The 56,279-nt window shown below is 64.7% G+C and carries 55 protein-coding genes (2 of these 55 running past the window's edge); 34 read left to right on the top strand and 21 right to left on the bottom strand.

The annotated features are described in order from the left end of the window. The 8 genes from AC0L2F_RS18225 to AC0L2F_RS18260 all read left to right on the top strand — a co-directional run. On the top strand, positions 1-1,752 hold the 3' portion of the coding sequence (locus tag AC0L2F_RS18225) for an efflux RND transporter permease subunit (protein WP_473249318.1). The gene continues 1,386 nt to the left of window position 1, outside the view; 1,752 of the gene's 3,138 nt are visible here — the last part of the coding sequence; its start codon lies off the left edge, out of view; the stop codon is at positions 1,750-1,752. Positions 1,753-1,787: 35 nt separating this feature from the next. Continuing rightward, positions 1,788-2,387: a TetR/AcrR family transcriptional regulator gene (locus tag AC0L2F_RS18230; protein ID WP_007606969.1), complete on the top strand. Its 600-nt coding sequence runs from the start codon at positions 1,788-1,790 to the stop codon at positions 2,385-2,387. Positions 2,388-2,527: 140 nt separating this feature from the next. Next, positions 2,528-3,151: a flavin reductase family protein gene (locus AC0L2F_RS18235; RefSeq protein WP_027516354.1), complete on the top strand. Its 624-nt coding sequence runs from the start codon at positions 2,528-2,530 to the stop codon at positions 3,149-3,151. Between the two features lie 299 nt (positions 3,152-3,450). Next, complete coding sequence (locus AC0L2F_RS18240) at positions 3,451-5,718, top strand: acyl-CoA dehydrogenase (protein WP_473249319.1); 2,268 nt, start codon at positions 3,451-3,453, stop codon at positions 5,716-5,718. Further along, positions 5,718-7,001, top strand: a complete 1,284-nt coding sequence (locus tag AC0L2F_RS18245) for an acetyl-CoA C-acetyltransferase (protein WP_473249320.1) — start codon at positions 5,718-5,720, stop codon at positions 6,999-7,001. The genes AC0L2F_RS18240 and AC0L2F_RS18245 overlap by 1 nt, the downstream gene beginning before the upstream one ends. A 2-nt stretch (positions 7,002-7,003) precedes the next feature. Next, entirely contained in the window at positions 7,004-9,100 is a 2,097-nt protein-coding gene (locus AC0L2F_RS18250; protein ID WP_473249321.1) for a 3-hydroxyacyl-CoA dehydrogenase NAD-binding domain-containing protein, read from the top strand. 22 nt (positions 9,101-9,122) lie between these two features. Beyond that, the gene (locus AC0L2F_RS18255) at positions 9,123-9,533 is read left to right on the top strand and encodes an acyl-CoA thioesterase (RefSeq protein ID WP_007606978.1); all 411 of its coding nucleotides are present in this window, start codon (positions 9,123-9,125) and stop codon (positions 9,531-9,533) included. A gap of 216 nt (positions 9,534-9,749) precedes the next feature. Next, positions 9,750-9,941 carry a hypothetical protein gene (locus AC0L2F_RS18260; RefSeq protein ID WP_473249322.1) on the top strand — a complete coding sequence of 64 codons (192 nt, stop codon included), beginning with the start codon at positions 9,750-9,752 and terminating at the stop codon, positions 9,939-9,941. Between the two features lie 182 nt (positions 9,942-10,123). On the opposite strand, the gene AC0L2F_RS18265 is transcribed toward AC0L2F_RS18260, so the two are convergent. Continuing rightward, positions 10,124-10,600: a nuclear transport factor 2 family protein gene (locus tag AC0L2F_RS18265; RefSeq protein WP_007606980.1), complete on the bottom strand. Its 477-nt coding sequence runs from the start codon at positions 10,598-10,600 to the stop codon at positions 10,124-10,126. Between the two features lie 154 nt (positions 10,601-10,754). Here AC0L2F_RS18265 and AC0L2F_RS18270 point away from each other — a divergent pair, with 154 nt between their 5' ends. Together AC0L2F_RS18270 and AC0L2F_RS18275 are read left to right on the top strand one after the other, a co-directional pair. Then, a complete protein-coding gene (locus AC0L2F_RS18270; RefSeq protein ID WP_007606981.1) occupies positions 10,755-11,429 on the top strand; it encodes an HAD family hydrolase in 675 nt (224 codons plus the stop codon). A 91-nt stretch (positions 11,430-11,520) separates the two neighbouring features. Beyond that, on the top strand, positions 11,521-12,363 hold the full coding sequence (locus AC0L2F_RS18275) for a DeoR/GlpR family DNA-binding transcription regulator (RefSeq protein WP_473249323.1): 843 nt from the start codon (positions 11,521-11,523) through the stop codon (positions 12,361-12,363). Between the two features lie 3 nt (positions 12,364-12,366). Here the strand turns inward: AC0L2F_RS18275 and AC0L2F_RS18280 are convergent, their stop codons facing one another. Then, on the bottom strand, positions 12,367-12,783 hold the full coding sequence (locus AC0L2F_RS18280) for a type II toxin-antitoxin system VapC family toxin (RefSeq protein ID WP_007606984.1): 417 nt from the start codon (positions 12,781-12,783) through the stop codon (positions 12,367-12,369). Continuing rightward, on the bottom strand, positions 12,783-13,031 hold the full coding sequence (locus AC0L2F_RS18285) for a type II toxin-antitoxin system Phd/YefM family antitoxin (protein WP_007606985.1): 249 nt from the start codon (positions 13,029-13,031) through the stop codon (positions 12,783-12,785). Before AC0L2F_RS18285 ends, AC0L2F_RS18280 begins: the two co-directional genes overlap by 1 nt. Positions 13,032-13,323: 292 nt before the next feature. On the opposite strand from AC0L2F_RS18285, the gene glpD reads away from it, so the two are divergent. From glpD to AC0L2F_RS18320, 7 genes are all read left to right on the top strand, one after another. After that, complete coding sequence (gene glpD, locus AC0L2F_RS18290) at positions 13,324-14,874, top strand: glycerol-3-phosphate dehydrogenase (protein WP_063993518.1); 1,551 nt, start codon at positions 13,324-13,326, stop codon at positions 14,872-14,874. After that, on the top strand, positions 14,871-16,010 hold the full coding sequence (locus AC0L2F_RS18295; RefSeq protein WP_007606989.1) for an ABC transporter ATP-binding protein: 1,140 nt from the start codon (positions 14,871-14,873) through the stop codon (positions 16,008-16,010). Before glpD ends, AC0L2F_RS18295 begins: the two co-directional genes overlap by 4 nt. A gap of 12 nt (positions 16,011-16,022) precedes the next feature. Continuing rightward, positions 16,023-17,108: an ABC transporter ATP-binding protein gene (locus AC0L2F_RS18300; protein ID WP_473249324.1), complete on the top strand. Its 1,086-nt coding sequence runs from the start codon at positions 16,023-16,025 to the stop codon at positions 17,106-17,108. Beyond that, on the top strand, positions 17,108-18,010 hold the full coding sequence (locus AC0L2F_RS18305) for a carbohydrate ABC transporter permease (protein ID WP_007606992.1): 903 nt from the start codon (positions 17,108-17,110) through the stop codon (positions 18,008-18,010). Before AC0L2F_RS18300 ends, AC0L2F_RS18305 begins: the two co-directional genes overlap by 1 nt. Next, positions 18,010-18,816: a carbohydrate ABC transporter permease gene (locus AC0L2F_RS18310; protein ID WP_007606994.1), complete on the top strand. Its 807-nt coding sequence runs from the start codon at positions 18,010-18,012 to the stop codon at positions 18,814-18,816. Before AC0L2F_RS18305 ends, AC0L2F_RS18310 begins: the two co-directional genes overlap by 1 nt. A gap of 9 nt (positions 18,817-18,825) precedes the next feature. Beyond that, positions 18,826-19,155 (top strand): DUF2160 domain-containing protein, encoded by a 330-nt coding sequence (locus AC0L2F_RS18315; RefSeq protein ID WP_007606998.1) that lies wholly within the window; start codon positions 18,826-18,828, stop codon positions 19,153-19,155. Between the two features lie 127 nt (positions 19,156-19,282). Continuing rightward, positions 19,283-21,025 carry an ABC transporter substrate-binding protein gene (locus AC0L2F_RS18320; RefSeq protein ID WP_035974864.1) on the top strand — a complete coding sequence of 581 codons (1,743 nt, stop codon included), beginning with the start codon at positions 19,283-19,285 and terminating at the stop codon, positions 21,023-21,025. Positions 21,026-21,243: 218 nt separating this feature from the next. On the opposite strand, the gene AC0L2F_RS18325 is transcribed toward AC0L2F_RS18320, so the two are convergent. The 5 genes from AC0L2F_RS18325 to AC0L2F_RS18345 all read right to left on the bottom strand — a co-directional run bounded on the left by AC0L2F_RS18325 (position 21,244) and on the right by AC0L2F_RS18345 (position 24,952). Then, entirely contained in the window at positions 21,244-22,344 is a 1,101-nt protein-coding gene (locus AC0L2F_RS18325) for an alkene reductase (RefSeq protein WP_473249325.1), read from the bottom strand. Positions 22,345-22,527: 183 nt separating this feature from the next. Then, complete coding sequence (locus AC0L2F_RS18330; protein ID WP_247475146.1) at positions 22,528-23,031, bottom strand: DUF1993 domain-containing protein; 504 nt, start codon at positions 23,029-23,031, stop codon at positions 22,528-22,530. Between the two features lie 107 nt (positions 23,032-23,138). Further along, complete coding sequence (locus AC0L2F_RS18335; RefSeq protein ID WP_473249326.1) at positions 23,139-24,461, bottom strand: lytic murein transglycosylase; 1,323 nt, start codon at positions 24,459-24,461, stop codon at positions 23,139-23,141. Positions 24,462-24,490: 29 nt separating this feature from the next. Then, the gene (locus AC0L2F_RS18340) at positions 24,491-24,718 is read right to left on the bottom strand and encodes a hypothetical protein (RefSeq protein WP_007607009.1); all 228 of its coding nucleotides are present in this window, start codon (positions 24,716-24,718) and stop codon (positions 24,491-24,493) included. Between the two features lie 3 nt (positions 24,719-24,721). Continuing rightward, entirely contained in the window at positions 24,722-24,952 is a 231-nt protein-coding gene (locus AC0L2F_RS18345) for a hypothetical protein (protein WP_473249327.1), read from the bottom strand. Between the two features lie 152 nt (positions 24,953-25,104). On the opposite strand from AC0L2F_RS18345, the gene htpX reads away from it, so the two are divergent. Both htpX and AC0L2F_RS18355 read left to right on the top strand, forming a co-directional pair. After that, positions 25,105-26,043, top strand: coding sequence for a zinc metalloprotease HtpX (htpX, locus tag AC0L2F_RS18350; protein ID WP_007607011.1), 939 nt, complete (start codon positions 25,105-25,107; stop codon positions 26,041-26,043). A 128-nt stretch (positions 26,044-26,171) separates the two neighbouring features. Further along, positions 26,172-26,813, top strand: a complete 642-nt coding sequence (locus AC0L2F_RS18355) for a tetratricopeptide repeat protein (RefSeq protein WP_473249328.1) — start codon at positions 26,172-26,174, stop codon at positions 26,811-26,813. Between the two features lie 194 nt (positions 26,814-27,007). Here the strand turns inward: AC0L2F_RS18355 and AC0L2F_RS18360 are convergent, their stop codons facing one another. The 3 genes from AC0L2F_RS18360 to AC0L2F_RS18370 all read right to left on the bottom strand — a co-directional run bounded on the left by AC0L2F_RS18360 (position 27,008) and on the right by AC0L2F_RS18370 (position 28,748). After that, complete coding sequence (locus tag AC0L2F_RS18360; protein WP_473249329.1) at positions 27,008-27,346, bottom strand: hypothetical protein; 339 nt, start codon at positions 27,344-27,346, stop codon at positions 27,008-27,010. A gap of 159 nt (positions 27,347-27,505) precedes the next feature. Continuing rightward, complete coding sequence (locus tag AC0L2F_RS18365; RefSeq protein WP_063993509.1) at positions 27,506-27,742, bottom strand: hypothetical protein; 237 nt, start codon at positions 27,740-27,742, stop codon at positions 27,506-27,508. 199 nt (positions 27,743-27,941) lie between these two features. Continuing rightward, positions 27,942-28,748 carry a hypothetical protein gene (locus AC0L2F_RS18370; RefSeq protein ID WP_063993508.1) on the bottom strand — a complete coding sequence of 269 codons (807 nt, stop codon included), beginning with the start codon at positions 28,746-28,748 and terminating at the stop codon, positions 27,942-27,944. 228 nt (positions 28,749-28,976) lie between these two features. Here AC0L2F_RS18370 and AC0L2F_RS18375 point away from each other — a divergent pair, with 228 nt between their 5' ends. Further along, positions 28,977-29,270 carry an antibiotic biosynthesis monooxygenase gene (locus tag AC0L2F_RS18375; RefSeq protein ID WP_007607017.1) on the top strand — a complete coding sequence of 98 codons (294 nt, stop codon included), beginning with the start codon at positions 28,977-28,979 and terminating at the stop codon, positions 29,268-29,270. Between the two features lie 207 nt (positions 29,271-29,477). Here the strand turns inward: AC0L2F_RS18375 and AC0L2F_RS18380 are convergent, their stop codons facing one another. After that, entirely contained in the window at positions 29,478-30,923 is a 1,446-nt protein-coding gene (locus AC0L2F_RS18380) for a helix-turn-helix domain-containing protein (RefSeq protein ID WP_007595129.1), read from the bottom strand. A gap of 231 nt (positions 30,924-31,154) precedes the next feature. On the opposite strand from AC0L2F_RS18380, the gene AC0L2F_RS18385 reads away from it, so the two are divergent. The 3 genes from AC0L2F_RS18385 to AC0L2F_RS18395 all read left to right on the top strand — a co-directional run bounded on the left by AC0L2F_RS18385 (position 31,155) and on the right by AC0L2F_RS18395 (position 33,775). Then, positions 31,155-32,786, top strand: coding sequence for an isocitrate lyase (locus tag AC0L2F_RS18385; RefSeq protein ID WP_473249330.1), 1,632 nt, complete (start codon positions 31,155-31,157; stop codon positions 32,784-32,786). Between the two features lie 30 nt (positions 32,787-32,816). Beyond that, positions 32,817-33,023 carry a DUF4170 domain-containing protein gene (locus AC0L2F_RS18390; RefSeq protein ID WP_007595122.1) on the top strand — a complete coding sequence of 69 codons (207 nt, stop codon included), beginning with the start codon at positions 32,817-32,819 and terminating at the stop codon, positions 33,021-33,023. Between the two features lie 197 nt (positions 33,024-33,220). Further along, positions 33,221-33,775, top strand: a complete 555-nt coding sequence (locus AC0L2F_RS18395; RefSeq protein ID WP_473249332.1) for a hypothetical protein — start codon at positions 33,221-33,223, stop codon at positions 33,773-33,775. Positions 33,776-33,899: 124 nt separating this feature from the next. Here the strand turns inward: AC0L2F_RS18395 and AC0L2F_RS18400 are convergent, their stop codons facing one another. Next, complete coding sequence (locus AC0L2F_RS18400; protein WP_473249333.1) at positions 33,900-34,781, bottom strand: metallophosphoesterase family protein; 882 nt, start codon at positions 34,779-34,781, stop codon at positions 33,900-33,902. An 80-nt stretch (positions 34,782-34,861) separates the two neighbouring features. On the opposite strand from AC0L2F_RS18400, the gene AC0L2F_RS18405 reads away from it, so the two are divergent. The 5 genes from AC0L2F_RS18405 to AC0L2F_RS18425 all read left to right on the top strand — a co-directional run bounded on the left by AC0L2F_RS18405 (position 34,862) and on the right by AC0L2F_RS18425 (position 38,850). Then, on the top strand, positions 34,862-35,353 hold the full coding sequence (locus AC0L2F_RS18405; protein WP_007607028.1) for an NUDIX domain-containing protein: 492 nt from the start codon (positions 34,862-34,864) through the stop codon (positions 35,351-35,353). A 62-nt stretch (positions 35,354-35,415) separates the two neighbouring features. Then, complete coding sequence (locus AC0L2F_RS18410; protein ID WP_473249334.1) at positions 35,416-36,363, top strand: glycosyltransferase family 2 protein; 948 nt, start codon at positions 35,416-35,418, stop codon at positions 36,361-36,363. Positions 36,364-36,430: 67 nt separating this feature from the next. After that, the gene (locus tag AC0L2F_RS18415) at positions 36,431-36,946 is read left to right on the top strand and encodes a GNAT family N-acetyltransferase (protein ID WP_473249335.1); all 516 of its coding nucleotides are present in this window, start codon (positions 36,431-36,433) and stop codon (positions 36,944-36,946) included. A gap of 37 nt (positions 36,947-36,983) precedes the next feature. Further along, complete coding sequence (locus AC0L2F_RS18420; RefSeq protein ID WP_473249336.1) at positions 36,984-37,661, top strand: class I SAM-dependent methyltransferase; 678 nt, start codon at positions 36,984-36,986, stop codon at positions 37,659-37,661. Positions 37,662-37,692: 31 nt separating this feature from the next. Further along, positions 37,693-38,850: a hypothetical protein gene (locus tag AC0L2F_RS18425; protein WP_473249337.1), complete on the top strand. Its 1,158-nt coding sequence runs from the start codon at positions 37,693-37,695 to the stop codon at positions 38,848-38,850. 22 nt (positions 38,851-38,872) lie between these two features. Here AC0L2F_RS18425 and AC0L2F_RS18430 read toward each other — a convergent pair whose 3' ends face one another. From AC0L2F_RS18430 to AC0L2F_RS18460, 7 genes are all read right to left on the bottom strand, one after another. Beyond that, positions 38,873-41,260: a TonB-dependent receptor gene (locus tag AC0L2F_RS18430; RefSeq protein ID WP_473249338.1), complete on the bottom strand. Its 2,388-nt coding sequence runs from the start codon at positions 41,258-41,260 to the stop codon at positions 38,873-38,875. A gap of 148 nt (positions 41,261-41,408) precedes the next feature. Further along, entirely contained in the window at positions 41,409-41,813 is a 405-nt protein-coding gene (locus tag AC0L2F_RS18435) for a DUF2946 domain-containing protein (protein ID WP_063993501.1), read from the bottom strand. 157 nt (positions 41,814-41,970) lie between these two features. Continuing rightward, positions 41,971-43,017: an alpha/beta fold hydrolase gene (locus tag AC0L2F_RS18440; protein WP_473249339.1), complete on the bottom strand. Its 1,047-nt coding sequence runs from the start codon at positions 43,015-43,017 to the stop codon at positions 41,971-41,973. Between the two features lie 44 nt (positions 43,018-43,061). Further along, a complete protein-coding gene (locus AC0L2F_RS18445; protein ID WP_473249340.1) occupies positions 43,062-45,125 on the bottom strand; it encodes a hypothetical protein in 2,064 nt (687 codons plus the stop codon). Positions 45,126-45,132: 7 nt separating this feature from the next. Continuing rightward, on the bottom strand, positions 45,133-47,946 hold the full coding sequence (locus AC0L2F_RS18450; protein WP_473249341.1) for a DUF4159 domain-containing protein: 2,814 nt from the start codon (positions 47,944-47,946) through the stop codon (positions 45,133-45,135). Next, entirely contained in the window at positions 47,943-48,887 is a 945-nt protein-coding gene (locus AC0L2F_RS18455) for a DUF58 domain-containing protein (protein WP_473249342.1), read from the bottom strand. Before AC0L2F_RS18455 ends, AC0L2F_RS18450 begins: the two co-directional genes overlap by 4 nt. Continuing rightward, a complete protein-coding gene (locus AC0L2F_RS18460; RefSeq protein WP_007607042.1) occupies positions 48,887-49,885 on the bottom strand; it encodes an AAA family ATPase in 999 nt (332 codons plus the stop codon). Before AC0L2F_RS18460 ends, AC0L2F_RS18455 begins: the two co-directional genes overlap by 1 nt. Positions 49,886-50,165: 280 nt before the next feature. Here AC0L2F_RS18460 and AC0L2F_RS18465 point away from each other — a divergent pair, with 280 nt between their 5' ends. The 5 genes from AC0L2F_RS18465 to AC0L2F_RS18485 are packed head-to-tail and all read left to right on the top strand — an operon-like array spanning position 50,166 to position 53,735. Further along, positions 50,166-50,777 (top strand): DUF1285 domain-containing protein, encoded by a 612-nt coding sequence (locus AC0L2F_RS18465; RefSeq protein ID WP_063993497.1) that lies wholly within the window; start codon positions 50,166-50,168, stop codon positions 50,775-50,777. Further along, positions 50,774-51,445, top strand: coding sequence for a CoA pyrophosphatase (locus AC0L2F_RS18470; protein WP_007607044.1), 672 nt, complete (start codon positions 50,774-50,776; stop codon positions 51,443-51,445). Before AC0L2F_RS18465 ends, AC0L2F_RS18470 begins: the two co-directional genes overlap by 4 nt. Beyond that, the gene (locus AC0L2F_RS18475; RefSeq protein WP_473249343.1) at positions 51,442-51,705 is read left to right on the top strand and encodes a DUF6111 family protein; all 264 of its coding nucleotides are present in this window, start codon (positions 51,442-51,444) and stop codon (positions 51,703-51,705) included. The genes AC0L2F_RS18470 and AC0L2F_RS18475 overlap by 4 nt, the downstream gene beginning before the upstream one ends. 9 nt (positions 51,706-51,714) lie before the next feature. Then, positions 51,715-52,971 carry a CCA tRNA nucleotidyltransferase gene (locus AC0L2F_RS18480; protein WP_473249344.1) on the top strand — a complete coding sequence of 419 codons (1,257 nt, stop codon included), beginning with the start codon at positions 51,715-51,717 and terminating at the stop codon, positions 52,969-52,971. After that, entirely contained in the window at positions 52,968-53,735 is a 768-nt protein-coding gene (locus AC0L2F_RS18485; RefSeq protein WP_473249345.1) for a sulfite exporter TauE/SafE family protein, read from the top strand. Before AC0L2F_RS18480 ends, AC0L2F_RS18485 begins: the two co-directional genes overlap by 4 nt. A 35-nt stretch (positions 53,736-53,770) precedes the next feature. Here the strand turns inward: AC0L2F_RS18485 and AC0L2F_RS18490 are convergent, their stop codons facing one another. Then, entirely contained in the window at positions 53,771-54,106 is a 336-nt protein-coding gene (locus tag AC0L2F_RS18490; RefSeq protein WP_063993495.1) for a nuclear transport factor 2 family protein, read from the bottom strand. A 128-nt stretch (positions 54,107-54,234) separates the two neighbouring features. On the opposite strand from AC0L2F_RS18490, the gene AC0L2F_RS18495 reads away from it, so the two are divergent. Further along, a protein-coding gene (locus AC0L2F_RS18495) for a response regulator transcription factor (protein ID WP_473249346.1) crosses the window boundary here: on the top strand, positions 54,235-56,279 show its 5' portion. It continues 1,519 nt past the right edge of the window; 2,045 of the gene's 3,564 nt are visible here — the first part of the coding sequence; its start codon is at positions 54,235-54,237; its stop codon lies off the right edge, out of view.

Raw genomic sequence — 56,279 nt, forward strand, 5'->3', positions numbered from 1 at the left:
GGCAGCATCTTCTGGATCGTGGCGATCGCGCTGGTCGCGTCCTGGTTCGTGGCGGTGATCTTCACGCCCTATATCGGCGTCATGCTGCTGCCCAACATCAAGGTGCACCACAATCACGATCCGCACGCGGTCTACGAGACCCGCATGTATCGGGGCCTGCGCGCCATCGTGCAGTGGTGCGTCAACCACCGCATCACCGTGGTGGCTGCGACCGTCGGCGTCTTCATCGCCTCGATCGTCGGCTTCGGCCATGTCCAGCAGCAGTTCTTCCCGCTGTCCGAGCGCCCCGAGTTGTTCCTCCAGCTTCGCCTGCCCGAAGGCACCGCCTTCAACGTCACGGAAAAGGCGGTGAAGAAGGCCGAGACCATGCTCAAGGACGACAAGGACATCGAGACCTATACGGCCTATGTCGGGCAGGGCTCGCCGCGCTTCTGGCTCGGCCTCAATCCGCAGCTTCCGAACGAGGCGTTTGCCGAAATCGTCATCGTCGCAAAGGGCGTCGAGGCGCGCGAGCGCATCAAGGCCAAGCTTGAAAGCGCCGTTGCCGACGGCGCGCTCAACGAGGCCCGCGTGCGGGTCGACCGCTTCAATTTCGGTCCTCCCGTTGGTTTTCCCGTGCAGTTTCGCGTCATCGGCCCCGACGCCAACAAGGTGCGCGAGATCGCCTACCAGGTCCGCGACGTCATGCGGCAGAACAAGAGCGTCAAGGACGTCCAGCTCGACTGGAACGAGCAGTCGCCTTACCTCAAGCTCGTCGTCGACCAGGACCGCGCCCGCGCCATGGGCCTGACCCCGCAGGACGTGTCGCAGGCGCTGTCGATGCTGATCTCGGGTTCACAGGTGACGACCGTGCGCGACGGCATCGAAAAGGTCGGCGTGGTTGCGCGCGCCGTCTCGTCCGAACGGCTCGACCTCGGCGCTGTCGGCGATCTCACCATCACCTCGCGTAACGGCGTGGCCGTGCCGCTGCAGCAGATCGCCAAGATCGAGTATGCCCACGAGGAGCCGATCATGTGGCGGCGTAACCGCGACATGGCGATCACCGTGCGCTCCGACGTCGTCGACGGCGTGCAGGCGCCCGACGTCACCGGCCAGATCGCGCCGAAGCTGAAGGCTATCAAGGACAACCTCGAGCCGGCCTACCGCATCGAGGCGGGCGGCGCGTTCGAGGAATCCGCCAAGGGCAACGCCTCGATCTTCATTCTCTTCCCGCTGATGGTCATGGTGATGCTGACGCTGCTGATGTTCCAGCTGCAGAGCTTCTCGCGTCTGATCCTGGTGTTCCTGACCGCGCCGCTCGGCATCGTCGGCGCCTCCTTCGGGCTCAACATCGCCAACGCGCCGTTCGGCTTCGTGGCGCTGCTCGGGCTGATCGCGCTCGCCGGCATGATCATGCGCAACGCGGTCATCCTGGTGGACCAGATCGAGACCGACGTCTCGCACGGCCTGACCCGCCGCGAGGCGATCGTCGAGGCCACCGTCCGCCGCGCCCGTCCGGTGGTGCTGACGGCGCTTGCCGCCATCCTCGCCATGATCCCGCTGTCGCGCTCGGCGTTCTGGGGCCCGATGGCCATCACCATCATGGGCGGATTGTTCGTTGCGACCTTCCTGACGCTGCTGTACCTGCCGGGTCTCTACGCCCTCTGGTTCCGCAAGAGCCTGGATGAGGCGGGCACGCCCGAGCAGCCTGCCGCGCCGCAGCATGGGAGCGATGACCAGCACGCAATTCCGCTTGCTGAGGCGGCTGAATAAGTGAAGATAAACTGCTGATTGACGAGTCCTGACAGATGACATTGGTTTCGGAACATATCGAAGGCGACACCCGGGATCGTATTCTCGAGGTGGCCGAGCGGCTGTTCCGCCAGATCGGTTATCTCAAGACCACGGTCGGCGACATCGCCAAGGAGCTCAAGATGAGCCCCGCCAACGTCTATCGCTTCTTCGAATCGAAGAAGGCGATTCATCAGGCGGTGGCCCGTTCGCTGATGGGCGAGGTCGAGCTGGAAGCACAGCGGATCGTGGCCAGGCCCGGTCCGGTACTGCCGCGCTTCCGCGAACTGCTCACCACCATCCATCGCATGAACACCGAGCGCTATGTCGGCGATTCCAAATTGCACGAGATGGTCGAGATCGCGATGCAGGAGGACTGGGACGTCTGCGTCAACCACATGGAGTGCATTGGCGGGGTCGTCGGCCAGATGATCGCGCAAGGTGTGGCCTCCGGCGAGTTCGAGGCGCCGGACCTGCAACTGGCCGCGCTCTGCGCCTGCACCGCGATGATGCGGTTTTTCCACCCCCAGATGATCGCCCAGTGCGCTACCAAGCCGGGCCCGACCATCGACCAGATGATCGATTTCGTCATCGCGGGATTGTCCCCGCGGCACTGACGCGGCGACGGGTTTCCTCCTATAAGCAGGCCGACGTAGCCCGGATGGAGCAAAGCGCAATCCGGGATGGTTGAGCGTTGTGCTGCGGCCCCGGATTACGCTTCGCTCCATCCGGGCTACAAGGACCAGGAAAAGCGCCCGTGACCGACAAAGACCTGCACTTCTACGAGCCCGCCAAGGGCCACGGCCTCAAGCACGATCCCTTCAACGCCATCGTCGCGCCGCGGCCGATCGGCTGGATTTCCTCGCGCGACACCAAGGGCCACGTCAACCTCGCACCCTACAGCTTCTTCAACGCGTTCTGCTATGTCCCGCCGATCATCGGCTTCTCCTCCACCAACTGGAAGGACACGGTCGAGAACATCCAGCAGACCGGCGAGTTCGTCTGGAATCTGGCCACCATGGACCTGGCCAGGCACATGAACGCGACTGCGGCGCACGTCGGGCCTGAGGTCGACGAGTTCGAGGTTGCCGGCCTCACCGCCGTGCCCGGCAGGCTCGTCAACGTGCCGCGCGTCGGCGAGAGTCCCGTCGCCTTCGAATGCAAGGTGTCCGATATCGTCCGGCTCAAGGGCGCCGACGGCAAGGAAGCCAATGCCTGGCTGACGCTCGGCGAGGTCGTCGCCGTCCACATCGACAAGGCCATGATCAAGGACGGCGTCTACCAGACCGCCGCCGCCCGCCCGATTGTCCGCGCCGGCCGCAGCGGTGATTATTTCGAGATCAAGCCGGAAAACATGTTCGAGATGGTGCGGCCGGATTAGGCGCCTCTCTCTCCATCCCGTCATTCCGGGGCGCGCCGCTAAGCGCGAACCCGGAATCCATTCATCGACCGACGCTGCCGCACCATGGATTCCAGGCTCGCGCTTCGCGCGCCCCGGAATGACGTGAGGACTGGCGCGGCCAGGCCCTCTCCCGGAACTGCCACCACGCCTCGGCCGTTATGGCCCTGGGCGGCCGCCCAGCCGCGTCAATTCGCGTCTTTTCGCAGGTGAAGTGTTCACCTCCGCCGGCCACTTTCCGCTAAAATGCCCCATCACCGCGCCGATGCATGAGGTCCGCCATGAGCTTCCGCCGCGACACCCTGACAAAGCCGATTTTCTCCTGGGCGCGCGGCGTGCTGCCGGCGATGTCGGACACCGAGCGCGAGGCGCTGGAGGCCGGCGACGTCTGGTGGGACGCCGATCTCTTCACCGGCAACCCTGATTGGTCGAAGCTGCTGAAGGTCCCGCAGGCAACGCTGACCGAAGAGGAGCGGGCCTTCCTCAACGGCCCCGTCGACGAGCTCTGCGCCATGCTCGACGAGTGGAAGATCTTTTGGGAATGGCGCGACCTGCCACCCGATGTCTGGCACTTCATCAAGCGCGAAAAATTCTTCGGCATGATCATTCCGAAAGAGTTCGGCGGCCTCGGCTTCTCGCCCTATGCGCATTCGGAAGTGGTACGCAAGATCTCGACCCGCTCGATCGCCGCCGCGGTGACGGTGATGGTGCCGAACTCGTTGGGCCCGGGTGAGCTCCTGATGCACTTCGGCACGAAGGAGCAGCAGCAGCGCTGGCTGCCGCGACTTGCCGATGGCCGCGACATTCCCTGCTTCGGCCTTACCAGCCCCGAGGCCGGCTCTGATGCCGCCTCGATGGTCGACACCGGCATCATCTGCAAGGGCACCTTCGAGGGCCAGGAGGTGCTGGGCCTGAAGCTCAATTGGCACAAGCGCTACATCACGCTCGGTCCCGTCGCGACGCTGCTTGGCCTCGCCTTCAAGGCCTATGACCCCGATCATCTCGTCGGGAGCCAGGAAGAGCTCGGCATCAGCGTGGCGCTGATCCCGACCAACCTGCCCGGCGTCGAAATCGGCAAACGCCATCTGCCCTCGATGCAGGTGTTCCAGAACGGCCCGAATTGGGGCCGCGACGTCTTCATTCCGCTCGACTACGTCATCGGCGGCCAGGCGCGGCTGGGGCAGGGCTGGAAGATGCTGATGACGGCGCTCGCCGCCGGCCGCGGCATCTCGTTGCCGTCGCTCTCGGCCGCCGGCGCCGCCTATGCCGCCCGCACCACCGGCGCCTATGCCCGCATCCGCGAGCAGTTCGGCATCTCCATCTCCAAATTCGAGGGCGTCGAGGAGCCGCTCGCCCGCATCGTCGCGACCGCCTATCAGCTCGACGCGGCGCGACGGCTCACTTGCGCCGCGCTGAATGCCGGCATCCATCCCGCCGTCATCTCCGGTATCATGAAGCTGCACGCGACCGAGCGGATGCGCACCGCGGTCGACGATGCCATGGACATTCATGGCGGCAAGGCCGTGATCGACGGTCCGAAAAACTATCTCGGCAATCTCCACCGCGCCGTCCCCGTCGGCATCACCGTCGAGGGCGCCAATATCCTCACCCGCAATCTCATCGTGTTCGGACAGGGCGCCATCCGCGCCCATCCCTATCTGCTCGACGAGATGAATGCGCTCGCGGATGCCGATCGCGAGCGCGGGCTCACCGCCTTCGACAAGGCGTTCTGGAAGCATGTCGGCCACAGCTTCGAGACACTCTTGCGCGCGTTCGGCCGGAGCTGGAGCTTTGGTGTCTTCGCGCTCGCACCCGACGCCGGCGACGCCAGGCCATTCTATCGTCAACTCTCGCGCTACTCCGCGGCGTTTGCCCTCTGCGCCGATATGGCGCTGCTGACGCTCGGCGGCGCGCTCAAGCGCAAGGAGATGCTGTCGGCGCGCTTCGGCGACATCCTGTCCGAGCTGTATCTGCTCTCGGCCGCGCTGAAACGCTGGCAGGACGAGGGCCGGCAGAAGGAGGACTTTGCCGCGCTCGAATGGTGCATGGCGACGGGCTTCCGGACCATCGAGAACCGGCTTGCGGAGATTCTCGCCAATCTGCCGAACCGCTTCGTCGCAGGCATTCTCAAGTTCGTGGTCCAGCCCTTCGGCGCCCGCGTGCTGGGTCCCTCCGACCGGGTCGTGCATCAATGCGCGAGCCTCGTGCTGGAGCCGTCGGCCGCGCGCGATCGCCTCACGCCCGACCTCGCTTATGTCGACGACGATGGCGGCTTCGCCCGGCTGGAACGCGCGTTCAACCTGGTCGCAGGCACGGACGCCATCGCCAGGCGCATGCGCGCGGCTCATATGAGCGAATGGAAGGATGCGGTGGCCAAGGGCGTGATCACGCAGGCGGAGGGCGAGCAGCTGGCCGCGGCCCGCGAAGCCGTCACTGAAGTGATCGAGGTCGACGATTTTGCGCCGGAGGCGCTGTCGCCGATTTACAAGAAATCCGGCGACGTGCATCAGTTCTTCCAGGAACTCGGTGAACAGAGGGCGGCGAGCTGATGGCACGACCGGTTTTCATCGTCGACGGCAGCCGGACGCCGTTTTTGAAGGCGCGTTCGGGGCCGGGGCCGTTCACGCCGGTCGACCTCGCCGTGCAATGCGGCCGGCCGCTGCTGGCGCGCCAGCCGTTTTCGCCTGATACCTTCGACCAGGTCATCCTCGGCTGCGTCAACGTGATCGCGGACGAGATGAACCCTGCTCGCGTGGCCGCGCTCCGGCTCGGCATGGGCGAGGACATGGTCGCCTTCACCGTGCAGATCAATTGCGGCTCGGGCATGCAGTCGATCGACACCGCCTACCGCTACATCCGCGAGGGCCATGCCGACATGATCCTCGCCGGCGGCACCGAGGCCTTGAGCCACGCGCCGCTGGTCTGGCCCAATTCCGGCGTGCGCTGGTTCGCCGGCCTTGCCACCGCCAGGGGCGTCGCCGCGAAGCTTGCCGCAGCCTTCAAGCTGCGGCCGCGCTATCTCAAACCGATCATCGGGTTGGAGCGCGGGCTGACCGATCCTATCACCGACCTGAACATGGGCCAGACGGCCGAAGTCGTCGGCCATTTTTTCGGCATCACCCGCGCGCAGTCCGATGCCTATGCCGCCGAGAGCCATCGCCGGCTCGCGCATGCGCAGGCAGAAGGTTTTCTCAAGGGCGAAGTCGAAACCGCGTTCTCCCGTGACGGAAAGTTCTTCGACCATGATGATGGCGTGCGTCCGGACTCGACGGCCGAGACGCTCGCCAAGCTGAGGCCGGTGTTCGAGCGTCCCTGGGGCCAGGTCACTGCCGGCAATTCCTCGCAGATCACCGACGGCGCGTCCTGGGTGATCCTGGCGTCCGACGAAGCGGTCGCCAGGCACAAGCTGACGCCGAAGGCCGTCATCATCGACAGCAACTGGGCCGCACTTGATCCAAGCATCATGGGTCTCGGTCCCGTGATGTCGGCGACGCCGCTGCTGAAGCGCAACGATCTCACCATCCAGGACGTCGAGACCTGGGAGCTCAACGAAGCGTTCGCCACCCAGGTGCTCGGCTGCCTCGCCGCCTGGAATGACGACAAGTTCTGCCGCGAGATCTTGGGGCTGGACGGCGCGGCCGGTGAGATCGACCGCGCAAAACTCAATGTCGATGGCGGCGCTATCTCGCTCGGGCATCCCGTCGGCACCTCCGGAAACCGCATCGTGCTGCATCTCGTCAACACGATGAAGCGGCTCGGCACGCGGCGCGGGGTTGCCACCGAATGCATTGGCGGCGGGCTCGGCGGCGCCATGCTGATCGAGGCGGTGTGATCATGGATTCCAGGATCATGACCGCGCTCGGCGACCGCGTGCTGGAGCTCGGGCCCAAGCCCGCTGCCGATAGTCCCTACAAGCACTTCAAGCTGACGCGCGACGCCGACGGCGTCGCCTGGCTGCTGTTCGATCGCGCTGACGCCAGCGCCAATACGCTGTCCTCGGACGTGATGGAGGAGTTCGACGCCGTGCTTGCGGCGATCGAGACCGAGCGTCCTGCCGGGCTCGTGATCCGCTCCGCAAAGCCGTCCGGCTTCATCGCGGGCGCCGACGTCAACGAATTTCGCGGCGCCGATGATGCCGGGATGGTGGAGACGCGGATCCGCGCCGCCCATGCCGTGGTCGACCATCTGGAAGCGCTGAAGCTGCCGACGGTCGCGGTGATCCACGGCTTCTGCCTCGGCGGCGGGCTCGAAGTCGCGCTCGCCTGCCAATCGCGCATCGCGATCGACGGCGCGCGCTTCGGCTTCCCCGAGGTGATGCTGGGCCTGCATCCCGGGCTCGGCGGCACCGCGCGTTTCACCGCGCTGGTCAATCCGACCCAATCCATGGCCTTGATGTTGACCGGCCGCACCATCGATGCCCGCCGTGCCAAATCGCTCGGCCTCCTCGACACCGTGACGCAGGAACGCCACGTTCGCAATGCCGTCAAGGATGCGCTGTTCGGCCGCCTCAAGCGGGCGCGGCCGGGCTTTCTGACGCGTGCGGCTAATTTCGGCCCGGTGCGCGGGCTGCTGGCCAGGCGGATGCGCTCGGAGGCGGCGAAGGCCGCGTCGCGCGAGCATTATCCGGCGCCCTATGCCTTGATCGATCTCTGGGAGACCCATGGCGGCAGCAAGGCCGCGATGCTCAGGGCAGAGCAGGCCTCGTTCGCCAAGCTGATGGTGACGCCGACCGCGCAGAATTTGATCCGCGTGTTCTTCCTGCGGGAGCAGATGAAGAAGGCGGCAGGCTCCGGCAACACGATCAAGCATGTCCACGTCATCGGCGCCGGCGCCATGGGCGGCGATATCGCGGCCTGGTGCGCGGGGCAGGGGCTGCGCGTCTCGCTCGCCGACATGAAGGCGGAGCCGATCGCGGGCGCGGTCAAGCGCGCCGCCGAGCTCTACGGCAAGATCATCCGCAAGCCGACCGAGGTGCGCGACGCGCTCGATCGCCTGATCCCCGACATGGACGGGGACGGCGTCCGCAACGCCGATCTCATCATCGAGGCGGTTCCGGAGAAGCTCGAACTGAAGCAGAAGGTCTATGCCGGGCTCGAGCCGCGGATGAAGCCGGGCGCGATTCTCGCGACCAACACCTCGAGCATTCCACTCCAGGATTTGCGCACCACGCTGGCGCGGCCGGAGCGGCTGGTCGGCCTCCACTTCTTCAACCCGGTGTCGCGGTTGCAGCTGGTCGAAGTCGTCAGCCATGACGGCAACGATGCGCAGGTGCTAAAGGAGGCACTCGCCTTCGTCGGCGCGATCGATCGGCTGCCGTTGTCGGTGAAGAGCTCGCCGGGCTTCCTCGTCAACCGCGCACTGACGCCTTACATGCTGGAAGCGATGGTGATGCTGGACGAGAAGATCGACCAGCGCCTGATCGACGCCGCCGCGGAGCAGTTCGGCATGCCGATGGGGCCGATCGAACTGGCCGACCAGGTCGGGCTCGACATTTGTCTCGATGTCGGCGACATGCTGCGCACCAAGTTCGGCGATCTGCTGCCGCCGACGCCGGCCTGGCTGCGCGAGAAGGTCGCCAAGGGCGAACTCGGCCGCAAGACCGGCAAGGGCTTTTACGTCTGGCGCGACGGCAAGGCCGAGAAGGCGCCGTTGCCCGAGACGGGTCCACGCGTCACCGACCAGATGATCGACCGCCTGGTGCTGCCGATGTCCAACGTCTGCGTCGCGGCGCTTCGCGCGGGCATCGTCGATGATGCCGACATGGTCGACGGCGCCATGATCTTCGGCACCGGTTATGCACCATTCCGTGGCGGACCGTTGAACTATGCGCGCACGCGTGGCGTGGATCATGTCGTATCCACCTTGCGCGCGCTGGCCGGGAGATTCGGCGAGCGCTTTGCACCGGATCCGGGCTGGGACAACTTCAAGTGAGCAATCTTCAAGCGAGAGCGGCATGAACGAGCAAGCCAATGCCGGGCCGAGCGGCGATCTCTGCATCCGCACGCTGGCGATGCCTGCCGACACCAACGCAAACGGCGACATCTTCGGCGGCTGGCTGCTCAGCCAGATGGACGTCGGCGGCGGCGTGTTTGCGTCAAAGGTCGCAAAGTCGCGCACGGTGACCGTCGCCATCGAGGCGATGAATTTCCGCAAGGCCGTCTATGTCGGCGATCTCGTTTCGGTTCACGCCAACCTCGTTCGCGTCGGGCGCACCTCCATCACCGTGCATCTGGAAGCGTGGGCGCTGCGCCGCGGCGAGCAGCAACCGTTCCTCGTCACCGACGGCAACTTCACCTACGTGTCGATCGACGAGCACGGTCGTCCGCAACCGGTTCGCCCGACCGACACTGCGATCGCGACGTAATCGCGCGCGGCGTTGCGTCTCAGCTCGCGTGCGGCGCGGCCAAACGCGGCGCGACTGAGTCACGGCGCCGCGGCTTTGCCAAGAACCAGTCATAAAACGGATGAGGTCCCAGCGTACTACATCGCGTGTCGATTCGGGGTGGAAACCGGCTGATTTGCCCGAGGAACTTTCGGGCGGCGATCCGGTTATTTGCCCGCACTGAGGAATCTACGGGCCATGCCGGACAGCTACATCATCGAAGTTGATTCAGAGACCGCGGGAATCGTTGTTCGTGGCCAGGGCGGTTATTGCTTCTTCGCATCGTCCCACCAATTCAACCGTCTCGAAGGCCAGCTCTTCCGCAACGCCCGCGAAGCCGAGCGCGCCGCGCGCAAGCTGCTTAACGGTGATGTGAAGGAAGCGGCGTAGTAGCCGCGAACACCGTTATCCCTTCTCCCCTTGTGGGAGAAGGTGGCGCGCAGCGCCGGATGAGGGGTTGTTTCAGAAAATTCAACTGTGAGAGGTTCACTCGCTGAGAGAGACCCCTCACCCGTCTCGCCGCTATTCGGCGAGCCACCCTCTCCCGCAAGGGGAGAGGGTAAGAACTCGAATCACAACTTCGTCGCAGACCGCGAGAGCAGCTTCCAGTCGTCGCCCTGCTTCTGCCAGTTCATCAGGATGTGAAGGTTGGTCGGCACTTTTTTCCCATCGGCCGCCATCTCCTGTTCCGCCACCCAGTGGAAACGCACGATCGCGGCGGGGCCGACGACCTTGATGGTCGGGTCCTTGTACTCGATCGACAGGAATTTGGATTTGCCGTCGGTGGCGTTGGCGACGAAGGTCGCCTTGTCCTCGACCTTGCCGCTGGAATGGCTGTAGCTCACCTCGTCGGCGCAGAGGGCGCCGAGCGCCTTGGGATCGGCCGCGATCTGCGCGAGACGGAACGCCTCGACCTTCTTCGCCACGGCTTCCTCGTCCGCCGAGGCCGCCAGCACCGGTGTCGTGAGCGCTGAAACTGCAAGAGTGGAGACGGCAAGAGCTGGGACTGCAAGAGTCGAAAGAGCCAGATCGCGTCGGTTGATCGTCATCGTTTCCTCCTTTTTGATCTTGCACGGAGTGTTGCAGCCACGTGCGACTTTGTCGAGTGTCGCGTATTGGTCATGCACGTGCGTCATTGCGCGATTGGCGCTGTATTGATACGGCTTTCGTATTGATGCGTCATATATTCGGGAAAGTACGGACATGATTGAGGCTATCGGCAGGGCGTTGCTGTTCGACATCGACGGTACGCTCGCCAACACCGATCCGCTGCACCTGAAGGCCTTCAATCAGGTGCTCGGCCCTCGCGGCCACGTCTTCGATCACGCGCGCTTCTCCCGAGAGCTGCAAGGCTTCGCGAATGTATCGATCGGCGAGCGCTTTCTGCCCGACGAGGCGCCCGAACGGCGTGCCATGATCCTCGATGAGAAGGAGGAAGTCTTCCGCACACTTGTCGCCGGGCAGATCGAGCCGCTGCCGGGCCTGATGGCGCTGCTCGACAGGGCGGATGCGGCCGGTATTCCCATGGTGGCCGTGACCAACGCCCCGCGACTCAATGCGGAGCTGCTGCTGTCCGGCCTCGGCATCACGCACCGCTTCAAGGCGCTCGTGATCGGCGCCGAGCTGTCGCACGGCAAGCCGCATCCGCTGCCTTATCAGGAAGGGTTGCGCTTTGCCGGCGCCAGCGCGATGGCCTCGATCGCGTTCGAGGACTCCCGCACCGGTGTGCAATCGGCCGCAGCGGCCGGTATTCCGACAATTGGCATCCGGACCAGCCTCAGCCATGCTGATCTCGTCGCCGCCGGGGCTATCGCTTCCGCCAGCGCCTTCGACGATCCGGACCTGCTCGCGCGCCTCGCTGCCGCAATGGCGTGGTGAGAACCTTCGTCCGTTAACCGTGATCGGCGCGCGCATTGACCGAGCGCGCGAACCGCCGCACCATGCAGCTTCCTGACTTGAGGCCATCGCCGTGACCGGACTGACCCATCGCCAAGCCGAAATCCTCAACATCGCGCGAGCCTCGGGCCGCGTCATGGTCGAGGAGTTGGCGCGCCGGTTCGAGGTCTCGGCGCAGACCATCCGCAAGGATCTCAACGACCTCTGCGAGCGCCGCTCGCTGACCCGCATCCATGGCGGCGCCATCATCGCCTCCGGCGTCGAAAACCTCGCCTATGAGGCACGGCGTTTCGTCGCCGCCGACGAGAAGAAGGCGATTGGAGCCGCGGCCGCATCGCTGATCCCGAACGGCTGCTCGCTCTTCATCAATATCGGCACCACGACCGAGGAGGTCGCGAGCGCGCTGACCTCGCACGAGGACCTCCTCGTCATCACCAACAATCTGAACGTTGCCATGCTGCTCTACCGCCATCCCCGCATCGAGGTGGTGGTCGCCGGCGGCACGGTGCGGCGCGCCGACGGTGCGGTGGTCGGCTCGACCGCGACGCAGCTGATCGGCCAGTTCAAGGTCGACTACGCCATCATCGGAGCGTCCGCGATCGACGAGGAGGGCGCGCTGCTCGATTTCGACTATCGCGAGGTGCAGGTGGCGCAGGCCATCATCGCCAACGCCCGCAGCGTCATGCTGGTCGCCGATTCCACAAAACTCCGCCGCAGCGCGCCGGTCCGCATCGCGCATATCAGCCAGATCCAGACCTTCGTCACCGACCAGGAATTGCCCGAGCGCCTCGCCACCATCTGCCACGGCAAGGGCATCGAGGTGATGGCGGCGATGCCGAAGGGGGCCGACGTCGATGATGCTCAAGGCGAGGCACAAGAAGCGCCCGAGGGCGCGCCGGTGGTGCGGCTGAGGTAGAATTCATGCGGCGTCCCATGGATTGAGTAGCGGGACGCCCGTTGGTTCGAAATCCCCCACATTGCGCGTGACAACCGTTAAGCCGTGAACAAGCGCGGTCGCTGCGATGAGAGCATCGCGTTCCGCCCGAGGATTGGGAACGTGGAGTTGCGCACAGCGCTGCGCCACGGCCGTATCGATGGCCAGGATCCGCCCCTCAAAGCGAACCAGAATTTGGCCATCGATCCAGGTGCGCAGGACGGCACCTTGCGCCGCGTCTTTGCGCTCGATCAAGCGCGCGCCCAGTTCAACTTCAAGGATAGAGATGGCGGACATGAAAAAATTCGCCGCGGGAATTGCATTGGCCCATGCGACGACGTTGCGATCAGCTTTATCTGGCCGCCTCAGTTCGGAAATGACATTGGTGTCCAGCAGAAACATCAGTCGAGATCGGCAGCCCTAATCTCACCTGCCATGCGAGGCGGATCGAAATCGAAGTCCGCGCTCGCTTGCGCAAGAGCTTCGGCAAGGCTCATGTGCCCGCCGCTCAGACGCAAATAATCCTCGATTGACAGCAGGACGTGGGCCGGACGGCCGCGGTCCGTAATAAAGACGGGGCCCTGCGATGCGGCCTTTTTCGCGCCGCTGGTGTCCTGATTGAATTCTCGACTGGTTAGCGTTGTCACCATCGTCAGCGCCTCCTCGCCGTAGCAGTGCCATACGTCCGCCAAGTATATGTAGGCATGTTGCTACATTCAAGGGATCGAGCGCTCTGGTTGATGCGAGTCATGCCCCATGCCATTCGATCGAGCCTTTGCCCTTAATCGCGGCGCTCGGCCTGCCGATTTCTCCACCTCATTTGCCCACTTAAAAGTTCCGCTTTCACTTCCTTTCGCCTCTCTTTCATCTTGCTTTCGTTTTCCGGTGTGATCTAATCAAAAACGAAAGTAACCGCTCGATTGAACGGGCGGTCGCCGGGGGATGCGTCTGTTGGAGCGTATTTTTGACCTCGCCATTATTGGAGGCGGTGTTAACGGCTGTGGCATCGCGCGCGACGCGGTGGGCCGCGGCAACACGGTTTTCCTGTGCGAAATGAACGATCTGGCGAGCGGGACCTCGTCCTGGTCGACCAAGCTGGTGCATGGCGGCCTGCGCTATCTCGAATATTACGAGTTTCGGCTGGTCCGCGAGGCGCTGATCGAGCGCGAGATTCTCTGGGGCATCGCGCCCCACATCATCCGCCCCCTGCGTTTCGTCTTGCCGCACCATGCGGGCTTAAGGCCAGCTTGGCTGCTGCGCCTCGGCCTCTTCCTCTATGACCACATCGGCGGCCGTCATCTGTTGCCGGCGACGCGCTCGGTCGACCTTGGGCGTGACGAGGTCGGCCGCCCGCTGATCCCCAACCGCTACGGCCGCGCATTCGAATATTCCGACTGCTTCGTCGACGACGCCCGTCTCGTCGTGCTCAACGCGCGCGATGCCGCCGACAAGGGCGCCGAGATCCGCACCCGCACGCGCGCAACGGATATCAAACAATCAGACGGCATCTGGACCGTCGGCATGATCGACACGCTGACAGGCGCGCGCTCGTCGATCCAGGCCCGTGCGCTGGTCAATGCCGGCGGGCCCTGGGTCGAGGATGTGCTCGGCCGCGGCGCCGGCGTCAACGCGAAAGCCAAGGTACGCCTGGTGCAGGGCTCGCACATCGTCGTGAAAAAACTCTATGACCACGACCGCGCCTACATGTTCCAGAATGCCGATGGCCGCATCATCTTCGTCATTCCCTATCAGGACGATTTTACGCTGATCGGCACCACCGACCGCGACTATGACGGCGATCCCGCCAAGGTGAAGGCGACGGCCGAGGAGATCCAGTATCTCTGCACGGCAGCAAGCGAATATCTGGCCAAGCCTGTCACGCCCGACGACGTGGTCTGGACCTATTCCGGTGTGCGTCCGCTCTACGACGACGGCGCCAGCGAAGCCAAGGCCGCGACGCGCGATTATGTGTTCGAGCTCGACACGCCCGGCGGCGTGCCGCTGCTGTCGATCTATGGCGGCAAGATCACGACCTACCGCCGTCTCGCCGAGGAGGCGCTGGAGCGGCTCGCGCCCTATCTTCGCAGTGCGAAAGCGCGCGAAGGCTGGACCGGCAAATGGCCGCTGCCCGGCGGCGACATGGGCGTGTCCGACGTCGACGGCCTGATCGCCGAGCTTCAGCGCGGCTATCCTTTCCTCAGCCACGAGCATGCGCGGCGCCTCGCACGCGCCTATGGCACGAGGGCGATCAAGCTGCTTGGGGATGCGAAATCGGCGGCCGATCTCGGCCAGGCCTTCGGTGCGACGCTGACCGAGCGCGAAGTCCGCTATCTCATGGCCAACGAATGGGCCGTCACCGCCGACGACGTCGTCTGGCGCCGTTCCAAGCTCGGCCTGCGACTAAGTGCCGACGAGATCGCGGCGCTTGACGACTGGATCAGGACCCACGCCGTGCAGCAAAGTCCCCTGCTGGAAGCAGGAGGACGCTCATGACCGTGACACTCGATCACGTGACCCGGACTGTCGACGGTATCCCACATATCCGCGACGTCTCGCTGACGCTCGAGAGCGGCACGCTCAACGTGCTGCTCGGGCCGACGCTGTCGGGCAAGACCTCGATCATGCGGCTGCTCGCTGGCCTCGACAAGCCGACATCGGGCAAGCTGCTGGTCAATGGCAAGGACGTCACCGGTGTCGACGTGCGCCAGCGCTCGGTCGCCATGGTCTATCAGCAGTTCATCAACTACCCCTCGCTGTCTGTCTACGAGAACATCGCTTCGCCCTTGCGCGTGCAGGGCAAGCCGCGCGCCGAGATCGAGGCGCGGGTCGCGGAAGCCGCCCGGCTGCTACGGCTCGAGCCGTTCCTGAAGCGCACGCCGCTCCAGCTTTCCGGCGGCCAGCAGCAGCGAACCGCGATGGCGCGCGCGCTGGTGAAGGGCGCCGACCTCGTGCTGCTCGACGAGCCGCTCGCCAATCTCGACTACAAGCTGCGCGAGGAGCTGCGCACCGAATTGCCGCGCATCTTCGAGGCGTCCGGCGCGATCTTCGTTTATGCCACCACCGAGCCGACCGAGGCGCTGCTGCTCGGCGGCAACACGGTGTGCATGTGGGAGGGGAAGGCGCTCCAGATCGGCGAGACGCCGAGCGTTTACCGGCGGCCGCAGACCTTGCGGGTCGCGCAGGTGTTCTCTGATCCGCCGCTCAATCTCGTCGGCATCGAGAAGAAGAACGGCTCCGTGCAATATGCGGGTGGCATTGCCGCGCCGGCGTCTGGTCTCTATTCCTCGCTCGCGGACGGCGCTTATCGCGTCGGATTTCGCGCCCATCAGCTCGCGCTTGCCAATGGCGAGACTGACCGCCACGCCTTCCATGCCACGGTAACGGTGACTGAGATCACCGGTTCGGAGAGTTTCGTGCATCTGACCCGCGACGGATCGAACTGGGTGGCCGTGCTGCACGGCGTGCACGAGTTCGAGCCCGGCCAGACGCTCGATGCCGTGCTCGATCCCAATGACGTCTTCGTTTTCGATGCGGCAGACCGTTTGGTCGCCGCTCCCGGTCCCATAGCGTTTTCAAGCGAAGTGCCGAGCGGTTCGCGTGAAGAAAACGCGTCAAAGAAAAAAGCCTGAGGGAGATGCGACATGGCCCGCATTGACCTCGTCGATCTCGCGCACTCCTACGGCGGCAATGACGCGCCGCAGGACAGCTTTGCTCTCAAGCCTGTCACCATGACCTGGCGGCAGGGTGGCGCCTACGCGCTGCTCGGGCCGTCCGGCTGCGGCAAGACCACGCTGCTCAACGTCATCTCCGGCATCATCACGCCGTCGCGGGGAAAAATCCTGTTCGACGGCGAGGACATCACACCGCTGTCAACCCAGAAGCGCAACATCGCCCAGGTGTTCCAGTTTCCGGTGATCTACGACACCATGACGGTGGGGCAAAATCTGGCGTTCCCTTTGAAGAACCGCGGCGTGCCGAAGGCCGAGATCGACAAGCGCGTCGCCGAGATCGGCCGCCTGCTCGACCTCGAGCCCTATCTGAACCGCAAGGCGACGCGGCTCACCGCCGATGCAAAGCAGAAGATCTCGCTCGGCCGCGGCCTCGTCCGCTCCGACGTCGCCGCCGTGCTGTTCGACGAGCCGCTCACCGTGATCGACCCCGAGCTGAAATGGCAGCTCCGCTCCAAGCTCAAGGCGCTGCATCGCGAGCTCGACCTGACGATGATCTACGTCACCCACGACCAGACCGAAGCGCTGACCTTTGCCGACACCGTGGTGGTCATGCATGACGGCCGCGTGGTGCAGAGCGGCACGCCGGCCGAGCTGTTCGACAAGCCCGCGCACACCTTCGTCGGCTATTTCATCGGCTCGCCCGGCATGAACGTCCTGCCGGCCGAGGTGAGGGGCCGCGAGGCCAAGATCGGCGATCACGTGATCACGCTCAACCGCAGCTACGACAAGCTGCCTGATGGCGCGAAGATCGAGATCGGCGTCCGTCCGGAATTCGTTGAGGCCGTCGCGCCTGCGCCCGGCCTGCTCAGTGCGAAGATTGAACGCGTCGACGACCTCGGCCGTATCCGCTTCGCGCGCGCGCGCCTCGGTGACGCAAAACTCGCAGCGCGCGCGCCGGCCGGCTTCACCAGTCCGGACGGCACGGCCGGCCTGAAATTCGACCCGTCGCACGTCCACGTCTATGCCGACAGCCTTCTGGTGGAGGGAGCCGCCTGATGGACAAGACCGTCAACCAAAAAGCGTGGTTCCTGGTGCTGCCGGTGTTCCTGGTCGTCGCCTTCTCGGCGGTGCTGCCGTTGATGACGGTGGTGAACTATTCAATGCAAGACACCTTCGGCAACAACCAGTTCTTCTGGAATGGTGTCGGCTGGTTCAAGGAATTGCTCGATCCCTCGAGCGATCTCGGCGGCCGCTTCCTGGCCTCGCTCGGCCGCAATCTGTTCTTCTCGCTGGTGATCCTCGCAATCGAGGTGCCGCTCGGCATCGTCGTCGCGCTGTCGATGCCGCGCCAGGGTTGGACGGTCGCGGCTTGCCTCGTCATCCTCGCGTTGCCGCTGCTGATCCCGTGGAACGTGGTCGGCACGATCTGGCAGATCTTTGGCCGCCCCGACATCGGCCTGCTCGGCTATGTCCTCAATGCCATCGGCATCGACTACAATTACGTCTCCAACGACATCGACGCCTGGGTCACTGTCATCGTGATGGACGTCTGGCACTGGACCAGCCTGGTCGCGCTGCTCTGCTACGCCGGCCTGAAGTCGATTCCCGAAGCCTATTATCAGGCGGCGCAGATCGATGGCGCCTCGCGCTGGGCGGTGTTCAAGGCGATCCAGCTGCCGAAGATGAACCGCGTGCTACTGATCGCCGTGCTGCTGCGTTTCATGGACAGTTTCATGATCTACACCGAGCCGTTCGTGGTGACGGGTGGCGGGCCCGGCAATTCGACGACCTTCGTGTCGATCGAACTGGTCAAGATCGCGCTGGGCCAGTTCGACCTCGGCAAGGCTGCCGCACTGTCGCTGGTCTACAACCTCATCATCCTGATCGTCTGCTGGATCTTCTACACCGTCATGACCAATGCCGGCGCCGAGCGGAAGCCGCAGGAAGGAGCCGCGTGATGCACTCGATCCCCGGCCGTCGCCTCATCATGGCGCTGTTCTTGATCTTCCTGCTGTTGCCGATCTACTGGCTCGTCAACATGAGCTTCAAGACCAATGCCGAGATCGTCTCGACGATGACGCTGTGGCCGCACGCCCCGACGCTCCAGCACTACAAGCGCATCTTCACCGACGAGAGCTGGTATTCCGGCTATATCAACTCGCTGGAATATGTCGTCCTCAACACCATCATCTCGATCTCGGTGGCGCTGCCGGCGGCCTACGCGTTCTCGCGCTACCGTTTCCTCGGCGACAAGCATCTGTTCTTCTGGCTGCTGTCGAACCGCATGGCGCCGGCCGCGGTCTATGCACTGCCGTTCTTCAACCTCTATTCGGCGATCGGGCTGTTCGATACGCCCTGGGCGGTCGCGCTGGCGCACTGCATCTTCAACGTCCCGCTGGCGGTGTGGATCCTGGAAGGCTTCGTCTCCGGCGTGCCGCGCGAGATCGACGAGACCGCCTTCCTCGACGGCTATTCCTTCCCGCGCTTCTTCATCAAGATCCTGGTGCCGCTGATTGCGAGCGGCATCGGCGTCGCCGCCTTCTTCTGTTTCATGTTCTCCTGGGTCGAGCTGCTGCTCGCGCGCACGCTGACCTCGGTGCAGGCCAAGCCGATCGCGGCGATCATGACGCGCACGGTGTCGGCTGCGGGCATGGACTGGGGCCTGCTGGCTGCGGCCGGCGTGCTGACCATCATCCCGGGCGCGCTCGTGATCTGGTTCGTCCGCAATTATATCGCGAGCGGTTTCGCGCTCGGTCGGGTGTAGGGGGCATCAATGGAATGGATTGCATGGATGGCCTGGACGCCGCCGACCGCGATCTTCTTTGTCGCGCTCGCCTGCACGCTTGCCGTGATGACCTGGCTCGGGATGGCTTATCCCGAAGCCGAACGCGTCGGCGTGCTGCGCATCCCGACCACGCGCGGCGACCGCCTGTTCATCTCCCTGATCACGGCAGCGGTCATCCATCTGCTCTGGATCGCTTTCGCCGGCACTGACGCCCTCGCCACGCTGCCGATCGGCGAGGACGGAGTTGAAATTTCGCGGCTTTGGATCGCATCAGGAATTTCGTTGGCTACGGCCGTGCTCATTTTTCGCACGGTCTAGCCCGCGAAGGAACGGCCAGATCCGGGACCAACCCGGGTCTGTAAAAAGTTTGTCGCTGCAATGGAGGAATAACATGCGGCAGTTTAGGAGAAGGGAACGTTCATTGACCAAGAATAGCTTTCTGACGATGTCCAGCGTCGCCGCCATCGTCGCGGTGTCGCTGGCCGTCTCGGCGCCGGTGCGCGCCGCCGACGACGCCGCGATCCAGAAGTGGATCGCGGAATTCCAGCCCTCGACGCTGTCGAAGGAAGACCAGAAGAAGGAGCTGGAGTGGTTCGCCAAGGCCGCCGAGCCCTTCAAGGGCATGGAGATCAACGTGGTCTCCGAAACCATCACGACCCACGAATACGAGTCGCAGACGCTGGCCAAGGCGTTCTCCGAACTCACCGGCATCAAGCTCAAGCACGACCTCATCCAGGAAGGTGACGTCGTCGAGAAGCTGCAGACCCAGATGCAGTCCGGCAAGAACGTGTACGACGGCTGGATCAACGATTCCGACCTGATCGGCACTCACTTCCGCTACGGCCAGACCATCGCGCTGTCGGACTACATGACCGGCGAGGGCAAGGACGTCACCGATCCCATGCTCGACGTCAACGACTTCATCGGCAAGTCGTTCGGCACCGCGCCGGACGGCAAGCTCTACCAGCTGCCCGACCAGCAGTTCGCCAACCTGTACTGGTTCCGCTACGACTGGTTCACCAACGCCGACTACAAGGCGAAGTTCAAGGCCAAGTATGGTTACGAACTCGGCGTGCCCGTGAACTGGTCGGCCTATGAAGACATCGCCGAGTTCTTCACCAACGACATCAAGGAGATCAACGGCGTCAAGGTCTACGGCCATATGGACTATGGCAAGAAGGACCCCTCGCTCGGCTGGCGTTTCACCGATGCCTGGCTCTCGATGGCCGGTAACGGCGACAAGGGCATCCCGAACGGTCTGCCGGTCGACGAATGGGGCATCCGCATGGAAGGCTGCCGTCCGGTCGGCTCCTCGGTCGAGCGTGGTGGCGACACCAACGGTCCGGCCGCGGTCTATTCGATCACCAAGTACCTCGAGTGGATGAAGAAGTATGCTCCGCCGCAGGCCCAGGGCATGACCTTCTCCGAGTCGGGTCCGGTGCCGGCGCAGGGCAACATCGCCCAGCAGATGTTCTGGTACACCGCCTTCACCGCCGACATGGTGAAGCCGGGCATCGCCGTGATGAACGCGGACGGTACGCCGAAATGGCGCATGGCTCCGTCCCCGCACGGTTCGTACTGGAAGGAAGGCATGAAGCTCGGCTACCAGGACGCGGGTTCGGCGACGCTGCTGAAGTCGACTCCGGCGGATCGCCGCAAGGCGGCCTGGCTCTATCTCCAGTTCATCGTCTCCAAGACGGTGTCGCTGAAGAAGAGCCATGTCGGTCTCACCTTCATCCGTGAATCCGACATCTGGGACAAGTCGTTCACGGAGCGTGCGCCGAAGCTCGGCGGCCTGATCGAGTTCTACCGTTCGCCCGCACGCGTGCAGTGGACCCCGACCGGCAACAACGTGCCCGACTATCCGAAGCTGGCGCAGCTGTGGTGGCAGAACATCGGCGATGCGTCGTCCGGTGCCAAGACGCCGCAAGCCGCGATGGACTCGCTCGCCGCGGCCCAGGACTCCGTGATGGAGCGTCTGGAGAAGTCGGGCGTGCAGGGTGCCTGCGGTCCGAAGCTGCACAAGAAGGAAACGGCCGAGTTCTGGTTCGCCAAGGCCCAGAAGGACGGCACGATTGCTCCGCAGCGCAAGCTCGCCAACGAGAAGCCGAAGGGCGAAACGGTCGACTACGACACCCTGATCAAGTCGTGGCCGGCCCAGCCCCCGAAGCGCGCCTCGCTGCAGTAAGGCACGTCTCATAGCGACGAAAGGCCGGGAGCAATCCCGGCCTTTTTCTTGTTTTGGGTGACGTAGTACTCTCTCGATTTCCTCCGCTGTCATCGTCCGCCTTGTGCGCGATTGCGCACTGAGGCGGACGATCCAGTATTCCAGAGGCGGTCGTGATCGAATCGAGAAGCCGCGGCGTACTGGATGTCCGCCTTCGCGGGTATGACAGCTGTGCCCGCTTACTCCGCCGGCTCAGCCGCCAGCGTCGGATAGTCCGTGTATCCCTTCGCGCCGCCGCCGTAGAACGTGTTCTTGTCCCAATCGTTCAGCGCCGCGCCCGTCTTCAGCCGCTCGACCAGATCGGGGTTGGAAATGAAAGGCTTGCCGAAGGCGATGAGATCGGCCGCGTTCGCGTCCAGCACCTTGGTGGCAAGATCGAAATCATAGCCGTTGTTGGCGATGTAGGCGCCAGCGAAGCGCTTGCGCAGGCCCGCATAGTCGAACGGCGCGATGTCGCGCGGACCGCCGGTGGCACCTTCGACGACGTGGAGATAGACGAGCTTCAGCGCGGCGAGACCGTCGACGATATGGTCGTAGAGGGCTTGCGGGTTCGAATCCGTGATATCGTTGGCCGGCGTCACCGGCGAGATGCGGATGCCGGTGCGATCGGCGCCGGCCTCCGCCGCGACGGCCCTGGAGACTTCCAGCATCAGCCGCGCGCGGTTCTCGATGGAGCCGCCATAGGCATCGGTCCGCTTGTTGGTGCCGTCCTTGGCGAACTGCTCGAGCAGATAGCCGTTGGCGCCGTGGATCTCGACGCCGTCGAAGCCGGCCTCAAGTGCGTTCTTCGTGGCGCGCTTGAAATCGTCGATGATGCCCGGAATTTCGGAAAGCTCGAGCGCACGGGGCTCGGAGACGTCGGCGAAGCCGCCGTTGACGAAGGTCTTGCCCTTGGCGCGGACCGCGCTCGGCGCCACCGGGGCTGCGCCATTGGCCTGAAGGTCGACGTGCGAGATGCGGCCGACATGCCAGAGCTGGATGAAGATCTTGCCGCCGCGCTGGTGCACCTGATCGGTGGCCTTGCGCCAGCCGGCGACCTGCTCCTTGGAATAGATGCCGGGGGTGTCCTGGTAGCCCTGGCCCTGCTGCGAGACCTGGCTTGCTTCGGTGATCAGGAGGCCTGCGGACGCGCGCTGGGCGTAATAGTCGGCGGCGAGCGCGCCGGGTACGAAAGTGCCGGGAACGGCGCGGTTGCGCGTCAGGGGCGCCATCACGAAACGGTTCGCAAGCGTGATCGGGCCGAGCTTGTAGGTCTCAAACAATTTGGTCGAACGGCTCATGAGAATGCTTCCAGGAGGTGAGAGGTCCGGAACACTTGTGCATCGCGGCAATCAACGCAAGGGAGGAGCCATACGGAAACTGCAGGCGAGATGCGCAGTGGAGCCGCGCAGCATAAATCATGTGCAATTTCAGCCGCGGCAGCAGATTTGATCTCCCGCCGCGGCTGCTTGAATCATCGCTTATCAGTTTGCCCCGAGGAAATCGCGCTTGCCGATCTCGACGCCGGCGTGGCGCAGAAGGCCGTGGGCGGTCGCGGCGTGGAAATAGAAGTTCGGCAGCGAGAACGCGCTCAGGAATTGCTGACCCTTCATGGTGATGGACTTGTCGGGGCCGGCCGGGAAGGTGACGTCTTTGGTATCAGCGCCTTCGAACTGCTCCGGCTTGAACGATTTTACGTAGTCGATGGTCTTCGCCAGGCGCTGCTTCAACTCGGCAAAGCTGGTCTCGGTGTCCGGTGTGGAGGGCACGTCGCTATGGGTCAGCCGGGCGCAACCTTTGGCTGCGAAATCGCTGACCAGCTGGATCTGCTTCGAGAGCGGCAGCATGTCGGGGAACAGGCGGGAGCCCAGCAGGACGCTCGGGTCGACCTTCTTGGCCGCACAATGCGCCTCGGCTTTCGTGAGCAGGCCGGTCAGGCTGTTCAGCATTTGCAAATAGGCGGGAACGACGGCGTCGTGGAAGGACATGTGATGCTCGCTCTGTGGTGGGAAATCTCAGGAGAAACCTGAGCCACTCACATGGGAACCTCATGGAAAAATACAATCGCGGGAGGGGCTTGTGCAGTGCGAAAATTCTACCGCACCATCCCCGCCGGCTGTGCCTGCGCCGTGCCACCGCGCATGCGGGCCAAAAGCTCGGCCGTCGGCCAGGAATCCGCCGGCAGACCGTATTTGATCTGCATCGCCTTCACCGCGGCGCGGCTCTGCTGGCCCAGCACGCCGTCGACCTTGCCGACGTTGAAACCGGCCTGGACCAGAAGCTGCTGCAATTGCTTGAGCTCGTTGAACGGCAGCTGCGCGACCGGTGTGGACGGCTTTCGCATCGGAGCCGCGCCCGCGATGCGAGTGGCGAGATAACCCGCGGTGGTCGAATAGATCAGCGAGTTATTCCACTCCGTGTAGGCCGCGAAATTCGGGTACGCCATGAAGGCCGGACCGAAGCGTCCCATCGGCAGCAGCACGGAGGCCGCGAGATTGTCGTTCGGCAGCGGCTTGCCGTCGGGATAGGTGACCCCCAGCTGCGCCCATTTCGAGCGCGGCAGTTGCACCGTGAGGTCGGTCTGATCCCATGGCAGGTTTTGCGGCACCTTGATCTCCTCCAGCCACGGCTCACCGCGCCGCCACTTCAATCCGTTGGCGATGTAGTTCGCGGTCGAGCCGATCACGTCGTCCTCGCTGCGCAGCAGATCGCGTCGTCCGTCGCCGTCATAGTCGACGGCATAGTTGACGTAATGCACGGGCAGGAACTGGGTCTGTCCGAGCTCGCCGGCCCAGGAGCCGACCATCTCGTCGGGATGCAAATCGCCGCGGTCGATGATCTTCAGCGCCGCGATGGTCTCGTTCACGAACATCTCCGAGCGGCGGCAATCATAGGCCAGCGACACCAGGGATTTCAGTGTCGGCAGATTGCCCATGTTGACGCCGAAATCGCTCTCCAGTCCCCAGAACGCGGCGATCACCGCCGGCGGCACGCCGTATTCCTTTTCGGCGCGCGCGAACGCCGCCGCATGTTGCTTGATGTGCTGCTGGCCGTTCTGCATGCGATAGGGCGCGGCCATGCGGCCGGCAAATTCGGTGAAGAGCTGGCCGAACACGCGCTGGCCGCGGTCGCGATTGACGATGCCCTGGTCGTAGACGAGGTAAGGCGAGGTCGCCGCGAGCGTCCGCTGCGACACGCCGGCGGCAACGGCCTGTTGTTTCACGTCGGCCAGAAACCGATCGAAATTCGCCCCGTTATGGCACGACGCCGCGCGCGGCGAGGGCGCAGTGGCCCTGGGGGCTGCAGGTTTTGCGGACGGCGGTGCAAGCTGGGCAGAGGCGGGAAGGGCGAGCGTGAGCAGGGCGGCGGCCGCGATCGTTGCGACCGCAAGGCGAGAACCAAGGCAGTTCGTCGGCATCGATATCTCTGATACTGGGTGGATGAGCGCTAGGCCGCTAATACGGCGCGCTTGACGGCGAGTGGCAACGCGATGGAGCGGAACAACGTCTTCGGATACAAATAATCTTCGCCTGACTCATCGATGATGCGCAGCATGCCATGCTTGTCGGCCGCGGGGTCGCGCAACGCCTCATAGATCTTGCGCTTCTCGAGAGAGGCCGCATACCCCTCATTGTCCACACAGATCACCAGTTGCTTGCTTCGCGACTTCGTCATGATTCAGAGCAGGCCCTTGAGCTTGAATTCCTTGCGGCCGATGCCGGCAGCCTCATACCAATGTATCTCAGCGATGTGGGTAGAGCCATCGGATAATCGCACCCGGGCAATGCCCTTGCGCTTTCGCCAACGTCCTCGCCCATAGATTCGACGCAGCCGGGCGACCTCGCGGATGCCGGAGCCGCTGGCGAAGGTTTCGATCTCGGTAATCTCGCCGAGAATCTCGAAGTGCATGGCTTCGATCGTGCCCTTGGGTCCCTGCCTGGGTCAATAGCCGCGGCTCCGCGACGCACCCGGAAACCTTGCGGGCGGGCCGGGGTCATCCCTACCTCATGCTTGCCGGCCCGCAGCGCCTCCAGCGGCCACGGCCGGCCCGGGAGACGGCCATGAACTATCTTCGTACCGCAATGCTGCTCGCAGGCCTCACCGCCCTGTTCATGGGTGTCGGCTATCTGATCGGTGGTGCCGGCGGCGCCATGATTGCGCTCGTCATTGCCGCGGCGACCAATCTCTTCACCTACTGGAACTCCGACCGCATGGTGCTGTCGATGTATGGCGCCCATGAGGTCGACCGCAGCAGCGCGCCGGAGCTGGTCGGGCTCGTTGCCGAGCTTGCGGGCCGCGCCGGCTTGCCGATGCCGCGCGTGTTCCTGATGGACGAGCCGCAGCCCAACGCGTTTGCCACCGGGCGCAATCCCGAGAATGCCGCGGTTGCGGTCACCACCGGGCTGATGCGCCAACTCAGCCGCGAGGAGCTCGCCGGCGTGATCGCGCACGAGCTCGCGCATATCAAGCACCACGACACGCTGCTGATGACTGTGACCGCGACCATTGCGGGTGCAATCTCGATGCTGGCGCAGTTCGGCATGTTCTTCGGAGGCAACCGCGACAACAATGGTCCGGGCATCGTCGGTTCGATCCTGATGATGATCCTCGCCCCGATCGGCGCCATGCTGGTGCAGATGGCGATCAGCCGCACCCGCGAATACGCCGCGGACAATCTCGGCGCTCGCATCGCCGGTCAGCCGATGTGGCTGGCATCGGCGCTGGTGAAGATCGAAGGCGCGGCGCATCAGGTCCCGAATTTGGAGGCGGAGCGAAATCCCGCCACCGCGCACATGTTCATCATCAATCCGCTGTCGGGCCACGGCGTGGACAATCTGTTCGCCACCCATCCCTCGACGCAGAATCGCATCGCGGCGCTTCAGCAGCTCGCAGCCGAGCTCGGCGCGCAGGCGTCGCCGTCGGTCGGCGCCAATGAGAACTACCCGCCGCGAAGCCCGTGGGGCCGCTCGTCTTCACGCGGCCCTTGGGGCCGACGCTGAAGCCGCCCGAATTTGCGCGCTTTGTGACCTGCCGCACACAGGACGGTCTCGGCCGGTGTTAACACCCTGCCGTGACAGTTCCTGCGAAAGGGGATGCGTGGCCGGCCCTTTGCCTGCCGCCGTCGAAGATGACCAAAGCTGCGGTACCATTGTTGATTGTCCTGGGCGTGCTGATTGGCCTGTCCACGCACACTGTCGTCAATTGCGGGGACGAGGACGAGCCCGACATCTGTTCGGCGGTGATCGGCTTCTCGCCGCTGCGCGGCTCGCTGATCGCTTTCGCCTATGAGGGGCGCGGACGGATCGCGCTGCGCCATGGCGACTGGCGGCGGGCGATCGCGGATTTCGACGAGGCCATCCATCTCAATCCCAACCGCGCCTCGCTCTATCGCGATCGGGCGTTGGCGCGCCGGCAGAACGGCGACCTTGAACTTGCGATCGAGGATTACGACGAGGCGATCGCGCATGATCCCAGGCACGCCGCGCCCTATCACCAGCGCGGTCTCGCGCTCGCCGCCACCGGCGATCTCGATCGCGCGATTCTGAGCTACAACACCGCGGTCCGCGTTGACCCGTCGGATGCGCAGGCTCGGCTCGACCGCGGCCTCGCCTTCCTCGCCCGCGGCCAGGCGAATGAGGCGCGCGCCGATTTCGAGGCCGCGCTGGCGCTGCCTGCCGGCAAGGATGCCCACACCCGCGATGCGGCGCGCGCAAAACTCGCCGAACTGGCGCGCGCCGAGCCGACCCGGCTCGCCGCGCCAGGGCGGTAGAGATATCTAGAGCTGCGTGCGCCGCTGCAACCCTCTCCCCTTGTGGGAGAGGGTGGCTCGCCGCGAAGCGGCGAGACGGGTGAGGGGTATCTCTCCGCGCGTGAGTCTGCTGCAGTTGGATTCGCGGAAACAACCCCTCATCCGGTGCTTCGCGCCACCTTCTCCCACAAGGGGAGAAGGAAGAAAGTGCGCGCCTACTTCGCCTTCTTGGCTTTGGCCTTCTTCACCGGCTTCTCCTTGGCAGCCTTCTTCTCCACCTTGACTGCGACCGGCGTGCTGGCGGCGATCCGCATCGAGCGCGCGTAACTGTCGGCGACGTTGTCGGCGGACATCTGCAGGCGCTTGGCGGCGGCAATGGCCTGCTCCATGGTGGCCTTGGCCATCATCTTGAAGCGGTCGCCGGTCTCCTTGCCCTTGGCCTTGGCCGCAAGGCCGTTGAATCGATCCCGCCGCTCCTTGGCGCGGGACATCAGGCCCGTATGCAGCTGTCTGGCCAGTTGCCGGATCACGACATCCAGGTCGGCGTCCGCCATGTTGTTCTATCCTCTTCGAAATCAGTATCGATGCGGGCGGACTATGCAGATCGGGCCCCACCTTGGCAATTCCCGGCCACCCGTCATCCGCAGCTTCCGGTGACCAAAACAAAAAAGCCGCGCTGTTTGCGCGGCTCTTTGTCAGTCGATCCTTGCCGTTCAGTAGTCGTAGCCGGGATGGCCGGGATAGTATTGCCGATTGCAGGCCCTGCGGCCGCGGTCGTAGGCAGCGGCATCGCCATGGGCGAGAGAGCTGACATATTTCAGGCAGCGCACGTAATTGTCGTTACCGAGCCAGTCCAGGCTACCGGCGGCAGCGGGGGAGATCTGGGCGGAGCCCACGAGCGTCGTGACGGTTACAAGGGCGGCGATAGCGGAGAAGGCGAGCTTTGTCATGATGGCATCTTTCCACTTGAGGCTGCCTGATGCAGCCCTCATGAACTTGACGATGCCAGATACGTCATCGGGCGACTGTGCCGTCTGTCACACGGCCTGCCAATTCTCAGCCCGAAAAGACAACTCTCAGCTTGAAAAGAAAAGGGCCGCGTTGTTGACGCGGCCCTGGTGTGTTCGGCGCAGGCGCGCCTTGTCTGTCTTACTTCAGCGAGGCGACTGGGCCGCTCGTCGCTGCCGGATCGGGGTCGAAGCCGAACACGCCGACCAGATATTTGTAATAGTCCGGCAACTTCTCCTTGAGCGCCTCGCGCGACTTCGGGTCGTGGAATTCGCTCTTGCCGGCCAGGAAGATGCTGGCGGTCACCGCAAAGAATTCCATGTGATTCTTCAGCGCATAGGATTCCTTGGGCAGGAGATCCTTGGACTTTGCGTAGGCGTAATAGCCGATCACGCCCTTGTTGGCGTAGCCGTCCGGCAACAGCCGCGCGTGGTAGGCGTGCAGCAGCTCGTGCAGCAGCACGGCTTCCTTTTCGTACCGCATCATGTCCGGCCGCAGCATGATCACGCCGAGGCCGGAATCGACCGCGAGGTCGACGGCGTTCGGATTGCTCCAGCGCTGCTTGTTGGGGTCCCAGACCGTCAGCGTGCGGGGAGCGGTGCGCTGGATATCAGGCGTGACCCGGCCGTAGCACGCGGTCGCGGCGCCTTCGTCGAGGCAGGCCAGCTCGCTGGCGATGATCGGGACGGTGCGGAAGAAGCGCAGCACGCGCGGCGAGAGGCCGGCAGCCTCGACCACGTCGATCTGGCTCTTCACATTCTCGGTGAGCTTGTCGACATCCTTGCGGTCGGAATTCTCCGAGAGGTCGAACATGTAGCCGCGGTAGCTCTGGAAGCCCGGCGGTAGCGCCTGCGCTGCGCCGGCGGACGCATCGAGCGGTCCGGCATGGGACGGATTGGCAAAGAGCGCGCCGACAACGGTCGCGGTCAGCAGCAACGCAATGCGCATGATGAACCCCCTGATGTCACTTCACGCGGCAGAATAAGCCGCCGTTGTTTGCGAAAAGTGAGTGGGGCGAGACTAAGGCAGCGATGTTGAGGCGTGCTTAATCGATGGTTGCAGATCGCGGAAGTGAATTAGTGTCGGGTTAACCAAGCGTGGATTGTCCGCGCGCTTCGGCGTAGCATGCGATCCGGGTACCAAGCCCCACATCAGATAGCCGGAAGGGAGGATGCCATGTATGCCGCCATCCGTCAGGCCAAGGCGAAAAGCGGGAGCGCCGAAGAGCTGGCGCGCCGTATCAAGGAAGGCGCCGTTCCGATCATCAGCGACGTCGACGGCTTCCGCGCCTATTACGTCGTCTACGCCGGCGACGACACGGTCACGGCGATTTCGATCTTCGACAAGTTCGAGCAGGCGGAGGAGGCGAACAGGCGTGCGATCGCCTGGATCGAGAAGGATCTGGGCGCACTGCTTGCAGGCGACGCCCGCGCCGCCGCGGGGCCGGTGATCGTGCATACGCTGGCGTAGGGATTGGGCGGATTGCTGCTTCCCCGATGTCGTCCTGGCGAAAGCCAGGACCCATTACCCCAGCGAGTCGTTGTGGCACGAGATCGTAGTTACGAATCTTCGCCAAACTCGCTTCCGGGGTAATGGGTACTGGATCTGCGCTTCGCTTGTCCAGGACGACAGCGGAGTGAATGGCGTGCGCTTGCCACTCAGCGCGCAGCCGTCCCCTTACAACTCCCGTGCATTCGAGAACGCGAACGAGCTCACCCGCCGCGTCGTCTCATCCAGGATCAGCGTGCGCGTGATCGGCGGCTCGGCGCGCTGGGCGCAGTTTTCGCGCTCGCAGAGACGGCAGTTGACGCCGATCGGCGTGCCCTCCGTTTTCTCCAGATCGATGCCGGCAGCGTAGACGAGGCGCGCGGCGTGACGGATCTCGCAGCCGAGGCCGATGGCGAAGCGCGGCTGCGGCAGCGGGTGCGGCGCGACGGGGCGACGCACCATCTGCGCGATCGAGAAATAGCGCGTGCCGTCCGGCAGCTCGATCACCTGCTTCAGCAGGCGATCAGGCGTGTCGAAGGTCGAGTGCACGTTCCACAACGGACAAGTGCCGCCGAATTTCGAGAACGGGAATGTGCCCGATGAAAATCGCTTCGAGACGTTGCCCGCATTGTCGACACGAAGCAGGAAGAACGGGATGCCGCGCGCGTTCGGCCGCTGCAGGGTGGTGAGCCGATGGCAGACCTGCTCGAAGCCGGAATTGAAGCGCTGCGCCAGCAGATGGATGTCGTAATTCAGCGCTTCCGCCGCGGCCAGGAAAGCCGGGTAGGGCATCATCACGGCGGCCGCAAAGTAGTTGCCGAGCGTGATCCGGAACAGGCGGCGCGGTGTGTCGTCGAGCGGGCCGGCGCGGCCGATGATGGTCTCCAGATGCTGTGCGCATTCAACCAGGCCCAGCTGAAAGGCGAGCTGGAACGCGCGGCCGGGCGGGTCGACCAGCTCGGAGATCAGGAGCTGGCGGCGGTGGCGGTCGAAGCGCCTCAGCGTTTCGCGCATCACGTCCACCGGCATGATGCGGGTCTGGATCGAATGCTTCTCGCGCAGCCGTGCCGCGAGAGCCGCGTAAAGCTCTTCGGCCGGCACGTTCAGTTCGTCGCGCAGAGTCTCCGCGGCCTGCTCGAGTTCCGGAAAGTAGTTGCGGTTGGCCTCGATCAGCTCGCGGACGCGCTCGACCGGATTGGCCTCATAGCGGGTGCCGACGTCGCGATCGGCCATTTGTGCCGCGGCCAGCGTCTCGCCCTGCCGCGCCTCGGTATAGGCCGCATAGAGCCGTTGCAGCGCGTGGGTGACGCCCGGGCAGAGCTCGGCGAGGTCGCGCAGTTCCTGCTTGGGAACGTCGATCTGGCGGAACAGCGGGTCGGAGAAAATCTCGTTGAGTTCGGCGAAGAAGCGGTCCTCGTCGGCGGTCGCGAGGTCGCGCAGGTCGAGGTCGTAGGTTTCGGCCAGCCGCAGCAGGATCTGCGCGGTCACCGGACGCTGGTTGCGCTCGATCAGATTGACATAGCTCGGCGAGATCCCGAGCCCCTCGGCGATCTGGGTCTGCGACAGCCCCAATTGCTGTCGGATGCGCCGGAAGCGCGGGCCGACAAAGAGCTTCTTGCTGGAACCGGCGGGCATTTTCAGGTCTCCAGAAGAGGGCATCAAGGACAGCCTTGCTGACCTGTTTAATTTACAAGATTTACAAAGTGACATCTATTACAAGTACCGATGTTACATGACATCACCATTCAAATACAAGCCTACTGTACGAGCTGAGCTTTCTCGCGTTTAGCTTCTGACACGCATCTCGCAATGCATTGTCAAGAATGTCGATGGCTGGTCGCCATCGCCGGTGAAAGGATCAGGCACATGAATTACCAGCCCCGCGGCATCAGCACCCTCCAGGCCCCCGCCTCGTATCAAAGTGAGGTCGAGGCGGCCCGGTCGCTCCTGGAGACCCAGCCGACCTGGAACGGGGTGTCGGCCGAGGCCGTCGCCCGCATGCGCCTGCAGAACCGCTTCAAGACCGGCCTCGACGTCGCCCGCTACACCGCGGCGCTGATGCGGGCCGACATGGCCGCCTATGACGGCGATCCTACCAAGTACACGCAGTCGCTGGGCTGCTGGCACGGCTTCATCGCCCAGCAGAAGCTGATCTCGGTCAAGAAGCACTTTGGCAAGACCGATCGCACCTATTTGTACCTGTCCGGCTGGATGATCGCGGCGCTGCGCTCCGAGTTCGGCCCGCTGCCCGACCAGTCGATGCACGAGAAGACCTCGGTGCCGGCGCTGATCGAAGAACTCTACACCTTCCTGCGTCAGGCCGACTCGCGCGAGCTGAACGATATCTTCCGCAACCTCGATAAGGCCCGCAAGGAAGGCGACAAGACCCGAGAGAAGGAGTTGATCGAGAAGATCGACAACTTCCAGACCCATGTCGTGCCCGTCATTGCCGACATCGACGCCGGCTTCGGCAATGCGGAGGCGACCTATCTGCTCGCCAAGAAGATGATCGAGGCGGGTGCCTGCGCGCTCCAGATCGAGAACCAGGTCTCGGACGAGAAGCAGTGCGGCCACCAGGACGGCAAGGTGACCGTGCCGCACGAGGTGTTCCTGGCCAAGATCCGGGCCTGCCGCCACGCCTTCCTCGAACTCGGCGTCGAAGACGGCATCGTCGTGACCCGCACCGACTCGCTCGGTGCCGGCCTGACCCAGCAGATCGCGGTCAGCCACAAGCCCGGCGACCTCGGCGACCAGTACAACAGCTTCCTGGATTGCGAGGAAGTGACGGCGGAGAACGCCCGCAATGGCGACGTCATCATCAACCGCAACGGCAAGATGATGCGTCCGAAGCGGCTGCCCTCCAATCTCTATCAGTTCCGCCCGGGCACCGGCGAAGACCGTTGCGTGCTGGACTGCATCACCTCGCTGCAGAACGGCGCCGACCTGCTCTGGATCGAAACCGAGAAGCCGCATATCGAGCAGATCGCCAAGATGGTCGACCGGATCCGCAAGGTGGTTCCGAACGCCAAGCTCGCCTACAACAACTCGCCCTCGTTCAACTGGACCCTCAACTTCCGTTGGCAGGTCTACGACGCGATGAAGGAAGCGGGCAAGGACGTCAGCAAGTACAATCGTGCCGAGCTGATGAAGCCGGAATACGACGATACGCCGCTGGCGAAGGAAGCCGACGAGCGCATCCGTACCTTCCAGGCGGATTCGGCCAAGCGTGCCGGCATCTTCCACCACCTGATCACGTTGCCGACCTACCACACGGCGGCGCTCTCGACCGACAATCTGGCGAAGGAATATTTCGGCGACCAGGGCATGCTCGGCTATGTCAAGAACGTCCAGCGCGCCGAGATCCGTCAGGGTATCGCCTGCGCCAAGCATCAGAACATGGCGGGCTCCGACATCGGCGACGACCACAAGGAATACTTCGCCGGCGAGGCTGCCCTGAAGGCGGGCGGCGCCCACAACACGATGAACCAGTTCGGCTAACGCATCACGCTAATCGACAGGAGACTGACAATGACCAACAGCAATTTCTGGGTGATCGGTGGCGAGTTCGGTTCGATGAACTTCCACAAGCTGGTGGAAGGTTCGGCCCAGGTGCAGGGTCCGTTCAAGACCCGCAAGGAGGCCGAGGACGCCTGGCGCTCGGTCTCGGAAGAGAACCGCCACAAGGCCGGCGTCCGCTTCTCGATCGTGGAAGAGCCGTCGCGGGTCTCGGCGTGAAATCTGACTAACATGCCAATCTGAATAAGAAGACGTCCAAGGACGGAGGGTCCCATCCGGCGCAAGCCGGGTGGGACCGTCTGTTTTTGGCACAGGTGAAAGATTTGTGGGCGCCGTAAGTCACTGGAATTGTAGGCCCTTTGCGGACACTTTGGTTGCTGATAGGTTAATCCCGCCAAGTGAGGACGAGGCCGCCAATGTCAGAGCCCGAGACCAGCGGGATCCATCCCAGCCAGCCGCGCCCGGTGCGGCTGCGCGATGCGTTGTTGCGCGCGCGGATCGAGGCCGCCGACCGGACCGGCGTCGTCGTCGATTTGCGCGATGCCGAGGTGGCGCGGCTCGAGATCCTTAACGATTCGCTCGATCCCCTGTTCGCGCAGGTGCCGGACCAGATCGACCTGTTCGATCGCGGCATCAGCCAGGGCGATACGCCCAGGCTCTGGATCGATGTCGTCGCGCACATCGTGATGGGGCGCGACAAGCGGATGTACCGCTTCGTGCAGGACACCCGCTTCGGCCGCATCGTGCTCGCCGAATCGCACGACACCGCTGTCATCGTCGAGGCCGTGACCGACTACGTCGCGCGCCGCATGATCGAGCGCGAGCATGCGATGGTGGTCCCGCCCGAGCCGAAGCCCGAGGTCGCACCGCCGCGGCGCCGCTCGCGCCTCTGGCCGTTCGTGTTCGGATTTTTGCTCGGCGCCGCCGCGCTGTTCGGCGTTGCCGTGCTCGCGGCCCTGCGGAGCTGGTGACCTCTCGTAGCCCGGATGGAGCGCAGCGCAATCCGGGACACCTCTCGCTCCAGATTGCACCGCCCCGGATTACGCTCCGCTCCATCCGGGCTACGGATCACGCCCGCAATGACGGCGAACTAAATTAGATCAACTTCACATGCTTGATCTGCCCGATCCGAAGTCCAGTCCCCACGCTCCGCACCGTCTGCTCGCAACGCCAGCCGGTGTTGTCCTTCTCGATCGTGAACAGATTGTAGGCCGCAGCCGGTGTGTGCCCGTGCGCGAGCGACGAGGCCGAGGGCACGCCGATTGCGGGAATGTTGCCGTTGGGGCCTTCGAACCACATCGTCGAATGAATGTGGTCGTGCCCGTGCAGGATCAGCTCGACGCCGTGGCGTTGCAAAAGCGTCAGCAGTTCGGCCGAGTCGGTCATGCGCTTGTGGCGCGCGCCGGACTTCAGCGGATGATGCACCAGCAGCACGCGAAAGACGTCCTCGGCTGCGAGCCGTTCGAGCACCTCTTCGAGCGACGCGAGCTGCTCGCGTCCGAGCGTACCTGTCGCCATCAACGGCAAGGTGGGCACCGCCGTGGACAGGCTGATCAGCGCGAGCGGCCCGCGCCGGCGCAGGCTCGGAAAGCCGATACGGCCGTCGTCCCCTGCAATATAGGGCGCGAAGGTTTCGCCGAAGCGATGAGAGGTGGCGCGAACATAAGCGTCGTGATTGCCGGGAATGGTGGTGACGCGATCGGGCGGGCCGACGCCGTCCAGCCAGGCGCGCGCCGGCGCGAACTCCGCCTCCAGCGCCAGATTGACGAGATCGCCCGTGACCGCGATGTGGTCGGGAGCTTGCGCCTTCACGTCGGCGACGAGTGCGTCGAGCACCTCGCGGCGCTGGTACTTGTGACGGTTGCGCGTCCAGTTGACATAGCCGAACGTGCGCTTGCCCGCGAGCTCGATCAGCCGCGGCTTCGGCAGCGGCGGCAGATGCGGGTCGGACAGATGGGCGAGCGTGAAGGGGGCCATGGGGGGCGATTGCCTCGCTATTCGCCCGCTGTAATGGCAAGGTCGCAGGCCAGGTGCAAGCGGGGCATCAAGGGAGCCCGATGGCGGAAGGTCTGAACAGCGTCCGACGGAGATTCGAGCCGCTGCTGCGGCGAATTTTCCACGCCTATTTCCTGCTGGTCCGCGGCATGACTCTCGGCGTCCGCGCCGTGGTGCTGGATGCCGACACCAGGGTGTTCCTGGTCAGGCACAGCTACGTCACGGGCTGGTATCTGCCCGGCGGCGGCGTCGATCTCGGCGAGACCATGGAGCAGGCGCTGCGGCGCGAGCTCAAGGAGGAGGGGGATATCGATCTCACCGGCGACGCCGTGCTGCACGGCATCTTCCTCAACAGTCACGTCTCCCGCCGCGACCATGTCGCGGTCTACGTCGTCAGGCAGTTCAAGCAGGATCGCCTGCCCGCGCCCAACCGCGAGATCGCCGAGTGCGGGTTCTTCGCGGTCACCGCGCTGCCCGAGGGGACCACGCCCGGCACGCGGCTGCGGATCGCGGAAGTCCTTCACGACAGGCCGCGGATTGCGACGTGGCGGTGATGGCTGCCTGTGCTAGTAAATCGCCGCGCTTGCGGTGTCGGCGCATGGACGAGGGATGAAGATTGTCTCAATCGACGAGGTCATGGCCATTTCGGGTCGCCGTGCTGGTGCCCTGCTACAATGAGGAAGCCGCCGTCGCGACGGTCGTCGCCGATTTCCGCAAGGCACTGCCTGCGGCCGAGGTCTACGTGTACGACAACAACTCGACCGACCGCACCGCGGCGGTCGCGGGCGAGGCGGGCGCGATCGTGCGCAGCGAACGGCGCCAGGGCAAAGGCCACGTCGTGCGCCGCATGTTTGCGGACATCGAGGCCGACATCTACGTGCTCGTCGATGGCGATGCGACCTACGACGCGCCGAGCGCATCGCGCATGATCGATCAGCTCATCGATGAGCATCTGGATATGGTTGTCGGTCTGCGTATCGATCAATCGCAGGCGGCCTACCGTCGCGGTCATCGCATCGGCAACCGGCTGTTCACCGGTTTTCTGGCATCGACCTTCGGCCACGCCTTCAAGGATATCCTGTCCGGGTACCGCGTGTTCTCGCGCCGCTTCGTCAAATCCTTTCCGGTCCTGTCCGGCGGCTTCGAGATCGAGACCGAGTTTGCGGTTTATGCGCTGGAATTGTCGTTGCCGGTCGCCGAGGTCGAGACGCCCTATTACGCGCGCCCGGAAGGCTCCTTCTCCAAGCTCAACACATGGCAGGACGGGTTGCGCATCTTCAACACGATGCTGAAGCTCAACCGGTCGGAGCGGCCGCTGCGCTTCTTTTCGGCGATCGGCATCGCCTTCGCGCTGCTGTCGATCGCTTTCGGAGTGCCCGTGGTGATCACCTTCCTCGAAACCGGCCTCGTCCCGCGCCTGCCGACCGCCGTGCTCTCCATGGGCCTGATGATCATGGCGCTGCTTTCGGCTTCGTCGGGGCTCGTGCTCGACACCGTGACGCGTGGCCGTCGGGAAATGAAGATGCTCGCCTACCTATCCCAACCGCCGCTCGGGCGGACCTGAAATTGCCTCCGGGGCCGGGCGCAATCGTATGGACCGCTGCCCTCCAAGGTGATATCCCGCCGACGCGATGAACGATCTCTCCCTCACCATCCGGTCGGAAGCCGCCGGCGATGCTCAGGCAATCGAGCGGCTGCACGAGCGCACCTTCGGACCCGGCCGCTTCGTGCTCAGCGCGTACCGCATCCGCGAGCATGTGGATCATGTGCTCGATCTATCCTTCACCGCCCGCGTCGGTACGTTGCTGGTCGGATCCGTCCGGCAATTGCCGATTTGCGTCGGCGACACGCCGGCACTGCTGCTCGGGCCCCTGACGGTCGAGCCTCCGTTCCGCAGCCGCGGCGTCGGCCGGTTGCTGCTCGAGCGCGCGCTGAAGGATGCGAAGGCGCAGGGCCATCGCTTGGTGCTGCTGGTCGGCGACGAGCCCTATTACAGCCGCGTCGGCTTCAAGCAGGTCGCCAAGGGACGCGTCACGATGCCGGGCCCGGTTGACTACAACCGGCTCCTCGTCATCGAGCTGGTCGAGGGTGCGTTCGAAGGTGTGTCGGGGCCGGTCGGTCCCGACTGGAGCAAGACGCGCACCTGACGCGCCATCACTTCGAAGCTCACATGAAGGTAGGGCGGTGCCGGTCGATCAGCAATATTACCGGGAAGTGGCGTCCGGGAGCACGGCGGAAAAGCTGCTGATCGCGGCGCGCGACCGCATCTTCCAGGATTTCATCGCCCGGATGCAGCCGTCTGCGGCGGACGAGATCCTGGATGTCGGCGTATCCGACGTGATTAACGACGGCGCAAACGTGCTGGAGCGAAGCTACCCGCATCAGCACAAGATCACGGCCTGCGGCCTCGGCGAAGGAATAGGATTCAAGGCGGCTTTTCCGCGTTGCCGTTACGTGCAGATCGAACCGAATACGCGGCTGCCGTTTGACGACAATGCGTTCGATGTCGCGACGTCCAATGCCGTGCTCGAACATGCCGGCAGCCACGGAAACCAGGTGCTCCTGGTCGCGGAGCTTTGCCGCGTCGCGCGGCGGGTGTTCATCACGGTGCCCAACAGGTTCTTTCCGGTCGAGCACCACACGGCCATCCCGCTGGCGCATTATCTGGACGGCACCTTCAGGATCGCCTGCACGATCGCCGGCAAGTCGGAATGGACCGACGAGCAGAACCTGATCCTCATGACGCGAAAACGGCTGCTGGGGCTCGCCGCCAACTCTTCCATCTCTAAGTCAGCGACGGTGGGCTACACCGGTTTGTCGCTCGGCCCGCTATCGTCCAATCTCTATCTTGCATTCCGCTGAAGCAGCGACCTCCCGCCCCAGCATGATCCCGATGAAGAAAATCCACTCCAGCAAAGCCGTCTTCGCCGTGTTGTTTCTCGCGGTGCTGGTCGGCCATTTCTGGACCATGATGCGATGGAACGAGGATCGCGGCGTCTATGACGACATCTGCTACCTCAGGCAGGCGCATCTGTTCCAGCGGTTCGGACTGGTGGAGGGATTCGACACCAACCTCACCCGCGACGACGATGGCTATCAGAAAGCAAAGCTGAAGGAGATCGGCTACCCGGACTGGAACGATACGACCGCTGCGCCCTGTCACAATCTGATGCCGGCCACGGGGAAGGTCGTCATTCAATACCCGCCGGGTGTCGGCCTTGTGTTGGCGTTGTTTCCGCCGGGTCACCAGGTCGTGCCCATGTACATGCTGGCGACCATTGTCGTCCTCGGCTTTGCGCTGTTTGCGCTTTCTCTCGCGCGCAGCATGAGGTCGGTCTTGATGGCCGGGACGTTCGGCTGTCTTGCGATCTACCTGATGGTCAATCCGGTCAAGGCGAGCTATTCGATGGCCCCGACCGTCGTCGTGTGCGCGCTCGCAGGATGTCTCACGGCGCGATGGCTGGCGGGCCCGCGATCTCAACCGAAGATCTGGCTGCTGGCGCCGATCGGTTTCCTGCTCGGATTGACCGTCGATTTCCGGTTGGCCAACCTCTTCCTGGCGTCCGGCTACGGCCTGTTTCTCCTCGTCGCGTTCCTTGCGGAACGGACGTTGTCCAGGTTCTTGCAGGGGCTCGTGTTCGGCGTCGCATTGCTGGCCGGCGTGATGCCGACCATCGTCTCTTACGCCGTCAACGCCGGCAGTCCGTTCGCGTCGACCTATGGCAACAACCCCGATGTCAGGCCGCTGGATTTTTCGTTCGCGGTGGTCCGGGACTATTTCGCCGACCCGCTCCAGACCCTGCTGATCGTGGTCGGAATTGCAGGCTCGATCTGGCTGTTGCGGCAGGCGAACGGCACGCGTCGCGTCGCGCTGCTCACGATGGCCAATCTGGCGCTCAACCTCACCTTCTTCTTCACCTATCCGATCGCGACGCCATATTACACGATCCCCATTTCTCTCCTGACATTGTGGACCCTGCTGTTCGCCGTGCTGTTTCAGGAGGCGGCAGAGGACGCCCCTGAAGCAGCCGCTTTAGTCAACGCGCGATGAAGTCCGGCCAGCTATCTCGCTTTCAGAACTTGAAGTTCGCAAACGCTCGCACGCCGATGCCGGGCATCAACACCTCGTCCTTGGTGTACGACACCGAATTGCGGATGTTTTCGTTCAACAGATTGTTGCCGACGAGGCCCAGCAGCATCTCGCGCGCGCCGAATGCATTCGGGTTGAGCTTGGTCTTGTAGCTGACCTCGGCCTTCAGCAAATTGTAGCCCGCCGTTGGCGTCTCCGCGATCACGGCGACGTCGTTATGAGCGAATGCGTGCAACAGGTTGATGCGGGCAAGCCAGTTGTCGTCGCGCCAGAACACGCCGCCGCCCAGCCGCACCGGCGGAATGCGCGGCACATTGGTGCCGTCGGTGAAGGTGGCCCGGACCACGTCGAACTGGTTCTCGATGCCCCAGATGCCGCCCTGGAATGCACCGACGTCGAGCTGCGACTGGAATTCGCCGCCGCGGAAGTTGGCATTGCGTTGTGAGTAGACCGCCTGGTTCAGCTCTGCATCGGGCGCGCCGCAGGAGGCAAAATCGCCGTCGCACATCACGCCGGTAAGGCGGCGATAGATGAAATTGTCGAAGTGCGTGTAATAGGCGGTCGCCTCGAACCGGAATGGTCCGGTCGCCTTGCGCAAGCCGATTTCGACCGACTTCGCGGTCTCGATGGTGAGGTTCGGATTGCCGATGTCGAAGGTCGCGGTCGCATCATGGCCGCCGCGCGAGAACAGTTCGGCGGGCTTGGGCGCACGCTCGACATATTGCGCGGTGATGCTGCCGACCATGCCGCCCGGCAGGTCCTGCAGCAAGCCGATGCTGCCGCTCTTCGGCGTGAAAGACGGATTGCGGACGGTGCTCGTTTGCGGCGTCCCGTCGGGCAGGAAATCTGCGGGGAAATCGGGCGTCGACCCGTGCAGTTCGACATGTTCGATCCGGCCCGCGATCTGCGCCTTGGTCTGTTCGGTGAATTTGAACTCGTTGAAGACGTAACCCGCGACCCGGTAGTTCCGGTTCGGGTCCCACAATCCATTGAATAGCGCGCCGGGATCATCCGGGCTTGGCGCGGTCAGCTCCTGGTGGCCCGCCTGGAAGCCGAACGCCGTCGTCACCTCGGCGAAGCGCGCGTTGAACGGCATCAGCTGCACTTCGGTGCGGAGCTCCTGCTCCTTGTTGGTGAAGGTCTGCCGCACGCCATCCGTCGTCGGGTCGGTCGTGTCCGCGAGCCCGATCTCGTTGTGCCTGTAGTTCGTCGCGCCGGCCCAGAAACGGACCGCATCGATCGCGGCGGCGTCGGGATGGTACTCGCCCTTGACGTTGATCTTGGTCTGGTGGCCGTCGATCCGCGTGTTGTGGTCGGCGCCGTCGATGCCGGGGATGTGGTAGAGCGCGTCGTTCTGCGTGATCGCCGCACCGATATAGCCGCCCTGGAAAAAGTAGGAGCCGCCGATCGAGGCGCCGTCCGAGCGCGTCGCCGAATTGGGCTGGCGGCCGTTGGCGACGGTCCGCGTCTGATCATTCAGATACGGGTAGCTCGGAATGCTGTAATCGGTGGTGTTGCGGCCGTAGACGTCGGCATGGAAGGCAAAATTGCCGCCGCCGGTGTCGAGCAGCACGCCGCTCTCGACGCCGCGATCGACCGAGCTGAACGCGCTGCGCGTTTCAGCGGTGACGCAAGGCGACGTCGCGGCGCTCGCGAGCGGCGCCTTGGTGGGCATGCCGTAGGCCTGGAACGATGGCGCGCAGGAGGGCAGCGCGTCCGGAATGCGGTTGTTGGTGGCGCTGACGACGCCGCCGATCGAGGTCGAGCCGTAGCGCAGCGCAGCCGGCCCGCGCACCACTTCGACCTGGTTGGTCGCGAGCGGATCGATCGGGACGAAATGGTCCTCGCCGAGATCGGAGGCGCCGCCGGCATTGGTGCCGTTCTCGACGATGCCGACGCGGTTGACGTCGAGCCCCCGGATGATCGGCCGGCTGGAGGCGCCGGGCGCGAAGCTCGATCCGGTGATGCCGGGTTTCGAGAACAGGAGGTCGCCGAGCTGGCCGCCGCCCTCGCGGCGGATCTCCTCGTTCGGCACCACCGTGACCGTCGCGAACTGGTTGGTCACGATGGGCAGCACGCCCTGCTGAGGTGCGGCGGCGGTAGCCGCTGCCGCCGGCGTGGCTTCCGCCGCGGGCTGGCGGCTGCGCGATCGTCCGGTGTGGGCGACGCGGACCGGGCTGCGGGTCGGCACCACGGCTCTACGCACGATCGGGCTTGGCGCCGTCACGGTGACGGCAGGGATTTCCGTCGACGACTTATCCTGCGAAGGCTGTTGTACAGGTTCTTGGGCGAGCGCGGATGTGGCGGCGGCGCCGAGCAGGAGCAGGCTTGCTCCGGCGAGATGCTGCACGCGTCGCAATTCAAATGACATGGTCTTGATTCCAATCAGGCGCCGTCCGCATGATGGTCTGCTGATCGGCGGCGGCCTGCCGTCGCTGCACGACGGAATTCGACTTCAACTGCTCCCGGGTACGCGCCTGAAAGCGGCGAGCCCGGGCGTGATCAAGCGTTGTTGGAAGTCAGGACGCGGGAGGGGCGCGGGGCTGGAATGCCGTGCCGGCCGATTTCAGGTGGACGAATTCGGCGTCGGTGGTGCGGTAGAGCAGCTCGATCGCCTGCGGCAGCAACAACACAGGCGGCGCCGCGAACATGACGGTGCCGGCCATCGCGACCAATGCGCAGATCGCGCAATTGTCCTCGCCCGGGTGCTCCCGGTCGGGAGCCAACGGCGATTGCCGCTCGACCGCGGCGCGGTCGATCGAAGCCAGTCCTTGGTTGCTGTCGGTCTGCTGCAGCGAGGGCTGGGCGAGGGGAGCAGCCTGGGCGAACCAGTGGCTGTGGCCGAACGTCAGCGCGAACTGCACCAGCATCGCGAAGATCGCGAGCCGGGCGCCGTGCCTGATATTCGACCGGAACCACTTCATATGGAAACGCCACCCCACATCGCGAGGGACCATCCCTGATCCCGCGACGTTATAATGTAACATCGCCCGATCGGTCAGTGGATGTCAACCGCTGTCGAGCCGACCCGAGCGGGCCGGCTCCTCGCTGTGTCGTGCGGGCAACTGAAAGCCTACGGCATCAGAGCTTTTTGCTCTGGAGCCAGATGCGGATGGCCTCGATGAGTTCTGCCTTGCGCTCCAGCGGCAGCCAATGCCCTGCGGGCAGGCTCGTCACGGTCAGGTCCGGGCAGGCGGCCCGCATCGGGTCACCTTGGCGATTTCCGGTGATGCTGCAGATCTGATCAAAGTCGCCGTTAACGAACAGCACCGGCTGCGACAGGCGGCCGCCACTGGGTGCCTTGCGCGCATAGGCGATGTTGGCGTCGTCGTTCAGGTACCACGCGCAGGATGGGCGGAAGCCATGAGCCTTGAACGACTGCACCAGCACGTCGAAGTCCGCCGGCGGCCAGAGAGCCGGATCGGGCTCAATCAGCGGGGCGCGGTGCGCGGCGCCAAAGCGCCCTCCATTGCGCGTGACCATCGCATTCGGCGAAACCTTGCCGATGCCGGCGGGGTCGCCTGGCCGAAAGATCGACGCCAGCGATGCTGCCAAATCTGCATCGAGGTCGGCGACCGCCGCCTCGAAGTGCGTGGTGTAGTAACGGTAGTAATCCCATTGGCCGTCCGGATATTGGTCAACCGGATAAATCTTTCGGTCGACCAGCGGGACGACTGTGCGCAGGGCGTGCCCGTCGGGTTGATACGCCAGCGAGCTCAGCACGACTCCGCGGCTGCGCTTGGGCTGATGCGCGACCAACTCACCGACCACAACACAGCCCCAGTCGTGGCCAACCCAGATCGCAGGCTTGCCGCCAAGGTGATCATGGAGTTCGGCCATGTCCGTCACGATTTTCTCGATGGTATAGGCGTCGTTGGCTGCAGGGGTGGAAGAGCCGCCGTAGCCGCGCAGATCGGGAGCGACGCAGTGCCAACCGTCGGCGGCAAACGCGCCCATCTGCGCGCGCCACATCAAACTGATGCTCGGCCAGCCATGGACGAAGATCATCAACGGTCCGTCTGCCGGCCCGCACTGGATGTAGCGCGTTGTCTGACGAGGCGAGCTGAACGTGCGCTGGTCGAGCGTTCGTTCGGCTCCAGAACCGATTGGTTGAAGTGGGTCTGTCATGGTCGAGTAACTCCGCGTGAAGCGAAGGGAGGCGCGTGAGCCGCCTAGCGCCCTTCGCGGATCCACGTCGCAGCAAACGCGCCAAGCAGCAGCAGCAACCCGATCAGGCCGGCAAAGATCGGCAGCACGCCGACGCCCTTCACGACGCTGGCGTCGCGCATCCGCACGCCCATCCAGCCGTCACCGTGGAAGACGCTCGCCGAGCGGACCGGCAGGATGCGCGGCAGCTCGACGCTGGCGCCGTCGACCACCCGCACGGCGTCACCGCCGGTGGCCTGGGTCAGCGGCTTCAACGTCTCGGTGGTGGAGGTGACTTCCGAAAACTCCTTCGGATTGGTCGGGCCGACATTGATCAGCGCCTTCAGCGTGCCGTCGGTGGCTTGCCACAGGCCGAGCTCGCTCGCCGGCAGGCTGGCGCGCCATTCGCCGGGATCGCCGGCCGCAAGCGTCAGGTCGCGCGACACGCCCGACGGCGAGGTCACGCTCACCGGCTGAACGCTGTCCGCCATGGTTTGGCGCACCACCACGAGATTCTTGCCCTGCACCTGCAGGCGCAACGCTTCCTCATCCAGATCAGGTTGTTTCATCAGCCAGTGCGACATCCGCCGCAACAGGTCGAGATGCGGGCCGCCGCCTTCATAGCCGCGCGCCCACAGCCAGATGTGGTCGGAGAGCAGCAGCGCCACGCGGCCCTCGCCGAAACGCGACAGGAACAGCAGCGGCTTGCCGTCGACGCCCGTCATGACGGGCGGGTTGACCGCATTGCGGGTATCGACGGTGCGGAAGAACCGGCTCCAGCGCGGCGGCTCGGAGGCCGAACCCTCGAGGCCACGCGTGACGGGATGGCGTTTGCCGACGTCGGACAGATGCGCGTAGAACGGCTTTTCCGTCACCCCGACCGGTTCGGCCGGCAGCACCGAATCCAGCGGCGTGCGCCAGATGCTGGTGTTGGAGGCGTAGTCAGGGCCGGCCGAGACCAGCACTGCGCCGCCGGACCGCACGTAGCGTGCGATGTTGTCGAAATAGGCGATCGGCAGCACGCCCTGGCGCGCATAGCGGTCGAAGATGATCAGCTGGAATTCGTTGATCTTCTGCTGGAACAGCTCGCGGGTCGGAAATGCGATCAGCGACAATTCATTGATCGGCGTGCCGTCCTGCTTCTCCGGCGGCCGCAGAATGGTGAAGTGGACGAGATCGACGCTGGCATCGGACTTGAGCAGATTGCGCCAGGTGCGCTCGCCCGAATGCGGCTCGCCCGAGACCAGCAGCACGCGCAGCTTGTCGCGCACACCGTCGATGGCAACGACGGCACGGTTGTTCACCGGCGTCAGTTCCCGCTCGAGCGGCGAGGCCTCGATCTCGACGATGTTCGGCCCGGAATGCTTGATGTCGACATCGACGCTTGCGCTCTGGCCGCTTCCCAGCGTGCGCTCGTTGATCACCTCGCCGTCCCTGCGGACCGTGACCTTGGCGCGCTCGCCGCTGACGCCCTGGTCGTCGAGGCGGTAGGTGATGGTCTGGGGCTGCCCGACGATGCCGAAGCGCGGCGCTGCGATGACCGCGATACGGCGGTCGCGCTCGTCTTTTTGCCCGGTGATCAGCGCGTGCACCGGCGCCTGGAAGCCGAGCCCGGCGGCGTTGGCCGGAATGTCGTGGACGCGGCCGTCGGTGATCAGGAAGGCGCCGGCGACGCGGTCGACAGGCACGTCCGACAAGGCCGAGGCCAGCGCGCCGAAAAGTTTGGTGCCGTCGGTCTCTCCGTCGGCCTGTCCGGCATCGACGACGCGGACCTCAAGCCCCTTGATCTTCTTCAGGCTGTCGACCAGCGCTTCCTGCGCCTGAGCGGCCTCGCGATTGCGATTGCCGAAATTCTGGCTCGGGCTCTTGTCGACGACGATTGCGGCGACCGAGGTGAGGGGATCGCGGTCCTCGCGGGTGAAGGAGGGATTGGCGAGCGCCAGCAGGAACAGCGCCAGCGCGGCCACGCGCACGGCAGCGCCGCGCGCACGCGCCAGCAGCAGCACGAGCGCAATGACGACGATCGCGGCCAGCGCGAGCCACAGGACGATCGTGGGAACCAGCGGCGTGAATGCGATGCCGTAATTCATATAGATCCTATTGCCCCAGCCGTTCGATCAGGGCCGGCGCGTGCACCTGATCGGCCTTGTAGTTGCCGGTCAGCGTGTACATCACAATGTTGGCGCCGGCGCGGTAGGCGAATTCGCGCTGGCGGGGGTCGCCGCCGGTCACCGGCAGCATGGACTGGCCGTCGGGCCGCACGGCCCATGCGCCGGCCAGGTCGTTCGAGGTGATGATGATCGGCGAGACGCCGTCGCCGCCGCGTGCCGGCCGTTGCGCGCCATCGTCGTCGTCGTCACGCGGCAAGGTCTCGACCCAGGTCTGGCCGGTGGTGAAGCGGCCGGGAAAGTCGCGCAACAGAAAGAAGGTCTTGGTCAGCACGTGCTCGCGCGGCACCGGCTCCAGCTCGGGCACGTCGAGCGAGGACAGGATCTCGCGGAGCGTCTGCATGGCGGGGGTCTGCGCGGCGCCGTTCGCGCCGGGCGGCGCTTCGACCGCGTCGCGGGTGTCGAACAGCACGGTGCCGCCCTGCTTCATGTAGACGTCGATCTTGTTGATGGCGTCCCGCGACGGCTTGGGCGCGCCCGGCACGATCGGCCAGTAGATCAGCGGGAAGAAGGCGAGCTCGTCGCGCGCCGGATCGATGCCGACGGGGTCGCCGGCCTCGAGCGCGGTGCGCTGGGCCAGGAACAGCGTCAGTCCCGATAGCCCAGCCCTGACGATGGAATCAACGTCGGCATTGCCGGTCACGACATAAGCGAGGCGGGTCTGCGACACCGCCTTCATCGCGAACTCGTCGGACGCGCTGTCCGCGTGCGACGGCGTCGGCACGAACGAGGCGAGGCCCGCGAGAGCCAACCCAACGACGATCATCGCGGGCGCGGCGCGGCGGCGCAGCAGCGCGGCAAGGCCGCCGCCGAGCACCGCGACGATGATGGCGTCGATCAGGAACAGCGCGAGCGCCGTCGACAGCAGCCAGCCGCGCAAATCCTGCGGTTCGGCATTGGTGTAAGTGGCGCGGCGGGCGCGCAGGCTCGCGGTGTTCAGGGCTGCGATACGGTCGGCGCTGGCAAGCGTGTTCACGGCGAGCGGTCCTTCTGCCGGACCATAGAAGCCTGGCGGATGATCGGGTGTGGCGCGGTCGCGATAATCCGCGGGCAGCGGCTTTGCGGCGGCCGGCGGCGGACCGAAGGCGCCGAAGCCGTCGAGGATATGCAGCGGCGCCACCGTCTCGGCGGTCCCTTCAGTGGCAACGCCTGCCCCCGGCTTGGCGGTATAGCCGGACATGTCGACGACACGCCGCAGAATTTCGACGAAGGTGCCCGACATCGGCAGATCCGACCAGCGCATGTCGGCGCTGACGTGGAACAGGCTGACCACGCCCTTACCGCGATGCTCCCCGGTCACCAGCGGCGTGCCGTCTTCCAGCGACGCCCAGCTCTTGGTGGCGAGCACGGCGTCGGGCTCGGCCAGCACCTGGCGGCTGATGGTGACGTCCTTGGGGACCACCACGCCGGCAAACGGACCGTCGGCGGCAAAGGAGGCCAGATGTTGCGGCTTTTCCCAGGTCAGGCTGCCGCCGAGCGTCCGGCCGCCCTTGCGCAGCTTGACCGGAACGAGATCGTCCTCGGCCTGCGCCAGCCGCGGACCGGCGAACCGCACCAGCACGCCGCCCTGGTCGATCCAGGCATTGAGACGCTCGCGGATTTCAGGCGCGATGGTGCCGACATCGGCAAGGATGATCATCGGCAGCTTCTGGTCGAGGAACTGAGTAATGCCCTGCTGCGGCGAGCCCTTGTCGGCGAGCCGCACGTCGGCGAACGGCGCCAGCGCGCGGGTGAGATAGAAGGTCGGCGCCAACAGCGGCTGCGCGGTCTCGCTGGTGGAGCCCGAGACGATGCCGATGGCGCGGCGGCGCCAGCGCTTGTCGAGCAGCTGCACCGCGCCTGCGGAGCGCTCGCCGGCAATTTCCAGCCGCGTGATGTCGTTGCGCAGCTCGACCGGCAGATCGAACGAAGCTTCAACTTCCTTGTCCTGCGGGCCGAACGAATAACGGGCCTCGCCGATCGGCGAGGCCTTCTGGTCCAACGCGCGCACGGTGCCGATTGCGATGCCGCTGTCGGTGCGCAGCACCTTCACCGTCATTTTGGCTGCGGCGTTCTCGGCCGCGACCAGGGCCAGCGGCGACGAGGTGCCGCCTTCGAACACGGTCAGGCTGCGATCGTCGATGGTCTTGCCGAGGCCCGTCACGAATTCCTCGCCGCGACCGGTGTCGACGCTGTCGGAGAGCCAGGCGATCTCGCAGTCGCCGGTCGCTTTCAGGAAGCGATCGATGGCGGTCAGGGTCTCGACGCGCTCGATCGAATACGGCTTTGGCGTCAGCTGCCGCAGCGCGACGCGCGCGGCGCCCGCCGGCATCAGGGTGATATCGCGGTTCGGCTCGGACAGCGGCACCAGCGCAATCGCACGGCGGTCGTTCTCGGCACTGGCGATCAACTCGTCGGCGGCCCTGATCCGGATGTCCCAGTTCGATGCCGCGCTCCAGCCGTCGTCGAACATGATCATCAGCGGCGCCTTGCTCGTGGCCGCGCCCGTTTGCGGATTCCAGATCGGGCCGGCGGCGGCGAAAATGACCAGCGCCGCAGCCAGCAGCCGCAATGCGGTCAGCCACCACGGCGTTCGCGACGGTGTCTCTTCGCGCGGTGCGATGTCGAACAGCAGGCGCGTCGGCGGAAACTCGATGCGGCGTGGCCGCGGCGGCATCACGCGCAACAGCCACCACAGCACCGGCAGGCTGACGAGGCCGATCAGGAGCAGCGGTTCGGTGAAGGCGAGCGGCAGTCCCATCATGCGGCGGGCCCCGCCTTGATGGTCGTGGTGCGGGCGCCCGATTTGCTCACCTGCATGCCGGCATGCAGGAACAGCAGCAGCTCAGCGGCAGAGCGGTCGGTGGCGTGGGTCGTGAACAGCCAGTCGAGCTTGTTGGTCTCGGCGCGGATCTGGTCGCGGTGCAGCGCGAGCCGCGTGGTGTAATCCTGCGCCCAGCTCTCGGCGCGGCCGGCGGTGATCACGCCGAATCCCTCGGGCTCGACGAACTCGACGCGGCCGGAATACGGGAATGATTCCTCGGCGGGATCGACGATTTGCACCAGCGTGCCATGCGCACCGGAGCCGGACAGGCCGGCGAGCGTGGTCCTGATCTCGGAGATCGGCGACCAGAAGTCCGACAGCACGATCGTCTCGGCCAGCGCCGCGGGCACGAAGGATGGCGGCAGGCTCAGGCGGTCGGCATCGTCATGCAGCATCGCCTGTGCCATCTTGTCGATGACGCTGCGGCTCGCGGTCGGTGCCATCAGCCCGGGAATGCCGACGCGCTCGCCGCCGGAGACGAGCAGCTCGGCCAGCGCAAAGGCGACGATCAGCGTCCGCTCGAGCTTGGATTCGCGCGCCTGCTTTGAAGCGAAGGCCATCGAGGGCGAGCGGTCGGGCCAGATCCAGACTGTGTGCGAGGCTTCCCATTCGAGCTCGCGGACATAGAGAAGATCGTCACGCGCCGAGCGCCGCCAGTCGACGTTCTGCGACGGCTCGCCGGAGACGAAGCGGCGGTACTGCCAGAAATTTTCGCCGGAGCCGGCGCGACGGCGGCCGTGCAAACCGTGGATGACGTTGGCGGCGATACGGCGGGCCTCGAGCACCAGGCGCGGCAAGGAAGCTGCGAGCGTGCGGCTTTCGCCATCGGCACGTCGGATCGCGATGACCTCCTTCGCTGCGTGCCCGTTCTCTGCGGCCATCAACCGATCCGTGTCTTGAGCTGCTTGATGACGTCCGGAATCGTGCGGCCTTCGGCGCGCGCCTGGAACGTCAGCGCCATGCGGTGCTTCAGCACGGGCTCGGCGAGGTCGAGCACGTCGTCGATCGAGGGCGCGAGGCGGCCGTCGATCAGCGCGCGTGCGCGCACCGCGAGCATCAGCGATTGGCTGGCGCGCGGGCCCGGTCCCCAGGCGATGAACTTGCTGGTGTCGCCGCCGTCCGGACCCGGACGGGCCGACCGCACCAGCGACAGGATCGCCTCGACCACGGAATCGCCGACCGGCAGGCGCCGGATCAGTCGCTGCGCGGTGATGAGTGCGTCAGGTGTCATGGCGCCCTTCGCCAGCGTTTCGTCGGCGCCGGTGGTTTCGAACAGGATGCGGCGCTCGGCGTCGCGGTCGGGATAGTCGACGTCGATCTCCATCAGGAAACGGTCGAGCTGGGCTTCAGGCAGCGGATAGGTGCCTTCCTGCTCCAGCGGGTTTTGCGTGGCGAGCACGTGGAACGGCTTCGGCAGATCGTGACGCGCGCCGGCAACGGTGATGTGCTGCTCCTGCATCGCCTGGAGCAGCGCCGACTGCGTGCGCGGGCTGGCGCGGTTGATCTCGTCGGCCATCAGCAGTTGTGCGAACACTGGGCCGGAGATGAAGCGGAAGGCACGCTTGCCGGAGGTGCTCTCGTCGAGCACTTCGGCGCCGAGAATGTCCGAAGGCATCAGATCGGGCGTGAACTGGATGCGCTTGGCATCGAGGCCGAGCGTGACGCCGAGCGTCTCGACCAGCTTGGTCTTGGCGAGGCCGGGGACGCCGATCAACAGCGCATGGCCGCCGGAGAGGATGGTGACCAGCGTGTTCTCGATCACGCGATCCTGACCGAAGATGACGGACGCGATCGCATCCTTTGCCGCGCGAATCTGGCTCGACACCTGCTCGGCCGAACGGACGACACCGTCTTCGAGCTTCTCGACACTCTCCGCCATCCGTTAGCTCCTTCAGCCTGCCATGCGGCTCGCTTGCGTCGTCATGTCATCACGTCCTCAACTCAAGACGCGGGCCCTATGCTAGACTTGCAGGAAGGCCATGTATTCGTTGAATTAACCTATCCCCACCTTATCGGCTTAGGGATATGTAGGGCATCACGAAGTGGCGACCTCCACACCGGACAAATGCGGGGTGGAACCGAGCACCCGGATACAACGTAAACCTGCACCAATCGTGCCAAATGACCGATCGTGCCAAATGACAAAGTCAGGGCAAACCATGGCGAACCAAGGGCAGAGCGCCGATCGCGGTCTCGAGGGGCTGACTGCCGCTGCCAAAACTGCTGCCGATGCCGAAGGTGCCAAAAAGGGCCTGCCTCCGGTGCATTTGTGGAATCCGCCGTTTTGCGGCGATCTCGACATGCGAATCGCATCCGATGGTACTTGGTTCTATTTGGGGACGCCAATCGGCCGTCATGCTTTGGTTCGCCTGTTCTCGACCATCCTGAAGCGTGAAGGCGACAAGCATTTCCTCGTCACGCCGGTGGAGAAAGTCGGCATTCGCGTCGACGACGCGCCGTTCATGGCGGTCGAGATGCAGAAGGACGGCGAGGACAACCACCGCGTGCTCCGCTTCCGCACCAATGTCGACGACTGGGTCACCTGCGATGCGGCGCACCGGCTGCGCTTCGAGCAGGCCAAGGACGGCGGGCTGACGCCCTATCTGCATGTCCGCGCCGAGCTCTGGGCCAAGGTCACCCGCGCGCTCTATTACGATCTGGTTGACATGGGTGAGGAGCGGATGGTCGATGGCCAGCCGATGTTCGGTGTCGAATCGGCCGGCGAATTCTTCGCCATGGCCGATGCGGAGCAGGTGAGGGCCGCGCTTTGAACAAGCCTATTTCCAGGAACGATCCCGCCGTGATCGGTGCGGCCGATTTCTTCGCCCGCTCCACGGCGCGGCTCGGCTTCGACGTTCCGCCCGGTCTCTACGATCCCAACATCATTCCGGCCTCGGGCGATCCCGGCACCGACAAGATGCTCGAGATCATCGCGCGCGAGCAGCCGGTGCGGCCGGCGGCGGTGTTGATCGCGGTGGTCGATCATCCCGAGCCGACCATCCTTCTGACGCAGCGTTCGGCGCATCTGAACGACCATGCCGGCCAGATCGCCTTTCCCGGCGGCAAGATCGACGCGATCGACCGCTCGCCGCTCGATGCGGCGCTGCGCGAGGCCGAGGAGGAGGTCGGGCTGTCCAGAGACTTCGTCGAGCCGATCGGCTATCTCGATCTCTACGGCACCGGCTTTGGCTTCCGCATCCTGCCGACGGTTGCCAGGGTGCGCCCGGGTTTTGAGCTGACGATCAACCATTCCGAGGTTGATGATGCGTTCGAAGTGCCGCTATCCTTCCTGATGAACCCGGCCAACCACCAGGTGCATAGCAAGGAATTCCGCGGCATGGAGCGGTCCTACTACGCGATGCCGTTTGCGGAACGCTACATCTGGGGCGCGACGGCCGGCATGCTGCGTGTGCTCTACGAGCGGATCTATTCATCATGATCAGACCGATCCTGACCGAGATCGGAATCTTCCTCGTTCCCTTTGCCGTCTATGCGCTGTTCCTGGCCGCCACGCGCTCCGGCCTGTTCGTGCAATCGTCCTGGCCAACCACCATCGTCGCGCGTCTCATGCTGGCGGCGCTCGTGCTGGTGATCGCGGGGCTGATCGGCTTTGCGCATTACTCCGGCGCCGCGCCGGATTCGACCTATGTCCCCGCCCATATCGAGAACGGCAAGCTCGTGCCGGGCGTGGAAAGATAGGGCCGGCCGATGAGCGCGGTGCCCATGCTCGCCGATGCGCCCTGGCTGATTTCGGGCGGGACCGCGCGCGTCCTGCAAATGCTCAACGCGGATGGCGAGGAGGCGCGGGTGGTCGGCGGCGCCGTGCGCAACGCGCTGCTCGGCCTCGTGCCTGGGGACATCGACATCGCGACCACGGCGCTCCCGCATGAGGTGATGCGGCGGGCCAAGAGCGCCGGCATCAAGGCCGTGCCGACCGGCATCGACCACGGCACCGTCACCCTCGTCATCGACGGGCAACCGTACGAAGTCACGACGCTGCGTGAGGATACCGAGACCTTCGGCCGCAAGGCCACGGTCGCGTTCGGCCGCGACTGGGTGAAGGACGCCGAACGCCGTGACTTCACCATGAACGGCCTCTCGGTCGATTGTGACGGCGTCGTCCACGATTATGTCGGAGGCATCGCGGATGCGGCCGCGCGTCGCGTGCGCTTCATCGGTGATCCCGACCAGCGCATCGCCGAGGATTTCCTGCGCATCCTGCGCTTCTTCCGCATCCACGCCGCCTTTGGCGCCGGCGATCCCGACCGCGACGGCTACCTCGCCTGCATCCGGGGACGCGCGGGCCTGGCGAGCCTGTCAGCCGAGCGGCTGCGCATGGAGATGCTGAAGCTGCTCGTCGCTCAGGGCGCTTCTGCCGCCGCGCTCGCCATGGCGGACGGTGGATTGCTGCAAGCGCTGACCGGCGGCGTGGTCTACACCGGGCCGCTCTCGGCGATGATCGCGATCGAGCGCGAGCTTGGCCTCACCGCAAGCAGCACGCGGCGGCTCGCCGCGCTGACGGTCGCGGTGACCGAAGACGCCAAGCGCGTCGCCACGCGCCTGAGGCTCTCCAATGCGGAAACCAAGGCGCTGGATTCGATGGGGCACCGCTGGTGGCGCCTGGCCACCAAGGGCGAGGCCGATGCGCGGCGGCTGCTCTACCGGCTCGGTGCGGAGCGCTATCACGATCGCGTGGTGCTGGGCTGGGCGCGAGCCGGCGGCGACGTCGGCTCGTCGCGATGGCGTGCGCTCGCCGAGTTGCCGCAGCGCTGGACTGCGCCGAAATTTCCGCTGCGCGCCGCCGACTTCATCGCGCGCGGCATGGCGGAAGGACCCGCGCTCGGACATGTCTTGACGCTCGCGGAGGACGCTTGGCTTGCGGCGGATTTTCCCCTGGAGCAAGCCGCAATCGCTTCCATCGCCGATCAAGCTGCGGCACGAATCAGCCGCGACGAGAGAACGTGACCATCGTCTCAGGCTTCGCCGACATCTCGATTTTTCAGCTCCTGCTGGTCGCGTTGATGGCGTTGTTTGCTTCGATCATTGGTGGTCTCGCCGGCTACGGCACCGGCGCCTTGATGCCGCTGGTGCTGGTCCCTCTCGTCGGCGCCGAGCCGGTGGTGCCGATCATCGCGATCTCCGCGATCTTCACCAATTCCAGCCGCGCGATCGCCTATCTGCGTTACGCCGATCGCCGCCGCGCGCTGATCGTGCTGGCCTGTGCAGCGGTTACGACCGCCCTCGGCGCCTACGGCTATACACGGCTGACCAATGCCGGCGCGGCACTGGTGATCGGCTCCATGCTGATCCTGAGCGTGCCGCTGCGCCGTGTGCTCCGCCGCCGCCAGGTCAGGATCGGCGACACCGGTCTCGCGGCCGGTTCGGTCGGCTATGGCGTGCTGGTCGGCGGCACCTCCGGCTCCGGCGTGATCCTGCTGTCGCTGCTGATGGCCGCGGGGCTCGAGGGCGCCGCCGTGATCGCGACCGACGCGATGATCTCGCTCGGCACGGGCCTCATCAAGATCTCGGTGTTCGGCCTTGCCGGCGCCGTGACCGCACAGGTGCTCGCCTTTGCGCTTCTGATCGGCGCAATCGCGATTCCCGGCGCGTTCCTGGCCAAAGCGTTTGTCGAGCGGATGCCGGTACACATCCACACCGCGATCCTCGACGTCGCGGTGATCACCGGCGGGCTGGTGATGATCTCGGCCGCGGCGAGGCAGCTCATCTAATCAAGTCGCGTCCCGCTGGCGGCTTGAATCACGCCTCAGGCCTGGTGTGAGGGACTGCACTCCAGTTCCTTGATCCTGCCGGCGGCGTCAAACGCCAAGAGTGCACTCATCACGCCGGCACTGGTGATGTACGAGATAATCGTCCCGTCGTTCTTCCAGGGATTGAGGTCATCCAGCGTGCCTGCCGGATATTTTCGGAGGTGATCGACCCAATAGGCACGCAGTGCCTCGCGCCCGGTGATGGTTTGGTGGCCAGCACAGCCGCAGTGCACAACGGCATTGTCGGCATGGAGCTCCAGGATCGCCTCTATATCGCCCGCGCGATAGGCATCTAGCCAGTCGACAGCAACGGCCATGGGGTCAAAGGACATATTTTCACTCACATGCGTCCAAATCTGGTGTGGGCTCGGGAACCGCCGAGCCTCCTATGATTTTAGTATCCCACCCGGCCACGGCCATATGCCGAAGGACATAGAGGACCGGGCCGAGGGCAAGATCGATGTTGGACGCATCCGCCAGGCAAGGGATACTCAAGCCCATCCGGCTTGTGCTCGTCGATCCGCAGCCGATCGTGTTGCAGGGACTGAGGTCGGTTCTCGGGACGCAGCCGGACTTCGAGGTCGTCGCAACGTCCGGCGATGGGACAAGCTGCCTCGAAGCAATTCGGAATTTGACACCCGACGTCGCGCTTCTTGCCGACAGGGTGCCGGATCTGACGGTCTCCGAGATCCTCGCGATCGTGAAAGCTGAGAAGCTCTCCACGCGCCTGGTGTTCTTCGCCGAGTCCGACACCGACCACGATCTGGCTTCCGCTATCGCAGCCGGCGCCTGCAGCGCAATTTCTAAGTTTGCCTCTCCCGCCACGATGCTGCGATCACTGCGGGTGATGACGAAGAGCGGTGTGGCACTGGAGAAGTCCGATCTCTCGGCAACCGGCAAGGAAGCGGAGGGCGACGGCAAAGTCGAAAAGATGTTGGAGCTGTTGACGCAACGGGAACGTCAAATTGCACGGCTCGTGGCGGAAGGACTGTCGAACAAGGAGATCGCGCGTCAGCTCAACGTGTCCGACGGGACGGTCAAGGTCCACCTGTACAATATTTTCCAGAAGCTTGAGATCACCAACAGAACCGTGCTCGCGACCATCGCATTGCTGCAACGCCCCTCCGGCCTGGCCGCGCTCTCCCTGGCCTTTCTGGCGCTCGCAATTGCGGACGAACTCAAGGCGTCGGAAGCGAACGGCATCTTCCCGGATGAGAACGGCGTCGGCCACGCGGACGAGCACGCGGGATACGAGCACGCCGCGTATGAGCCCTGGAAAAAAGGCATTCTCCGGCACCTCGTCGTCTGGGAATCCGGCGAGACGCCCACGCAAGCCCAGAGAGACTTGTTCGCCAAGGCCGCCCAGATCACGAACCCGGCGGCGGCAATGGAAGCGCTGCGCACGGCCGAGCAATCCGGAGGCGCGACACCGTGGACACACCACGGTCCTGCTGGATCGAGCGCGCCCGATCTTCCTGCGCGCTTGCTGCGAGAAGCGATCGACATCCAGATCGGTGACGACCCGGCCCCGGAACATCAATTCCCGCGGCTTCTTTCCAATGCGATGTCGATGCACGGAGGGTCTGGCAACTTTGCTATTCTCACCGGTGCGTTGATCTACGCACTGCAGGACCCCCATCTCGCCGCGCACGCGCATGACCTCCGTGAAGCCTCGATCGACAGCATCCTGGCCGTTACCCAAGAGAGTGCGACCACAAAACTGGCTGCGATCACTCATGCTGCCGCCAATGATGACGACCATTCAGCCCCAAGTTTCCTTTCGCACGATGTCCATCCGTCTTCCGCCGGTGTGACCACTGGACACGACAACGCCGCTCAAGAAGGCGCTCTGGTTCAAAAGGGCGCGGGCGATGCGGGTGACAATCTCCACAAACCTGTTGGCGCGGACCTTGGTCACGAGGCCAGTATCGGCGTAGGCGGCAACGTAGAAAACGTAGTTTATCGTTCCCCGATCGACTCCAAGTCGACAGCTTCCGACACCGTGTTCGACTTCGCATCTGGGCCGGGCAGGATCAATCTTGCGGCTTTCGGAGCGCTTGCCTGGCTGCATATGACGGCGGCAGCCAAGTCTATACCGCCACATACACTCGCCTGGGTCTACGACTCCGCAAGCAACGAAACGATCGTCTATGTGAATGCGACCGATCGTAACCTTGATATCGGCGATCGCGGCCTGCTGGAAATCCATCTGGAGGGGATTGTATCCATTGCGGAGGCGGACGTCGCCTCCGAGTCAGATGGCGCCGCTGTCGCGACTACCTTGGAGCAGCTCGAAGCAGTGCTGATATCCGCGACCGAAACCGATGAGGCTGCTTCGAGCAAGGACCATGTCCAAACCACTATCGAGGGGAGCGAGAGTTCGCTCGGGACGGCTGGAGCTTGGGCTATACTTGCCAACAACGGCTCGGGTTTCCAGTTCGGGCATCGGTCCGGCTTGGGAACGTCGACGAGCCTCGGGAGCTCCACCGACGCGTCGGCGGATGC

Source organism: Bradyrhizobium sp. Ken64 (assembly GCF_055807555.1).

Coding starts and splice junctions, on each gene's coding strand:
- AC0L2F_RS18445 (WP_473249340.1), bottom strand. CDS start 45,125: ATGAATTACGGCATCGCATTCACGCCGCTGGTTCCCACGATCGTCCTG.
- AC0L2F_RS18390 (WP_007595122.1), top strand. CDS start 32,817: ATGACCAACAGCAATTTCTGGGTGATCGGTGGCGAGTTCGGTTCGATG.
- AC0L2F_RS18300 (WP_473249324.1), top strand. CDS start 16,023: ATGGCCCGCATTGACCTCGTCGATCTCGCGCACTCCTACGGCGGCAAT.
- AC0L2F_RS18340 (WP_007607009.1), bottom strand. CDS start 24,718: ATGACGAAGTCGCGAAGCAAGCAACTGGTGATCTGTGTGGACAATGAG.
- AC0L2F_RS18405 (WP_007607028.1), top strand. CDS start 34,862: ATGGCGGAAGGTCTGAACAGCGTCCGACGGAGATTCGAGCCGCTGCTG.
- AC0L2F_RS18305 (WP_007606992.1), top strand. CDS start 17,108: ATGGACAAGACCGTCAACCAAAAAGCGTGGTTCCTGGTGCTGCCGGTG.
- AC0L2F_RS18465 (WP_063993497.1), top strand. CDS start 50,166: ATGGCGAACCAAGGGCAGAGCGCCGATCGCGGTCTCGAGGGGCTGACT.
- AC0L2F_RS18435 (WP_063993501.1), bottom strand. CDS start 41,813: ATGAAGTGGTTCCGGTCGAATATCAGGCACGGCGCCCGGCTCGCGATC.
- AC0L2F_RS18425 (WP_473249337.1), top strand. CDS start 37,693: ATGAAGAAAATCCACTCCAGCAAAGCCGTCTTCGCCGTGTTGTTTCTC.
- AC0L2F_RS18455 (WP_473249342.1), bottom strand. CDS start 48,887: ATGGCCGCAGAGAACGGGCACGCAGCGAAGGAGGTCATCGCGATCCGA.
- AC0L2F_RS18360 (WP_473249329.1), bottom strand. CDS start 27,346: ATGGCGGACGCCGACCTGGATGTCGTGATCCGGCAACTGGCCAGACAG.
- AC0L2F_RS18320 (WP_035974864.1), top strand. CDS start 19,283: ATGTCCAGCGTCGCCGCCATCGTCGCGGTGTCGCTGGCCGTCTCGGCG.
- AC0L2F_RS18365 (WP_063993509.1), bottom strand. CDS start 27,742: ATGACAAAGCTCGCCTTCTCCGCTATCGCCGCCCTTGTAACCGTCACG.
- AC0L2F_RS18280 (WP_007606984.1), bottom strand. CDS start 12,783: ATGTTTCTGCTGGACACCAATGTCATTTCCGAACTGAGGCGGCCAGAT.
- AC0L2F_RS18250 (WP_473249321.1), top strand. CDS start 7,004: ATGGATTCCAGGATCATGACCGCGCTCGGCGACCGCGTGCTGGAGCTC.
- AC0L2F_RS18330 (WP_247475146.1), bottom strand. CDS start 23,031: ATGTCCTTCCACGACGCCGTCGTTCCCGCCTATTTGCAAATGCTGAAC.
- AC0L2F_RS18270 (WP_007606981.1), top strand. CDS start 10,755: ATGATTGAGGCTATCGGCAGGGCGTTGCTGTTCGACATCGACGGTACG.
- AC0L2F_RS18375 (WP_007607017.1), top strand. CDS start 28,977: ATGTATGCCGCCATCCGTCAGGCCAAGGCGAAAAGCGGGAGCGCCGAA.
- AC0L2F_RS18400 (WP_473249333.1), bottom strand. CDS start 34,781: ATGGCCCCCTTCACGCTCGCCCATCTGTCCGACCCGCATCTGCCGCCG.
- AC0L2F_RS18450 (WP_473249341.1), bottom strand. CDS start 47,946: ATGATGGGACTGCCGCTCGCCTTCACCGAACCGCTGCTCCTGATCGGC.
- AC0L2F_RS18255 (WP_007606978.1), top strand. CDS start 9,123: ATGAACGAGCAAGCCAATGCCGGGCCGAGCGGCGATCTCTGCATCCGC.
- AC0L2F_RS18230 (WP_007606969.1), top strand. CDS start 1,788: ATGACATTGGTTTCGGAACATATCGAAGGCGACACCCGGGATCGTATT.
- AC0L2F_RS18480 (WP_473249344.1), top strand. CDS start 51,715: ATGAGCGCGGTGCCCATGCTCGCCGATGCGCCCTGGCTGATTTCGGGC.
- AC0L2F_RS18490 (WP_063993495.1), bottom strand. CDS start 54,106: ATGTCCTTTGACCCCATGGCCGTTGCTGTCGACTGGCTAGATGCCTAT.
- AC0L2F_RS18265 (WP_007606980.1), bottom strand. CDS start 10,600: ATGACGATCAACCGACGCGATCTGGCTCTTTCGACTCTTGCAGTCCCA.
- AC0L2F_RS18310 (WP_007606994.1), top strand. CDS start 18,010: ATGCACTCGATCCCCGGCCGTCGCCTCATCATGGCGCTGTTCTTGATC.
- AC0L2F_RS18240 (WP_473249319.1), top strand. CDS start 3,451: ATGAGCTTCCGCCGCGACACCCTGACAAAGCCGATTTTCTCCTGGGCG.
- AC0L2F_RS18295 (WP_007606989.1), top strand. CDS start 14,871: ATGACCGTGACACTCGATCACGTGACCCGGACTGTCGACGGTATCCCA.
- AC0L2F_RS18315 (WP_007606998.1), top strand. CDS start 18,826: ATGGAATGGATTGCATGGATGGCCTGGACGCCGCCGACCGCGATCTTC.
- AC0L2F_RS18380 (WP_007595129.1), bottom strand. CDS start 30,923: ATGCCCGCCGGTTCCAGCAAGAAGCTCTTTGTCGGCCCGCGCTTCCGG.
- AC0L2F_RS18335 (WP_473249326.1), bottom strand. CDS start 24,461: ATGCCGACGAACTGCCTTGGTTCTCGCCTTGCGGTCGCAACGATCGCG.
- AC0L2F_RS18325 (WP_473249325.1), bottom strand. CDS start 22,344: ATGAGCCGTTCGACCAAATTGTTTGAGACCTACAAGCTCGGCCCGATC.
- AC0L2F_RS18345 (WP_473249327.1), bottom strand. CDS start 24,952: ATGCACTTCGAGATTCTCGGCGAGATTACCGAGATCGAAACCTTCGCC.
- AC0L2F_RS18370 (WP_063993508.1), bottom strand. CDS start 28,748: ATGCGCATTGCGTTGCTGCTGACCGCGACCGTTGTCGGCGCGCTCTTT.
- AC0L2F_RS18355 (WP_473249328.1), top strand. CDS start 26,172: ATGACCAAAGCTGCGGTACCATTGTTGATTGTCCTGGGCGTGCTGATT.
- AC0L2F_RS18475 (WP_473249343.1), top strand. CDS start 51,442: ATGATCAGACCGATCCTGACCGAGATCGGAATCTTCCTCGTTCCCTTT.
- AC0L2F_RS18415 (WP_473249335.1), top strand. CDS start 36,431: ATGAACGATCTCTCCCTCACCATCCGGTCGGAAGCCGCCGGCGATGCT.
- AC0L2F_RS18245 (WP_473249320.1), top strand. CDS start 5,718: ATGGCACGACCGGTTTTCATCGTCGACGGCAGCCGGACGCCGTTTTTG.
- AC0L2F_RS18385 (WP_473249330.1), top strand. CDS start 31,155: ATGAATTACCAGCCCCGCGGCATCAGCACCCTCCAGGCCCCCGCCTCG.
- AC0L2F_RS18440 (WP_473249339.1), bottom strand. CDS start 43,017: ATGACAGACCCACTTCAACCAATCGGTTCTGGAGCCGAACGAACGCTC.
- AC0L2F_RS18430 (WP_473249338.1), bottom strand. CDS start 41,260: ATGTCATTTGAATTGCGACGCGTGCAGCATCTCGCCGGAGCAAGCCTG.
- AC0L2F_RS18395 (WP_473249332.1), top strand. CDS start 33,221: ATGTCAGAGCCCGAGACCAGCGGGATCCATCCCAGCCAGCCGCGCCCG.
- AC0L2F_RS18285 (WP_007606985.1), bottom strand. CDS start 13,031: ATGGTGACAACGCTAACCAGTCGAGAATTCAATCAGGACACCAGCGGC.
- htpX (WP_007607011.1), top strand. CDS start 25,105: ATGAACTATCTTCGTACCGCAATGCTGCTCGCAGGCCTCACCGCCCTG.
- AC0L2F_RS18460 (WP_007607042.1), bottom strand. CDS start 49,885: ATGGCGGAGAGTGTCGAGAAGCTCGAAGACGGTGTCGTCCGTTCGGCC.
- AC0L2F_RS18260 (WP_473249322.1), top strand. CDS start 9,750: ATGCCGGACAGCTACATCATCGAAGTTGATTCAGAGACCGCGGGAATC.
- glpD (WP_063993518.1), top strand. CDS start 13,324: ATGCGTCTGTTGGAGCGTATTTTTGACCTCGCCATTATTGGAGGCGGT.